Annotated in this window: 50 protein-coding genes and 2 pseudogenes (2 of these 52 running past the window's edge); 26 read left to right on the top strand and 26 right to left on the bottom strand. The window is 70.6% G+C overall.

The window, feature by feature from the left end; translation table 11 throughout:
- A protein-coding gene (locus tag N7L95_RS21125) for an ABC transporter permease (protein ID WP_301257217.1) crosses the window boundary here: on the bottom strand, positions 1-2,339 show its 5' portion. 193 nt of this gene lie to the left of the window's left edge; only the first 2,339 of its 2,532 coding nucleotides appear in the window; the start codon lies at positions 2,337-2,339; its stop codon lies off the left edge, out of view.
- Between the two features lie 175 nt (positions 2,340-2,514).
- Between N7L95_RS21125 and N7L95_RS21120 the strand changes: the two genes are divergently transcribed.
- Together N7L95_RS21120 and N7L95_RS21115 are read left to right on the top strand one after the other, a co-directional pair.
- Positions 2,515-3,363, top strand: a complete 849-nt coding sequence (locus tag N7L95_RS21120) for a dioxygenase family protein (RefSeq protein WP_301257216.1) — start codon at positions 2,515-2,517, stop codon at positions 3,361-3,363.
- 66 nt (positions 3,364-3,429) lie between these two features.
- Positions 3,430-4,038, top strand: coding sequence for a DUF938 domain-containing protein (locus tag N7L95_RS21115; protein WP_301257215.1), 609 nt, complete (start codon positions 3,430-3,432; stop codon positions 4,036-4,038).
- A 37-nt stretch (positions 4,039-4,075) separates the two neighbouring features.
- Here N7L95_RS21115 and N7L95_RS21110 read toward each other — a convergent pair whose 3' ends face one another.
- A complete protein-coding gene (locus N7L95_RS21110) occupies positions 4,076-5,170 on the bottom strand; it encodes a BMP family ABC transporter substrate-binding protein (RefSeq protein ID WP_301257214.1) in 1,095 nt (364 codons plus the stop codon).
- A gap of 370 nt (positions 5,171-5,540) precedes the next feature.
- On the opposite strand from N7L95_RS21110, the gene N7L95_RS21105 reads away from it, so the two are divergent.
- On the top strand, positions 5,541-5,981 hold the full coding sequence (locus N7L95_RS21105) for a lysozyme inhibitor LprI family protein (RefSeq protein WP_301257213.1): 441 nt from the start codon (positions 5,541-5,543) through the stop codon (positions 5,979-5,981).
- A 70-nt stretch (positions 5,982-6,051) separates the two neighbouring features.
- On the opposite strand, the gene N7L95_RS21100 is transcribed toward N7L95_RS21105, so the two are convergent.
- The 11 genes from N7L95_RS21100 to N7L95_RS21050 all read right to left on the bottom strand — a co-directional run bounded on the left by N7L95_RS21100 (position 6,052) and on the right by N7L95_RS21050 (position 18,890).
- Positions 6,052-7,092, bottom strand: a complete 1,041-nt coding sequence (locus N7L95_RS21100) for an adenosine deaminase (RefSeq protein ID WP_301257212.1) — start codon at positions 7,090-7,092, stop codon at positions 6,052-6,054.
- Positions 7,093-7,112: 20 nt separating this feature from the next.
- Entirely contained in the window at positions 7,113-8,336 is a 1,224-nt protein-coding gene (locus tag N7L95_RS21095; RefSeq protein WP_301257211.1) for a PEP-CTERM sorting domain-containing protein, read from the bottom strand.
- A 218-nt stretch (positions 8,337-8,554) separates the two neighbouring features.
- A complete protein-coding gene (locus N7L95_RS21090) occupies positions 8,555-9,715 on the bottom strand; it encodes a BMP family ABC transporter substrate-binding protein (protein ID WP_301257210.1) in 1,161 nt (386 codons plus the stop codon).
- Between the two features lie 80 nt (positions 9,716-9,795).
- Positions 9,796-10,722 carry an ABC transporter permease gene (locus tag N7L95_RS21085; protein WP_301257209.1) on the bottom strand — a complete coding sequence of 309 codons (927 nt, stop codon included), beginning with the start codon at positions 10,720-10,722 and terminating at the stop codon, positions 9,796-9,798.
- Position 10,723: 1 nt separating this feature from the next.
- A complete protein-coding gene (locus N7L95_RS21080; protein ID WP_301257208.1) occupies positions 10,724-11,839 on the bottom strand; it encodes an ABC transporter permease in 1,116 nt (371 codons plus the stop codon).
- On the bottom strand, positions 11,826-13,394 hold the full coding sequence (locus tag N7L95_RS21075) for an ABC transporter ATP-binding protein (protein WP_301257207.1): 1,569 nt from the start codon (positions 13,392-13,394) through the stop codon (positions 11,826-11,828). The genes N7L95_RS21080 and N7L95_RS21075 overlap by 14 nt, the downstream gene beginning before the upstream one ends.
- An 11-nt stretch (positions 13,395-13,405) precedes the next feature.
- A complete protein-coding gene (gene guaD / locus N7L95_RS21070; RefSeq protein ID WP_301257206.1) occupies positions 13,406-14,749 on the bottom strand; it encodes a guanine deaminase in 1,344 nt (447 codons plus the stop codon).
- A gap of 45 nt (positions 14,750-14,794) precedes the next feature.
- Positions 14,795-15,697 carry a LysR substrate-binding domain-containing protein gene (locus N7L95_RS21065; protein ID WP_363324851.1) on the bottom strand — a complete coding sequence of 301 codons (903 nt, stop codon included), beginning with the start codon at positions 15,695-15,697 and terminating at the stop codon, positions 14,795-14,797.
- Positions 15,698-16,096: 399 nt separating this feature from the next.
- Positions 16,097-16,720 (bottom strand): glutathione transferase GstA, encoded by a 624-nt coding sequence (gene gstA / locus N7L95_RS21060; protein ID WP_301257204.1) that lies wholly within the window; start codon positions 16,718-16,720, stop codon positions 16,097-16,099.
- A 263-nt stretch (positions 16,721-16,983) separates the two neighbouring features.
- Positions 16,984-17,982 carry a Bug family tripartite tricarboxylate transporter substrate binding protein gene (locus N7L95_RS21055; protein WP_301257203.1) on the bottom strand — a complete coding sequence of 333 codons (999 nt, stop codon included), beginning with the start codon at positions 17,980-17,982 and terminating at the stop codon, positions 16,984-16,986.
- A gap of 125 nt (positions 17,983-18,107) precedes the next feature.
- The gene (locus N7L95_RS21050) at positions 18,108-18,890 is read right to left on the bottom strand and encodes a Crp/Fnr family transcriptional regulator (protein WP_301257202.1); all 783 of its coding nucleotides are present in this window, start codon (positions 18,888-18,890) and stop codon (positions 18,108-18,110) included.
- Positions 18,891-19,155: 265 nt separating this feature from the next.
- On the opposite strand from N7L95_RS21050, the gene N7L95_RS21045 reads away from it, so the two are divergent.
- The gene (locus N7L95_RS21045) at positions 19,156-19,725 is read left to right on the top strand and encodes a hemerythrin domain-containing protein (RefSeq protein WP_301257201.1); all 570 of its coding nucleotides are present in this window, start codon (positions 19,156-19,158) and stop codon (positions 19,723-19,725) included.
- On the opposite strand, the gene N7L95_RS21040 is transcribed toward N7L95_RS21045, so the two are convergent.
- Both N7L95_RS21040 and N7L95_RS21035 read right to left on the bottom strand, forming a co-directional pair.
- Positions 19,703-21,958: an ATP-binding protein gene (locus N7L95_RS21040; RefSeq protein WP_301257200.1), complete on the bottom strand. Its 2,256-nt coding sequence runs from the start codon at positions 21,956-21,958 to the stop codon at positions 19,703-19,705. The two genes, N7L95_RS21045 and N7L95_RS21040, sit on opposite strands and share 23 nt — an antisense overlap.
- 143 nt (positions 21,959-22,101) lie before the next feature.
- The gene (locus N7L95_RS21035; protein WP_301257199.1) at positions 22,102-23,379 is read right to left on the bottom strand and encodes a glycerate kinase type-2 family protein; all 1,278 of its coding nucleotides are present in this window, start codon (positions 23,377-23,379) and stop codon (positions 22,102-22,104) included.
- Between the two features lie 141 nt (positions 23,380-23,520).
- Here N7L95_RS21035 and N7L95_RS21030 point away from each other — a divergent pair, with 141 nt between their 5' ends.
- The gene (locus N7L95_RS21030; protein ID WP_301257198.1) at positions 23,521-25,233 is read left to right on the top strand and encodes a SulP family inorganic anion transporter; all 1,713 of its coding nucleotides are present in this window, start codon (positions 23,521-23,523) and stop codon (positions 25,231-25,233) included.
- 32 nt (positions 25,234-25,265) lie between these two features.
- Here the strand turns inward: N7L95_RS21030 and N7L95_RS21025 are convergent, their stop codons facing one another.
- A complete protein-coding gene (locus N7L95_RS21025) occupies positions 25,266-26,225 on the bottom strand; it encodes a CYTH domain-containing protein (protein ID WP_301257197.1) in 960 nt (319 codons plus the stop codon).
- A gap of 252 nt (positions 26,226-26,477) precedes the next feature.
- Between N7L95_RS21025 and N7L95_RS21020 the strand changes: the two genes are divergently transcribed.
- Both N7L95_RS21020 and N7L95_RS21015 read left to right on the top strand, forming a co-directional pair.
- Complete coding sequence (locus N7L95_RS21020; RefSeq protein ID WP_301257196.1) at positions 26,478-26,933, top strand: hypothetical protein; 456 nt, start codon at positions 26,478-26,480, stop codon at positions 26,931-26,933.
- A 22-nt stretch (positions 26,934-26,955) separates the two neighbouring features.
- The gene (locus N7L95_RS21015; RefSeq protein WP_301257195.1) at positions 26,956-27,648 is read left to right on the top strand and encodes an NlpC/P60 family protein; all 693 of its coding nucleotides are present in this window, start codon (positions 26,956-26,958) and stop codon (positions 27,646-27,648) included.
- 446 nt (positions 27,649-28,094) lie between these two features.
- On the opposite strand, the gene N7L95_RS21010 is transcribed toward N7L95_RS21015, so the two are convergent.
- Positions 28,095-28,592 carry an outer membrane protein assembly factor BamE gene (locus tag N7L95_RS21010; protein WP_301257194.1) on the bottom strand — a complete coding sequence of 166 codons (498 nt, stop codon included), beginning with the start codon at positions 28,590-28,592 and terminating at the stop codon, positions 28,095-28,097.
- A gap of 124 nt (positions 28,593-28,716) precedes the next feature.
- On the opposite strand from N7L95_RS21010, the gene N7L95_RS21005 reads away from it, so the two are divergent.
- The 5 genes from N7L95_RS21005 to N7L95_RS20985 all read left to right on the top strand — a co-directional run bounded on the left by N7L95_RS21005 (position 28,717) and on the right by N7L95_RS20985 (position 33,215).
- Positions 28,717-28,926 carry a DUF3460 family protein gene (locus N7L95_RS21005; RefSeq protein ID WP_301257193.1) on the top strand — a complete coding sequence of 70 codons (210 nt, stop codon included), beginning with the start codon at positions 28,717-28,719 and terminating at the stop codon, positions 28,924-28,926.
- Between the two features lie 160 nt (positions 28,927-29,086).
- On the top strand, positions 29,087-29,923 hold the full coding sequence (locus N7L95_RS21000; protein ID WP_435870109.1) for a segregation and condensation protein A: 837 nt from the start codon (positions 29,087-29,089) through the stop codon (positions 29,921-29,923).
- Between the two features lie 114 nt (positions 29,924-30,037).
- Positions 30,038-30,883 carry a 3-methyl-2-oxobutanoate hydroxymethyltransferase gene (panB, locus tag N7L95_RS20995; RefSeq protein ID WP_301257192.1) on the top strand — a complete coding sequence of 282 codons (846 nt, stop codon included), beginning with the start codon at positions 30,038-30,040 and terminating at the stop codon, positions 30,881-30,883.
- Positions 30,884-30,894: 11 nt separating this feature from the next.
- On the top strand, positions 30,895-31,734 hold the full coding sequence (gene panC / locus N7L95_RS20990; protein ID WP_301257191.1) for a pantoate--beta-alanine ligase: 840 nt from the start codon (positions 30,895-30,897) through the stop codon (positions 31,732-31,734).
- Between the two features lie 206 nt (positions 31,735-31,940).
- Positions 31,941-33,215 (top strand): Gfo/Idh/MocA family protein, encoded by a 1,275-nt coding sequence (locus N7L95_RS20985; protein ID WP_301257190.1) that lies wholly within the window; start codon positions 31,941-31,943, stop codon positions 33,213-33,215.
- 47 nt (positions 33,216-33,262) lie between these two features.
- Here N7L95_RS20985 and N7L95_RS20980 read toward each other — a convergent pair whose 3' ends face one another.
- Positions 33,263-34,279 carry an SDR family oxidoreductase gene (locus tag N7L95_RS20980; protein WP_301260204.1) on the bottom strand — a complete coding sequence of 339 codons (1,017 nt, stop codon included), beginning with the start codon at positions 34,277-34,279 and terminating at the stop codon, positions 33,263-33,265.
- 95 nt (positions 34,280-34,374) lie between these two features.
- Here N7L95_RS20980 and N7L95_RS20975 point away from each other — a divergent pair, with 95 nt between their 5' ends.
- The gene (locus N7L95_RS20975; protein WP_301257189.1) at positions 34,375-35,088 is read left to right on the top strand and encodes a Mut7-C RNAse domain-containing protein; all 714 of its coding nucleotides are present in this window, start codon (positions 34,375-34,377) and stop codon (positions 35,086-35,088) included.
- Positions 35,089-35,100: 12 nt separating this feature from the next.
- On the opposite strand, the gene N7L95_RS20970 is transcribed toward N7L95_RS20975, so the two are convergent.
- Complete coding sequence (locus N7L95_RS20970) at positions 35,101-35,685, bottom strand: hemerythrin domain-containing protein (RefSeq protein WP_301257188.1); 585 nt, start codon at positions 35,683-35,685, stop codon at positions 35,101-35,103.
- A gap of 121 nt (positions 35,686-35,806) precedes the next feature.
- Positions 35,807-36,586 carry a TetR/AcrR family transcriptional regulator gene (locus N7L95_RS20965; protein ID WP_301257187.1) on the bottom strand — a complete coding sequence of 260 codons (780 nt, stop codon included), beginning with the start codon at positions 36,584-36,586 and terminating at the stop codon, positions 35,807-35,809.
- 341 nt (positions 36,587-36,927) lie between these two features.
- On the opposite strand from N7L95_RS20965, the gene N7L95_RS20960 reads away from it, so the two are divergent.
- The 5 genes from N7L95_RS20960 to N7L95_RS20940 all read left to right on the top strand — a co-directional run bounded on the left by N7L95_RS20960 (position 36,928) and on the right by N7L95_RS20940 (position 44,063).
- Positions 36,928-38,283: an NAD(P)-dependent oxidoreductase gene (locus tag N7L95_RS20960; RefSeq protein WP_435870108.1), complete on the top strand. Its 1,356-nt coding sequence runs from the start codon at positions 36,928-36,930 to the stop codon at positions 38,281-38,283.
- Between the two features lie 11 nt (positions 38,284-38,294).
- Positions 38,295-39,602 (top strand): NAD-dependent dihydropyrimidine dehydrogenase subunit PreA, encoded by a 1,308-nt coding sequence (gene preA / locus N7L95_RS20955; RefSeq protein ID WP_301257185.1) that lies wholly within the window; start codon positions 38,295-38,297, stop codon positions 39,600-39,602.
- 205 nt (positions 39,603-39,807) lie between these two features.
- A complete protein-coding gene (locus N7L95_RS20950; protein WP_301257184.1) occupies positions 39,808-41,262 on the top strand; it encodes an NCS1 family nucleobase:cation symporter-1 in 1,455 nt (484 codons plus the stop codon).
- Between the two features lie 39 nt (positions 41,263-41,301).
- Entirely contained in the window at positions 41,302-42,762 is a 1,461-nt protein-coding gene (gene hydA / locus N7L95_RS20945; RefSeq protein ID WP_301257183.1) for a dihydropyrimidinase, read from the top strand.
- A gap of 17 nt (positions 42,763-42,779) precedes the next feature.
- The gene (locus tag N7L95_RS20940) at positions 42,780-44,063 is read left to right on the top strand and encodes a Zn-dependent hydrolase (protein ID WP_301257182.1); all 1,284 of its coding nucleotides are present in this window, start codon (positions 42,780-42,782) and stop codon (positions 44,061-44,063) included.
- Positions 44,064-44,287: 224 nt separating this feature from the next.
- Here the strand turns inward: N7L95_RS20940 and N7L95_RS29640 are convergent, their stop codons facing one another.
- From N7L95_RS29640 to N7L95_RS20920, 6 genes and pseudogenes are all read right to left on the bottom strand, one after another.
- A complete protein-coding gene (locus N7L95_RS29640) occupies positions 44,288-44,407 on the bottom strand; it encodes a PAS domain-containing protein (RefSeq protein ID WP_363324850.1) in 120 nt (39 codons plus the stop codon).
- Positions 44,408-44,511: 104 nt separating this feature from the next.
- Positions 44,512-44,835: pseudogene (locus tag N7L95_RS20935) on the bottom strand (PAS domain S-box protein); the annotation flags it as partial.
- 115 nt (positions 44,836-44,950) lie between these two features.
- Positions 44,951-45,112: pseudogene (locus tag N7L95_RS29635) on the bottom strand (PAS domain-containing protein); the annotation flags it as partial.
- A gap of 532 nt (positions 45,113-45,644) precedes the next feature.
- Positions 45,645-45,845 carry a hypothetical protein gene (locus tag N7L95_RS20930; protein ID WP_301257180.1) on the bottom strand — a complete coding sequence of 67 codons (201 nt, stop codon included), beginning with the start codon at positions 45,843-45,845 and terminating at the stop codon, positions 45,645-45,647.
- A 108-nt stretch (positions 45,846-45,953) separates the two neighbouring features.
- Complete coding sequence (locus tag N7L95_RS20925; RefSeq protein WP_301257179.1) at positions 45,954-46,433, bottom strand: nuclear transport factor 2 family protein; 480 nt, start codon at positions 46,431-46,433, stop codon at positions 45,954-45,956.
- A complete protein-coding gene (locus N7L95_RS20920; RefSeq protein ID WP_301257178.1) occupies positions 46,430-47,020 on the bottom strand; it encodes a TetR/AcrR family transcriptional regulator in 591 nt (196 codons plus the stop codon). Before N7L95_RS20920 ends, N7L95_RS20925 begins: the two co-directional genes overlap by 4 nt.
- 209 nt (positions 47,021-47,229) lie before the next feature.
- Here N7L95_RS20920 and N7L95_RS20915 point away from each other — a divergent pair, with 209 nt between their 5' ends.
- From N7L95_RS20915 to N7L95_RS20880, 8 genes are all read left to right on the top strand, one after another.
- Positions 47,230-48,183 carry a sugar ABC transporter substrate-binding protein gene (locus N7L95_RS20915; protein WP_301257177.1) on the top strand — a complete coding sequence of 318 codons (954 nt, stop codon included), beginning with the start codon at positions 47,230-47,232 and terminating at the stop codon, positions 48,181-48,183.
- A gap of 10 nt (positions 48,184-48,193) precedes the next feature.
- Positions 48,194-49,741, top strand: coding sequence for a sugar ABC transporter ATP-binding protein (locus tag N7L95_RS20910; protein ID WP_301257176.1), 1,548 nt, complete (start codon positions 48,194-48,196; stop codon positions 49,739-49,741).
- Complete coding sequence (locus tag N7L95_RS20905; RefSeq protein WP_301257175.1) at positions 49,738-50,730, top strand: ABC transporter permease; 993 nt, start codon at positions 49,738-49,740, stop codon at positions 50,728-50,730. Before N7L95_RS20910 ends, N7L95_RS20905 begins: the two co-directional genes overlap by 4 nt.
- Before the next feature lie 4 nt (positions 50,731-50,734).
- Positions 50,735-51,760 carry a LacI family DNA-binding transcriptional regulator gene (locus tag N7L95_RS20900; RefSeq protein WP_301257174.1) on the top strand — a complete coding sequence of 342 codons (1,026 nt, stop codon included), beginning with the start codon at positions 50,735-50,737 and terminating at the stop codon, positions 51,758-51,760.
- On the top strand, positions 51,757-52,704 hold the full coding sequence (gene rbsK, locus N7L95_RS20895; RefSeq protein WP_301257173.1) for a ribokinase: 948 nt from the start codon (positions 51,757-51,759) through the stop codon (positions 52,702-52,704). The genes N7L95_RS20900 and rbsK overlap by 4 nt, the downstream gene beginning before the upstream one ends.
- Positions 52,701-53,087 carry a D-ribose pyranase gene (gene rbsD, locus N7L95_RS20890; RefSeq protein ID WP_301257172.1) on the top strand — a complete coding sequence of 129 codons (387 nt, stop codon included), beginning with the start codon at positions 52,701-52,703 and terminating at the stop codon, positions 53,085-53,087. The genes rbsK and rbsD overlap by 4 nt, the downstream gene beginning before the upstream one ends.
- Positions 53,088-53,362: 275 nt before the next feature.
- A complete protein-coding gene (locus N7L95_RS20885; protein ID WP_301257171.1) occupies positions 53,363-55,069 on the top strand; it encodes a type I secretion system permease/ATPase in 1,707 nt (568 codons plus the stop codon).
- Positions 55,066-55,592, top strand: the 5' end (the start) of a protein-coding gene (locus N7L95_RS20880) for an HlyD family type I secretion periplasmic adaptor subunit (protein ID WP_301257170.1). The gene runs 862 nt beyond the window's last position; only the first 527 of its 1,389 coding nucleotides appear in the window; it begins with the start codon at positions 55,066-55,068; the stop codon falls past the right edge of the window. Before N7L95_RS20885 ends, N7L95_RS20880 begins: the two co-directional genes overlap by 4 nt.

The following is a 55,592-nucleotide window of genomic DNA, read 5'->3' as shown; positions in this document are numbered from 1 at the left end:
GCCAGCAGCCCCGCCAGGGCACCGACGCCGAGCAGCTCGGCGCGCTGCACCTGCACCAGCAGCGCGCGGCCGGCTCCCATCGCCCGCATGATCGCGAATTCGCGCGAGCGCTGCTCCCGGGTGGCCACCACGGCAGCAAACAGCACCACCAGCCCGGCAGCGAGGGTGAAGCCGAAGAGGAACTCCACCGCGCGGATCACCTGGTCCAGCACCCGTTGCACCTGGCCCAGCGAGGCCGACACATCGATGCTGGTGATGTTGGGGAAATCGCGGCTCAACCGGTTGTCGAAGCCGGCACCGGCGGGCGCCTTGAAGGCGGCGATGTAGGTGGTCGGCACGTCGGCCATGCGGGCGGTGGGGAACATCACGAAGAAGTTCACCCGCATCGAGGCCCAGTCGACCTTGCGCAGGCTGGTGATGCGGCCTTCGCTGGCCAGGCCGGCGATGTCGAAGCGCAGGCGATCGCCCAGCTTCAGGCCCAGCGTCTCGGCCAGGCCGACCTCCACGCTCAGGCCATCCGCTTCATCCGGCACCCAGCGGCCGGCGGCCAGCTGGTTGTGGGCCGGCATCTCCGCCGCATGGCTGAGGTTGAACTCGCGGTCCACCAGGCGCTTGGCACGCGCCTCGGCATAGTCGCCCGCGCCGACCTCGCGGCCGTTGATGGCCACCAGCCGGCCACGGATCATCGGGTACCAGTCGTAGCGCTGCACGCCAGCCTGGCGCAGCGCCTGCTGGAAGTCGGCGCCCTGCTCGGGCTGGATGTTGATGACGAACCGGTTCGGCGCATCGGGCGGCGTGGCAGCGCGCCAGCTGCCGATCAGGTCGGTACGCAGCAGCACGAGCAGCACCAGGGCCAGCAGGCCGACCGCCAGGGCCGAGACCTGCAGCACCGCGAAGCCGGGGCGGGCGCACACCTGGCGGGTGGCCAGCACCAGCCAGCGAGGTGCTCCCGCCTCGGGCACCGCGCGGCGCAGTACATGCACCGCCAGCCAGGCCAGCAGCGCGAAGACCAGCACCGCCGCAGCGAAGCCGCCCACCGCGATCAGGCCCAGCTGCAGGTCGGACGAAACGGCCAGCAGCAAGCCGGCGAAGCCGAGCGCCCCGGCAGCCAGCACCAGCAGCGAAGCCGGCTTCAGTTCGCCGACATCGCGCCGGATCACCCGCAGCGGCGGCACCCGCGCCAGCTGCAGCACCGGCGGCAGGCCGAAGCCGAACAACAGGGTCAGCCCGACGCCCAGGCCGAACAGCGCCGGCCAGGCGCTGGCCGCCGGCAGGGCCGTCTCGACCAGGCCGGCCAGCAGAACCACGAACGCATGGTGGACCGCGAAGCCGAGCGCCACCCCCAATCCACTCGCCAGCAGGCCCACCGCGGCGAACTCCAGGGCGTAGCTGAGGGCGATGGTGCGCTGCGACTGGCCCAGCACCCGCAGCATCGCGCAGTCGTCCAGGTGGCGGCTGGCGAAGTCGCGCGAGGCGATGGCCACCGCCACCGCGGCCAGCAGGGCCGCCAGCAGCGCCACCAGGTTGAGGAATTTCTCGGCCCGGTCGAGCGTCTGGCGCATTTCGGGGCGGCCGGACTCGAGTGACTCCACCCGGGCGCCGCGCAACCTGGTGGCGGCGATCTCGGCTTCGGCCCAGCGGGTGTAGGCCTGCGCGTCGGCATCGCGGCCATCGGCGGCGGCCACCGCCAGGCGATAGGTCACCCGGCTGGCCGGCTGGATCAGGCCGGTGGCCGGCAGGTCGGCCTCCTGCAGCAGGACCCGGGGCGAGAAGCCGAGGAAGCCGGCGCCGCGGTCAGGCTCCAGCGTGAGGATGCGGTCGATGCGCAGGCGGGCATCACCGAGCAGCAGCGCATCGCCCACCTTCAGCTGCAGCGCTTCGAGCAGGCCCGGGTCCACCCACACGCTGCCGCGCGGCGGAATGTCACGCACGGGGTGCCCCGGCTGCTCGAGGTCGCGGCTGACCTGCAGGGCCCCGCGCAGCGGGTAGCCGGGGCTGACCGCCTTGACCGACACCAGGCGGCTGGCGCCTCCCTGCGCCTCGTCGGCGCGTGCCATGCTGGGGAAGGACACGGTGGTGGCGGTGGCCAGCCCGAGGGCACGGGCGCGTTCCACGAACCCGGCCGGCGTCGGCGTATCGGTGGCCAGGATGACATCGCCACCGAGCAGCTGGCGGGCATCGCGCGCCAGCCCGATCTTGAGTCGGTCGGCGAAGAAGCCGACCGCCGTCAACGCGGCCACCGCGAGCATCACTGCCACGATGAGCAGGCGCAGTTCGCCGCTGCGGAAGTCGCGCACGGTCTGGCGCCAGGCGAGCAGGAAGGTGTTGGCGTGGAACATGGTGAATGGGCAGACGGTCGGCACGGGCAAGCCGCGAACAGTAGCGCATGCGACAACGGCTGCCAAACGGCAGGGGATTGCCCGGCGCGGACTGCGGCGCGGCCGGCGAGCCATTTGAACGCTGTGTTCAAGCCATCGCAACGGACCACCGTCTGCCCGGTGCTGCAATGGCTGCATGAAGACCGCCACCTCCCTGCCACCCCTGTTCGTCTCGCACGGCTCGCCCATGATCGCGCTGGAGCCGGGCGCCACCGGTGCCTTCTTCGGCCGCCTGGGCCAGGCCCTCGACCGTCAGTTCGGCCGCCCGCGGGCGGTCCTCGCCATCTCGGCGCATACCGCAACCCGGCAGCCGGTACTGCTCGGCGCTGCGCAGCATGAGACGGTGCACGATTTCGGCGGCTTCCCGCCACCGCTGTACGCGCTGCGCTATGACGCGCCCGGGGCGCCGGCCCTTGCCGCCCAGGCGGCCGGCCTGCTGCAGGCGGCCGGCATCAGCGTGCAAGTGCGGCCCGAGGGCGGGCTGGACCACGGCATCTGGACCGCGCTGATGCACCTGTGGCCCGAACCCGACGTGCCGGTGCTGCCGCTGTCGCTGATGCCACACGCCACACCGGCCGAGCAGTTCGCCATCGGCGCGGCGCTGGCACCGCTGGGCGACGATGGCGTCCTGCTGCTCGGCACCGGCAGCATCACCCACAACCTGCGCCTGCTGTCGTTCGGCGGGCCGGTCGAAGGCGTGCCGGAGCGGCCGGAATCGGCCGCCTTCCGCCGCTGGGTGCTGGAGCGTTCAGCCGCCTGCGACTGGGCGGCGCTGTTCGACTACCGCCGGCAGGCACCCCATGCAGCGCTGATGCACCCGACCGACGAGCACTGGCTGCCCTTCTACCCACCGGCCGGTGCCGGTGGCCGCAACCATGCGCCAGTGCGCCTGCACGAGGGCGTGACGTTTGGCGTGCTGGGCATGGACGCCTATGCCTTCGGCCCGCAGGCCGCGGCACTCGCCCGGGCACTGCAGGCAGCGTGATAGCGGCGGCGGCGCCGCCGCGGGCCACCGCCCCGGGGCAGGCGCCGCGTCTTGCACAATGCCGGCATGCCGATGCCCGATGCCCGCCGCCACAGCCCCGCCGCCGAGCGCAATGCGGGCCCCATCCTGAGCGTGCTGCAGGAATGGCTGCCGCCGGCCGGCGGCAGCGCGCTGGAGGTGGCCAGTGGCACCGGCCAGCATGTGGCCTGCTTCGCGGCGGCCCTGCCGGGATGGACCTGGCAGCCGACCGACTTCGACCCGGCCGCCCTGCCCTCCATCGCCAGCTGGACCGAAGGCCTGCCCGGGGTGCTGCCGCCACGCCAGCTCGACGTGACCGCGAGCGACTGGGGCCTGCCCCGCTACGACCTGCTGTACTGCGCCAACATGATCCACATCGCTCCGTGGGCCGCCTGCCTGGGCCTGCTGCGCGGTGCGGCCGCCCACCTGCAGGCCGGCGGCCGGCTGGTGCTGTACGGCCCCTACCGCATCGACGGCCAGCACACTGCGCCCAGCAATGCCGCCTTCGACACCGAGCTGCGCCAGCGTGATCCGGCCTGGGGCGTGCGCGACCTGGGCGAAGTGCGGCAGGCGGCGCTCGCCCACCGGCTGGCACTGGTGCAGCAGCGCCCGATGCCGGCCAACAACCTCTGCCTGCTGTTCCAGGCGGCCGCGTGAAGGCCGCCGTCGCACGTTGCGGCCGTGCCTGCGGCGCTCAGCGCTTGGGGAAGGCGCCGACCACGCCTTCGACGTAGTAATCCATGGCCGAGATCGCGGCCTCGTCCATCTCGCCGCCGGCCAGGCGCTGCCGCCCTTCGTTGTCGACGATGCGGCCCGAGAAGGGGTGGAAGACGCCCGACGCGATGGCCTGCCCGCGGGCGCGCACCAGCGCCACCACGTCCGGTGGCACGCGCGGATGGAAAGGCGCCAGCTGCACCATGCCGTCCTTCAGCCCGCCCCAGGCCGGCGAGGCGCTCCAGCGGCCGTCGAGCACCGACTGCGCCACCCCGGTGTAGAAGCGGCCCCAGTGGTGCGTGACGGCGGTCAGCTGGCCCTTGGGTGCCAGCGACCGCATGTCGCTGTGGTAGGGAATGCTCATCACGCCCTGCTCCTCGGCCGCCTGCACCGCGGCGGTGGACGCACTGTGGTGGGTGATGACATCGGCCCCCTGGTGGACCAGCGTGACGGCCGCGTCGCGTTCCCGCGCGGGGTCGAACCAGTTGTTCAGCCACACCACGCGCAACTGGGCCTTGGGGTTCGCGGCCCGCATGCCGAGCGCGAAGGCGTTGATGCCCTGCACCACCTCGGGCACCGGGAAGCCGGCCACATAGCCGGCCGTGCCGGTCTTGCTCATGCGCCCCGCCACCAGGCCAGCCAGGTAGCGGCCCTCGTAGAAGCGGGCGTTGTAGGTGGCCACGTTGGGCGCCGTCTTCCAGCCGCCCATGTGCTCGAACTTCACCGCGGGGAAGTCGCGCGCCACGCGCAGCGTGGGCTCCATGTAGCCGAAGCTGGTGGTGAAGATCAGCTGCACGCCCTGCTGGGCCAGGTCGCGGATGACGCGCTCGGACTCCGGGCCTTCGGCCACACCCTCGACATGGCGGGCCACGACGCGGCTGCCCAGCGCCTTCTCCATCTCCAGCCGGCCCAGCTGGTGCTGGTAGGTCCAGCCCGCTTCGCCCACCGGGCTGACGAACACGAAGCCCACCTTCAGCGGCACCGGCTTGGCGCCCTGCGCCAACGCGGCGGCCGGCAGCAGGCAGGACAGGGCCAGCCCGAAGCGGGCGGCGACATGGCGAAGAGCTGGGGACATGGCGATCCGGAGCGATGCAGGGGAAGGAAACGCCACAGGATACCCAAGCGGCGCGCATCGGGGAGTGTCGTCTCCCTCCGCACGTCGGGCCTTGCCCTGGCTCAGCCAGGCAGCGCGCGGCAGGCGGGAGACGGCACCCCCCCGCCAAGGGGAGCGCGTCGGCCCCTCGCCATCGGCACAATCGCGCGGCTCGCGGCTCGCGGCTCGCGGCTCGCGGCTTGGGGCTTGGGGCTTGGGGCTTGTGCCCGGCGCCCACGGAGCGCTCGGGCCGGCGAGCTTCAGGCGTCTCCCCTGGCCGCCATCCCGCAGGACGGCGCCGCCATTGCGCAAGGAAGCACCAGCGAAAGAAAGAATGAAAGGAAGCCGGACGATGCTCCCGGTGAACTGGAAGGCCACCCTGGCCTGCCTGCTGTATCTGCTGCATGGCCTGGCTTCGGCCGGTGAACTCGCGGCCGAACCTGACACCCGGCAGGCATGCGGCCACCACTCGCAAGCCGGCATGCGCGACTGCCTGGCCGCGCTGGCCGACGACAGCACCAGCGCCTTGCGGCAGGCCGAAGCTCGTGCACAAGCCGCGCTGCAGCGTTGGGACGAGGACGCCCGCTACGTCGCAGCCGCCACCGCCCGGCTGGCAGCCGCAGCCCGGGCCTTCGGGCGCTACCGCGAAGCACAGTGCGGCTGGGCCGCTTCGCTGCGCGGCGGCGCAGCGGGCAATGCCCGCGAGATCACCCGCCTGGCCTGCGTCGTCGAGCTGAACCGCGGGCGGGTCCGCCAGCTCGACACCGCCATGGCGCCACTGCCCGCCCGGTAAGCGCCCACCCCGGCCGCTTCTCGGGGCAGCAGCCAGGGCGCCGGCGCACTTGGCTGCGGTATCCCGCGGCTCAGCGGAACTCGTCGAACAGCTGGTCCAGCCGCTCGATCCAGCGCGCCTTGTCCTCGGCGCTGGCGAAGCTCGCCTCGAAGCTGTTGCGGGCCAGCGTGTAGGCATGGCTTGCGTCGAGTGGCAGCGCAGCGAAGGTTTCGAGGTAGTTCTGGTTCAGGTAGCCGCCGAAGTAGGCGGGGTCGTCCGAGTTGACGGTGGCCACCAGGCCGGCCGCCAGCAGCTCGCCCAGGTTGTGCTGGTGCATCTCGCCGAACACGCGGAGCTTGATGTTCGACAGCGGGCACACCGTGAGCGGCACCCGCTCCTGGGCCAGGCGGCGCACCAGTGCCGGGTCTTCGACGCAGCGCACACCGTGGTCGATGCGCTCGACCTTCAGCACATCCAGCGCATTGCGGATGTACTCGGGCGGGCCCTCCTCGCCGGCATGGGCCACCAGGTGCAGCCCCAGTTCGCGGCAGCGGGCGAAGACGCGGGCGAACTTCTCGGGCGGATGGCCGCGTTCGCTCGAATCGAGGCCCACGCCGATGAAGTGCTCGCGGTAGGGCAGCGCCTGCTCCAGGGTCTGCAGCGCCTCGTCCTCGCTGAGGTGGCGCAGGAAGCACAGGATCAGCTCGGCGCTCACCCCCAGCTCCGCCCGCGCCCGTACGGTGGCCCGCTTGAGGCCGCGGATCACGATGCCGATGTCCACGCCGCGCGCGGTGTGCGTCTGGGGATCAAAGAAGATCTCGGTGTGCAGCACGTTCTCGGCGGCGGCCTTGCGCAGGTAGGCCCAGGCCATGTCGTGGAAGTCGTCCTCGGTCAGCAGCACGCTGGCGCCGGCGTAGTAGATGTCGAGGAAGCTCTGCAGGTCGGTGAAGGCATAGGCCGCCCGCAGCGCCTCGACGCTCGGGTAGGCCAGGCTGACCCGGTTGCGCTCGGCCAGCGCGAAGATCAGCTCGGGCTCCAGCGAGCCCTCGATGTGGATGTGCAGCTCCGCCTTGGGCATGGCGGCGAGCAGGGCCGGCAGGCGCTCGCGGGGGATGTGGGGGAAGGTGTTCATCGTGGGCAACCGCCATCTGTCTATCGATGCGGCACCTTACCATCGGCGCCGCCTGCCCGCCGCCGCCAGCGCCATGCCAGCGCGCCCAGCCCGCCGAGCGTCAGTGCCACGCTGCCAGGCTCGGGCACCGGCGTCAGCAGCACCAGCTCCTGCCGGCCGCCCACCCAGGCCTCCACCAGGACCTGCCCACGGTCGTTGACATCGGTGGCGCGGCGCAGGTCCCAGCCGGCGAACACCGCCGGGTTGCCCTCCAGCAAGGACACGAGTGACATCGCCTGGCCATCGATCCACAGCGCGGCTTGCTGGCCGCTGGCACCCACCACCCAGCCGGCCTCGTTGATGTCGAGGGCACGGCCGGTGGTGGCACCGGCCAGCGAGTCGAGCAGTGTCATCGCGCCGTCCGACCACAGCGCCGCACGGCTCGCGGCATGCTCCTCGGTGGTGTCGCCACCCTCCTGCACGGCCGTGCCGGCCACTTGGCCGGCTTCGTTCAACGCCGCGCCGCGGGCGAAATACCAGCCTTGCACGGTGCTGGTCAGCTGCTGGAAGCTGCCGTCCTGCCACAGCACCGCCTGGCTGCGCGGCACCCACTGGCCCTGCGCATCGAGCACCGGCACCTTCACCTCGCCGACCACCTGGCCACGGTTGTTGAGGTCGTGCACGCGCACGTCGTGCTGATCCGGGCGCAGGCGCTGCTCCGGGTCGGCCACATGCTCCAGCCGCGTCGGATTCCCGTCCTGCCACAGCACCGCCCGCCGCTGGTCGGCGACGCCGTCGATGCCGGCGACCACGCCCTGGTTGTTGATCGCCTCGGCCGCCTCCACCGCCCCCAGCCGCGGCAGCACGACAGGTGCGGCGGCCCGCGAGTCCCAGCGCACGCCGACAAAGGCCTGGTGGGCGGCGGAATAGCCCCGCCCGACGATGACGCCCTGGTCGTTGATGCCGCTGAGCTGCACGGCGCCGGAGAAGCCGTCCGGGTCGCCCCCTGGCAGCGGCTGCACCACCCGGGTCTGGCCCTGCCGCCAGGAGAAGGCGATCGGGTCGCCACTGCCCTGCACGCTGATGCCAATCACTTCGCCGTGGTTGTTGAGGCCCGCGGCATAGGCCTCGTCGACCGGCGATGCGGTGTCGGGAAAGGCAATGCGCTCGACCCGGAAGCGCGGAGCCTCCACCGCCGCCCCGGCGCCTGCCGGTACACCCAGCGCTACCAGCGCCGCCACCATGCCCGCTTTCAAGATGTCCATGCCGTCATCTCCCGAAACCGTGTCGATGTGAAGAACTGCACATGAGTGCGGGCCCAATCTACCGCCGGCGCCGCGCGGGAGCAAGACGGTGCGGCACGGGCACAGGCCTTCTTCGATGCCGCCACCGGGCGAGCGCCAAGAAAAAAGCCGCCCGGCGGGTGCCCGGGCGGCTCTTGTCTCGACAGCGGCCTGAAGCCGCCCGCAGCGTCGGCTGCCGCTTATTGCGCCGAAGGCAGCTTGCCTTCCACGCCCTTCACATACCAGTTCACGCCGTGCAGGAACTTGTCGTCCGCCACCGCGTCCTTGGCCAGCATCTCCTTGCCGGACTGGTCGGCGATGGGGCCCTTCCAGATCACGAAGCTGCCGTCCTTCAGGCCGGCCTTGACCTTCTCGAGCTGGGCCTTGGCCTCGGCCGGCACCTTGTCGGACACGCTCACCAGGTCGATCGCGCCTTCCTTCACGCCCCACCAGGCGGCACCGGTGCTCCAGGTGTTGTTCAGCACGTCGTTGATCGCCTTGCGGTAGTACGGCGTCCAGTTGATGACGGCCGAGCCCAGGTGCGCGTTGGGGCCGTAGCTGCTCATGTCGGAGTCCCAGCCAAAGCCGAACTTGCCGGCCTTCTCGGCCGTCTGCAGCACGGCCGACGAATCGGTGTTCTGCATCAGCACGTCAGCGCCCTGGTTGATGAGCGACTGCGCCGCCTCGCCTTCCTTGCCCGGGTCGAACCACTTGTTGACCCACACCACCTTGGTCTTGATGTCCGGGTTGACCGACTGCGCGCCGAGGGTGAAGGAGTTGATGTTGCGGATCACCTCGGGAATGGGGATCGAGGCGACCACGCCCAGGGTGTTGCTCTTGGTGACCTTGCCAGCGATCACGCCCGCCATGTAGGCGCCCTCATAGGTGCGCGAGTCGTAGGTGCGCAGGTTCTCGGCGGTCTTGTAGCCGGTGGCGTGCTCGAACTTCACGTCCTTGTGGTCGCCGGCCACCTTGAGCATCTGCTCCATGTAGCCGAAGGTGGTGCCGAACACGAGCTTGTTGCCCTGGCCCACCATGTCGCGCACCACCCGCTCGGCATCCGCCGCCTCGGGCACGTTCTCGACGAAGCTGGTGGCGATCTTGTCGCCGAACTCGGCCTGCAGTTCCTTGCGTGCGCGGTCGTGCGCAAAGGTCCAGCCGGCGTCGCCCACCGGGCCGACGTAGGCGAACGCGACCTTCAGCGGCTCGGTGGCGGCCGCGGGTGCCTGCGCGGCGGAGGCGGGCTCGGCGGTCGGCGCGGCAGCCTCTTCCTTCTTGCCGCAACCCACCAGGGCCGCGGTGGCCACGAGCGAGCTGAGCCCCGCCAGCTTGAGCAGGGAACGTTTCGTCTGATCGGTCATGTCGTCTCTCCGGGAGATGCGCGAAAGCAAAGCAGCGATTATCGGTTTATTGAAGATCGAAAACACCCGCGGCGCGCCGCTCAGCTGCCGGGGTGGAAGGGCTTGCCCAGCGAGGCCGGCATGTTGATGCGGATCCAGGTCGGGTTGCGGGAGATGAGCACCAGCACCACGATGGTGGCCAGGTAGGGCAGCATGGTGAGCAGCTGGCTCGCGATCTCGACGCCCTGCCCCTGCAGGTGGAACTGCAGCATCGTGACGCCGCCGAACAGGTAGGCGCCCAGCAGCACCCGCGCCGGCCGCCAGGTGGCGAAGGTGGTCAGGGCCAGCGCGATCCAGCCCTTGCCGGCCACCATGCCCTCGACCCACAGCGGCGCATACACCACCGACAGGTAGGCGCCCGCCACGCCGCACAGCGCGCCGCCGACCACCACCGCCAGCAGTCGCAGCCAGCGCACCGGGTAGCCCAGCGCATGGGCCGACTCGGGCGACTCGCCAATGGCCCGCAGCACCAGCCCCCCGCGCGAGCGGTACAGGAACCAGGCCAGCCCCAGCGCCAGCACGATGGCGAGATACACCATCGGGTGGTGCTTGAACAGCGCCGGCCCGACGAAGGGCAGCTCGGCCAGCCCCGGGATCTCGAAGTGCGGCCGCTGGCTCAGCTTGGCCTGGGTGTAGCCCACGCCGACGAAGGCCGAGAACCCGGCGCCGAACAGGCTCAGCGCCAGCCCGGAGGCGTACTGGTTGGTGTTGAACCAGATCACCAGCACGCCAAAGGCGGCGGCCAGCAGGGCGCCGGCGCCCGCCCCGGCCGCGAAGGCCAGCAGGTCGCTGCCGGTGTGCACCGCAGTGGCGAAGCCGGCGATGGCGGCCACCAGCATCAGGCCTTCGGCGCCGAGGTTGACGATGCCGGCCCGCTCGTTGATCAACAGGCCCAGGCCCGCAATGGCCAGCACGGTGCCCGCGTTCATGGACGCCGCGATCAGCAGCGCAATCGACTGGCTGTCCATCTCAGGCTGCCTTCTTCTCGGTCGTGGGTTGCCCGTGCACGGCCAGGGCGGCCTGCGCGGCGCTGGCCTGCCAGCGCACCCGGTAGTGGATCAGCGTGTCGCAGGCCAGCAGCGAGAACAGCAACAGGCCCTGGAACACGCCAGTGATGGACTTGGGCAGTCCCAGGCGCGACTGCGCCAGCTCGCCGCCGATGTAGAACATGCTCATCAGCACCGATGCGAACACGATGCCGCCCGGATGCAGCCGCCCGACAAAAGCCACGATGATGGCGGCGAAGCCGTAGCCCACCGGCACGTGCGGCGTCAGCTGGCCGAGCGGCCCGGCCGCCTCCAGCGCACCGGCCAGCCCGGCCATGCCGCCCGAGGTCAGCAGCGCCACCCACAGCGAGCGCCGCGCCGAGAAGCCGGCATAGCGCGCCGCCTGCGGCGCCAGCCCGCCCACCTGCAGCTGGAAGCCGGCATAGGTGCGGAACAGGAACAGCCAGAACAGCCCCACCATGCCGAGCGCGATCAGCAGGCCCACGTTGGTGCGCAGGCCGGTGAACAGGCGCGGGATCTTGGTGGCGTCGAGGAAGCTGATGGTCTGCGGGAAGTTGTAGCCCTGCGGGTCCTTCCACGGCCCGTAGACCAGGTAGCTCAGCACCATCTCGGCCACGTAGACCAGCATCAGGCTGACCAGGATCTCGTTGGCGTTGAAGCGGTCGCGCAGCAGCGCGACCACAGCCGCCCACAGCACGCCGCCCAGCACCCCGGCCAGCAGGATGGCAGCCACGATCCAGCGCCCGGTGTCGGGCCCCGCCTGCATCGCGACGCCGCCCGCGAACACCGCGCCGAGGATGAACTGGCCCTCGGCCCCGATGTTCCAGACATTGGAGCGGAAGCACAGCGCCAGGCCCAGCGCGATGAGGATCAGCGGCGTGGCCTTCAGCGCCAGCTCGCTGAGCGCGTAGGCGCTCTTGAGCGGCTCCCAGAAGAACATCTGCAGCCCGCGCGCCGGCTCCTTGCCCAGCAGGGCGAACAGCAGCACGCCAATGACGACGGTGATGGCCAGCGCCAGCACCGGCGAAGCCAGGGACATCAGCTTCGAGGGCTGAGGGCGCGCCTCAAGCTTGAGCATGGGACCTCTCCAGGCGGGACGACGGCTCGCTGCCCGCGTTCGGCGCCGCATCGGCGCCCTCCTGCGGCCACAGGCCGCTCATCCAGGCGCCGAGCTGCTCGACGGTGGCCTGCGAGGCGGGGAGGGACGGCGACAGCCGGCCCTGCGCGATCACCACCAGCCGGTCGCTCAGCTCCAGCAACTCGTCCAGCTCCTCGCTGACCACCAGCACCGCGCAACCCGAGTCGCGCAGCTTCAGCAGCTCGCCGCGGATCTGTGCGGCGGCGCCCACGTCCACGCCCCAGGTCGGCTGCGCGACGATCAGCACCCGCGGCTGCGCGTCGATCTCGCGGCCGACCAGGAACTTCTGCAGGTTGCCGCCCGACAGGCTCTTGGCCGCCGAATCGGGCCCGCCGGCCTTGACGTTGAAGCGGGTGATCAGGTGCTGGGCCAGCGCGCGCACCGCGCCCACCCGTACCCATCCGGCCGGGCCGCGCACGTTCTCGGTGCGGGTCAGCAAGGTGTTCTCGGCCAGCGAGAGGGTGGGCACGGCGCCGCGGCCCAGGCGCTCCTCGGGCAGGAAGTGCAGGCCCGCCTCGCGGCGGCGCCGCGGCGTATGGCGGGCGATGTCCTGGCCAAACAGCTGCACGCTGCCGCGCGGCGCGCGCAGGTCCTCGCCCGACAGCGCGGCGAGCAGCTCCTGCTGGCCATTGCCCGAGACGCCGGCCACGCCCAGGATCTCGCCACCACGCAACTCGAAGCCGACCGACTTCAGGTCGGTGCCGAAGGGGTGCGAGCGCGGCAGCGACAGGCCCTGCACGCCCAGCGCCACCGGCCCGGTCTTGGGCGGGCGGTGCACCAGCTGCGGCGGCTCGGCGCCGATCATCAGGCGCGACAGGCTGGCATTGCTCTCCTGCGACGGGTCGACCTCGCCGGTGACCCGGCCGCCCCGCAGCACGGTGCAGTGGTGGCACAGCGTGCGGATCTCGTCGAGCTTGTGGCTGATGTAGAGGATGGAGCAGCCGCCGGCGGCCAGCTGGCGCAGCGTGACGAACAGCTTCTCGACCGCCTGCGGCGTGAGCACCGAGGTGGGCTCGTCGAGGATCAGCAGCTGCGGGTTCGTCAGCAGCGCGCGCACGATCTCCACGCGCTGGCGCTCGCCGACGCTGAGGGTGTGCACCGGCCGCTCGGGGTCCACCTCCAGGCCGTATTGGCCGGAGACGGCGCGGATGCGGTGGCTCACCTCGGCCAGCGAGCCCGCCTTGTCCAGGCCGAGCCAGACGTTCTCGGCCGCGCTCAGGGTGTCGAACAGCGAGAAATGCTGGAACACCATGCTGATGCCCAGCTGGCGGGCCTCTTGCGGGCTGCGGATCAGCACCGACTGCCCGTTCCAGCGGATTTCGCCGGCGTCCGGGCGCACCGCGCCGTAGATGATCTTCATCAGCGTGGACTTGCCGGCGCCGTTTTCGCCGAGCACCGCGTGGATCTCGCCGGGCGCGACCTTCAGGTTCACGCCGTCGTTCGCCTTCACCGACGGGTACTGCTTGCTGATGTCGTGGAGTTCGAGTCTGAGCATCGCCAAACGCCTCAGGGGCGGTCTAGGGGGCTGGCCGCGGGGCCGGGCCGGCGGTAGCGCTCCTCGCCGGCCACCCAGGTGGACGCCACGTAACGCTCGTCGCCGAGCGTCATCCAGGCAAAGACCCGCTCATGCAAATCGCGCGCCACCTCATGCCGGCGTTGCGCCACCGGTCCCTGAGCCCAGTCCCACACCACCAAGTCGGCGAGTGTACCGGGCCGCAAACTTCCGATCTCATCGGCCAGCTTCAGTTGTTCGGCTGCGCCCAGCGTGGCGGCATGCAGCGCCTTCCATGCGGTGAGCTTCTGGCCCTGCAGCGCCAGCACCTTGTAGCCGTCGGCCAGCGTGCGCAGCATCGACAGCGAGGTGCCGCCGCCCACATCGCTGCCGACGTTCACCGCCACGCCCTGCGACTCGGCCTGCCGCCAGTCGAACAGGCCGGAGCCGATGAACATGTTGCTCGACGGGCAGAAGGCGATGCTCGCGCCCGCCTCGCGCAGCACGGCACGGTCGGTGTCGTCCAGCCAGATGCCGTGGGCGAACACGGCCCGGTCGTTCATCAGGCCATGGCGCACGTAGATGTCGAGGTAGCTGCGGGCCTCGGGGAACAGCTCCGCCATCCAGCGCACCTCGGCCCGGTTCTCGGCCACATGCGTCTGCAGGTAGACGCCGGGGTGGGCCGCACACAGCCGCCCCGCCATTGCCAGCTGCTCCGGCGTGGAGGTGGCGGCGAAGCGCGGCGTCACCGCGTAGCCGGCGCGGCCGCGGCCGTGCCAGCGCTCGATCAGATCGACGCAGTCGCGCTCGGACTGGTCGACGTCATCCAGCAGGCCCTCAGGCGCATGCCGGTTCATCAGCACCTTGCCGGCCAGGATGCGCATGCCGCGCTGCGCGGCCGCGCCGAACAGCGCCTCGGCCGAGACCTTGTGCACCGTGGGGAACACCAGGGCCGAGGTGGTACCGCAGGCCAGCAGCGCGTCCAGGAACAGGGCCGAGCCGCGCTCGGCCTGTACCGGGTCCGCGTACTTGCGCTCGGCGGGGAAGGTGTAGGTGTTCAGCCATTCGAGCAGCTCGGTGCCGAAGCTGGCGATCACGTCCACCTGCGGGGCATGCACATGGGTGTCGATGAAGCCCGGCGTGACGAGCTGGCCGCGGCAGTCGATGCGCCGGCCGCCTGGGGCGAGCCAGGCGTCGGCGCCTGCGTCGTCGGCGCAGGCGCCGTGGATGCGGCCGTGCTCGTCGACCAGCAGCCAGTGGTCGGGCCGGAAGCGCACGGCGGCGCCGGGGTCGACCTGCCAGCCGGGATCGGCGGTCAGGTCCAGCAAGTCGCCACGCAGGGCGATGCGTTGTTTCATCGTGAAGGCCTTGTGTGCGGGGCTCCTCGCCCCTTGTTCTTGCGGTCAGCGGCTGGTCAAGCCCCGTGCGACGTCACGCACGCGCTCGCGGAACCAGCGGTGCGCGGCCGACGGGTGAGTGCGGTCGTGCCACAGCTGGTAGTAGTTCATCGGCGGAAAGGCGACCGGGCAACGCACGATCTTGACTGGCAGCTGCCCCAGGTAGCGCTGGCAGAACTGCCGCCCGGTGGTGAGCACCAGCAGGCTGCCGGCCACCATCTGCGGGATCTGCCCGAAATGGGCGCTGCGCACCGTCACCTGCCGCTCCAGGCCGAGCGACTGCAGGTGTGCGTCGATCACGCCGCGGGCGTCGCGCCCGTTGTGCAGCGGGGTGGGCGCCACATGCTGGCAGGCCAGGTATTTGTCGGCCGTCCAGCCACGTGGCGAGCGCACGGCCGGATGGTCCTCGGCGACCAGGCAGACCACCTCGTCGGTCATCAGCCGGCCCAGGTGCAGGTCTTCCGGCGGCGCCATCCAGTTGCCCACCACCAGGTCGACCTCGCCGGACACCAGCCGGCGCTGCACGTCGAACTCGGCCGACAGCGGCAGCAGTTCCAGCCGCACGCCCGGGGCGGCCTGCTTCACGGTGGCCACCAGCTGCGGCAGGAACAGCGGATCCAGGTAGTCGCTCGCCGCGACCCGAAACAGCGCCTGGCTGGCCGCCGGCTCGAAGCCGCGGCTGGCCTGCTGGCGGCCGAACAGGCGATCGGCCTGGTCGAGCAGCTCGGCGGCGGTGGACATCAGCTCCAGCGCCACCGGGGTGGGCGCCATGCCGTTGCCCGAGCGCACCAGCAGCAAGTCGCCGGTGGCCTCGCGCAGCCGGCGCAGGTGGGCACTGACCGCCGGTTGCGACAGGTCGAGCTTCAAGGCGGCACGGGAGACGCTGCATTCGGTGATCAAGGTGTGCAAGACCCGGACAAGACGAAGCTCAATGTTGTCGAAATGCTCACGGCCGGCCATATGAGCCCACAAATATCAGGTATGCGTATTTTCGTATAGATAGAGGGAAGCAGGCTGGCCGTCTCCGGGTATGTCCGGGGGCTGCAGTGGCCCGTCCGAAGCGGCGGCGCTGGGTGCGCACCGGGCTGGAGGCGCCCGCGGTCGGCATTCAGGAGGGCTCGGGTCGAGGGCCGGCGGCCTCGTTTGCACCACCGCGGCCTTGTGCTCCGCCACCTGCCAGCGCAGCCGGCAGCGGTGGCGCGCAGCGAGCCTGGCTGGCCGCACCGCCGCGAGGCCAGGCCACCGCCAGTGCCCTGCGGCGGCGCGTGGCCCGGCGGCTGGCAGGCCGCCCTGGCCACGGCGAGGGCTTCACCCCTTGTTGGCTGCGTTGCCTTGCGCTTCGGCCTGCAGCGCCTGTTGCACTGCCGGCCGCTCTCCCACCCGCTGGACGAAGGCCTGCAGGTTCTTGAAGGACGAGATGTCGACCTTGGTCGGCACCGTCCAGCGGCACACCACGAACAGGTAGGCGTCGGCCACCGTGAACTGCTCGCCCATCAGGTAGGAGCGGCCCTCCAGCTGCCGGTCGACATAGGCGAAGCGCTCGCCCAGCTTGGTGCGCATGAGCGCCTTGCCTTCCTCCGGCATGGCGGGGTTGAACAGCGGGCTGAAGGTCTTGTGGATCTCGGTGGTGATGAAGTTGAGCCACTCCATCAGGCGGTAGCGCTCCATCGTGCCGGCGGCCGGCGCGAGTTGCTTGTCGGGCACCTGGTCGGCGATCCACTGCACGATGGCCGGGCCTTCGGTCAGGCGCTGGCCGTCGTCGAACTCCAGCGTCGGCACGTAGCCCTTCGGGTTGATGGTGTAGTAGTCGGTGCCGTCCGCCAGCTGGTGCGTCTTGGTGCTGGCCAGCACTGCGTCGAACGGCAGGCCCGCCTCATAGAGGGCGATGTGCGGTGACAGCGAACAGGCGCCCGGGCTGTAGTAGAGCTTCATGCAGAGGTCCTCCATCGAATTGAAAGGAGGCCAACGATACCCCTGCGCCGCCGCCCTTGCACGGGCCGGGCGAATCGACGCGTGGCAGGGCCCGGCTGCCGCACCGCGATGCAGGCGACAGCCTGGCGGCCCTGCTGCAACGGCCTGGCGGCCGGTGCGAATACCACCCGTGCGCCAGCCATGAACAGCGCTGCGATGGCAGGCGCCCGGCGCCTGCGTCCGGCTCTTCTGCTGCGGCGGGCGGTGCTGCGGCAGGGAGCCGGTCAGGCCTTCAGCTTCAGCATCAGCGTGACAGCGCTGGCAATGCCCTGCTCGATGGCCAGGAAGTCTTCGAACTCCTTGCCGTACAGCAGCGAGCCCATCCAGTTGTTGTCGAGCAGCGTCTGACGCCAGGCGGCCGACTCGGTGGCGCGGATGACTGCCTGCCTCAGCGCGACCTTCTGGCCGTCTTCCAGGTTGGCCGGCGCGAACACGCCGCGCCAGTTGGACAGTTCGGTGTCGATGCCCTGCTCACGCAGCGACGGAATGCCGAACAAGGCCTTGCGCGAGGAGACCGCCAGCGGGATCAGCGTCTTGTCCTCGATGCCGGCCTTGAATTCGCTGTAGCCCGAAATGCCGAACGCGGCCTGGCCGGAGGTCAGCAGGGCGACGGCGTCCTTGCCGCTGCTGGTGGGGCGGTACTGCAGGCCCGACGGGTCGACCCGCAGCGACCGCACGATCATGCCGGCCAGCATGTGATCCACGCCGCCAGCCGAGCCACCGGCCACCGGCGTGCCGGGCAGGTTCTGGCGCAGTTCAGCCACCAGCCCCTTGATGTCCTTGATCTTGCCGTTGGCCGGCACCACCACCACCAGGTAGTCACTGGTCAGGCGGGCCACCGGCGTCACCTGCCGCAGGGCCTGCTCCTGGCGCGCGACGGCGAGCGCGCCCACCATCACCATGCCGCCGACCAGCAGCGCCGCGGGGTCGCTGCCGTGGCGGGCCACGAAGTCGCTCAGGCCGACGGTGCCGCCCTTGCCCCCCTTGTTCTCGTACTCGACCTGCTGCACCGCCTGGGCCGCCTGCAGAGCGGCGCCCAGGCTGCGGCCGGTCTGGTCCCAGCCGCCCCCGGTGTTGGCCGGAATGTAGATCTTCAGCCGTGGCAGCGGCGCGTTGCCGGCGGCCTTGGCACCGGGCGCGGCGACCTGGGCATGGCTCAACGGCAAGACCGACGGCAGCAGCAGGCCGGCAGCCGCAGACATCATCTGGCGACGGGTTGGCATCGGGGACCCTCCTAGCGTTTGGCTGCAATGCTAGGCAGCCGCGCTGCGGCCCAAGCCCGGGTTTACCCTAGGATGCGCGGTAATACCGCCGCTAAAGTGGCTTGCTCCGCATGCGGCCGGGTGGATCAGGCACCGCAGTCGGCAATCTCGCGCAGGCCGGCCAGGTCCAGCACGCGCACGAGGTAGCCCTCGACCTCGATGATCCGCTTCTCGCGCAGCTGGCGCAGCACGCGCGAGAACGTCTCCGGCGTCACCGCCAGCTGGGAGGCGATGGCCCGCTTGCGCTCGCGCATCAGCACCGTGGCGGTGCCGCCAGGTCCCGGGCGCTGCTCGGCGTGCTGCAGCAACCAGGTCGCGCAGCGTGCCTCGGCGTCCTTGAGCATCAGGCCCAGGGTGCCCTCGGTGAGTTCACGCACGCGCTGCGCAAGCACCGCGATCAGGCCTTCGGAGAGGCTGGGGTGCTCGTTGCAGCAGGCCCGCAGTCGCTCGATGTCGAAGGACCACAGCAAGGCATCGCCTTGCGCCCAGGCGTCTTCCAGGTAGTGGCGCTGCAGCCAGGCGCTGGCGGCGTCCAGCCACTGCCCGGGCTCGACCCGGCGTGTCTGCTGCACCGGCCGGCCGTGCGCCAGCGTGCCGAGCGCCACCTGCCCGGATGCCACGAACCACAGGCTGTGGGCCGTGTCGCGGCGGGTGAACAAGGGGCAGGAAGCGGCCACGGGATGCTCCTGCGCCAGCTCTGCCATCGCCTGGGCCGCCAGCCGGGCGACCCGGGCCGGCTGCAGCGCGGCCTGCAGCAGCGCGGTGCGGGCGTCGAGGGGAATCGACCGGCCGCCCGCGGCGTCGGCAGCGGTGGGCAGGCGCAAGGGGCGCGGTGAAATGGCGTGTGGGATGACGGTGACAGTACTCACGACAGGCTCCTCTACAGGAGCCGCCACTGTCGCCGCAGCACCGGCAGGCCACGTTGCGCTGGCTCAAGAAACCGACGCAGTGCGGCCGCGGGCGGCGTCCCGCCTTCCACCGCCACGGCAAGTCCCTGCAGGCGACGCGGTCGCTCACGCTGGCGGGAGCTGTCCGCAGCCGGCTTGAGCCAGGTCAAGCGACGGCGTGGCGCGCCGGCCACAATCGCTTCACGCCCCCCGCGCCCCTGGCGCGCCCCCACCAGGAGGCACCGCGATGTTGCCCGGATTCCACAGCCCTGCCGCCAGCTTCGACCAGCCCTTCGAGATGCTCTCCGCCTGCCACGACCGGGTGCGACGCTCGCTGCGCCTGCTGCAGCGGCTGGGGCCGCACCTGCAGCAGCACGGCAACGACCCTGCCGCCCGCGACGCAGCAGCCGACGTGCTGCGCTACTTCGACCGGGCCGCGCCGCATCACCACGAGGATGAGGAACGCCACGTCTTTCCCGCGCTGCTGCCCGGCGCGGAGCCGCGCCTGGCCGAAGCGATCCGCCAGCTGCTGGCCGACCATCGGGCCATGGAGGGGCTGTGGGCCCAGCTGCGCCGGGTGCTGCAGGCGGTGGCCGACGCCCGGCAGGGGCCGTTCGATGCCGAGGCGACGCAGCTGGTGCAGCGCTTCCTGGCGATCTACGAAGAGCACCTGCGGGTGGAGGACGAATGGGTCTATCCGGCCGCCGTGTCGCGCTTCGAGCCGGCCGCCCTGCGCGCAATGGGCGAGGACATGGCGCAGCGGCGCGGTGCCACGCCGGCCCAAGGCAGGCGCCTCAGCGGCGACGCGCCCGGCTGACCAGCTGCAGCACGCCCTGCAGGCGGTCCTGCTCGACCGGCTTGGTCAGGTAGTCGTCCATGCCGGCTTCCAGACAGCGCACGCGGTCCAGCGGCATGGCATGTGCGGTAAGCGCCACGATGGGGCAGCTCCAGCCGCGCACCGCCTCCATCGAGCGGATGCGGTGGGTCAGCTCGATGCCGCTCATGCCGGGGATCTGGATGTCCATGAAGATCAGGTCGAAGTCCTCCGCCTCGCACAGCGCCAGTGCCTCCGCCGCCGTGACGGCACAGGTCACCCGGTGGCCCAGGCGGCGCACCAGGCTGGTGGCGATGAAGCGGTTCACCGCATGGTCGTCGATCAGCAGCACATGCAGGCCGGCGGCATCCTCCTGCTCGGGATCCGAGGGCGTCTCGAGTTCGTCGAAGCCCCGGTAGGCGGTCGACTCGAAGCGGGTGCGGGCCTTGTCCCGCGACAGGTTCAGCGTTTGCGTAGCGGCCATGCTCCAGTCGCGCCGCATGTCGGCGTCAAGGTCGTCGGCCGGCAGGCTCAGCAGCGGCAGCGTCAGGTGAAAGCGGCTGCCCTGGCCGGCCTCGCTCTCGGCCCACAGCCGCCCGCCCATCGCTTCGGCCAGCCGGCGCGAGATGGTGAGGCCCAGCCCGGTGCCGCCGAACTCCCGCGTGGTCGAGTTATCGGCCTGGGTGAAGGACTCGAAGATGCGCTCCAGCTTGTCGGCCGCAATGCCGACGCCGGTGTCGGCCACGCACAGGTGCAGTACCGCGGCGCCGCCCTGCCCCTCGGGCCAGGCCGATATGTCGATACGGCCCTGGCGGGTGAACTTGATCGCGTTGCCCACCAGGTTCACCAGGATCTGGCGCAGCCGCAGCGGGTCGGCCACGATCTGGGCCGGCACGTCGGGCGCGATCAGGAGGTTGAACTGCAGGCCCTTTTCCTGCGCCCGCGGCTCCAGCGGCGCCACCGCTTCCTGGAACAGCCGGCGCACCTCGAAGGTGAGCTGCTCCACCCGCATGCGGCCTGCCTCGATGCGCGAGAGGTCGAGGATGTCGTTGATGATGTTGAGCAGGGAAGTCGAGGACGACTTCACCAGCGTCAGGTAGCGGCGCTGCGTCTCGGTGAGCGGGGTCTCCAGCGTCAGGTCGACCAGGCCCATCACGCCGTTCATCGGGGTGCGGATCTCGTGGCTCATGTTGGCCAGGAACTCGCTCTTGGCCCGGCTGGCCGCCTCGGCCGCGGTCTTGGCGTCGCGCAGCTCGGTCTCGACGCGCTTTTGCTGCGTGATGTCGGTGATGACGCCCAGCACCCCGCCGACGCCGCCCTGGGGGCCGGTGAACAGGGTCTTGCTGAAGATCACGTCGCGCACCTCGCCGGTGGGCAGCGGCAGGCGGGTCTCGCAGGTCTGGATGCCGCCGCTGGCGTAGAGCAGGTCGTCCTGGCGCTCCTCCTCGCGGCCGGCGTCGTCGCGCCGCAGGTCGGACGAGGTGCGGCCCAGCCAGTCTTCGCGGCGCAGGCCGAACAAGGCCTCGCAGGCGCGGTTGCAGCCGATGTAGCGGCCCAGCCGGTCCTTGAAGTAGACCGGGTTGGGGATGATCTCCACCAGCTCCTCGATGAAGCGCAGCTGGTGCAGCACCTCTTCCTCGGCCTGCCGGCGGTCGGTCACGTCGGTGTGGGTGCCAACCACCCGCAGCGGGCGGCCCTGCGCGTCGCGCTCGACCACTTCGCCGCGTGAGCGGATCCAGCGCCACTGCCCGTCACGGCGGCGCACCCGGAACTCGCCTTCGTAGTGCGGCGTCTCGCCGCGCAGGTGGGCCTGCAGGCGCTCGCGGGCATCGAGCCGGTCATCGGGCTGCATGTGCTCGCGCCAGGTGGCCAGCGTCAAGTCGACCTCCCCCGGGGCATAGCCCAGGATCTCGAGCAGCCGCGGGCTGAAGTAGGCCCGCTCCTGGCCGATCTCCCAGTCCCACACCGCGTCGTGCGCGCTGCTCATGGCGAGTTCCAGGCGCTCCAGGCGGGCGCGCACCGCCTCGCCTTCCTGCTCGGCGCGCTCGGCGCGCTGCTGCAGCTGCGCGTCCTGCTCGGCCCAGGCATCGAGCCAGGCACACAGCCGCGCCAGCGCCTGGGCGCGCAGCGCCGGCTCGGCCTGGGTCACGGTGTCCCACCAGGCCCGCAGCTCGGCCGGATCATGCAGGCCGAGGCTGCTCTGCAGCAGCCGTAGCGGCAAGGGGCCCCAGCTCATGCGCGCGGTTTCAAAAGTGAAGGAAAGACAGGAAGCGATACAAACACGGCCACGGCATTGTGCCCTGCCGTCCGAAAGGGCAGGGCCGGGTCCGCCACCCAACGGTAAACAGGTGTCAGCGCCCGGTGCGGCCGCAAGCCCGCCTATAGCACCAGGATGGCACGAAAGTCATTCACGTTGGTGAAGGTCGGCCCGGTGACCACCAGCGTCTGCAAGGCCTCGAAGAAGCCGAAGCTGTCGTTGCGGTCGAGCTGGACGCGCGGCTGCAGGCCGGCGTCGAGCGCCTGTGCCCAGCTGTGCGGCCCCCACCAGGCACCGGCATGGTGTTCGACGCCGTCGATGCCGTCGATGTCGGCAGCCAGCATCCACACCCGCGGCTCGCCCTGCAGGGCGATGGCTGCGCCGAGCAGGAACTCGGTGGCCCGCCCGCCCCGGCCACCGGCATGACGGACGGTGACGGTCGTCTCGCCGCCCGACAGGATCACGCAGGGCGGCTGGAACGGCTGGCCGCGCCGCGCCACCTGGCGCGCCAGCGCGGCGTGCACCTGGCCGACCACCTGCGACTCGCCCTCGATGGCGTCACTCAGGATGTGCGCCGGCAGCCCGGCCGCCCGGGCAGCCTCGGCCGCCGCCTGCAAGGCCTGCTGGGGCGTGGCCACCACATGCACCTGGTGGCCGGCGAAGCGGGGATCGCCCGGCTTCGGCGTTTCCAGCCGCCCCGACTGCAGCGCCGCCCGCAGCGACGGCGGCAGCTCGATGCGCCAGCGCTCGAGCACGGCCAGGGCGTCCTCGCAGCGCGTCGGGTCCGGCACCGTGGGGCCGCTGGCGATCACCGTCGGGTCGTCGCCCGGCACATCGGAGATGGCCAGCGTCACCACCCGGGCCGGCGCACAAAGCGCGGCCAGCCGGCCGCCCTTGAGAGCCGACAGGTGCTTGCGCACGCAGTTCATCTCGGCGATGGTGGCGCCGCTCTTCAGCAAGGCCTGGTGAATGGCCCGCTTGTCGTCCAGCGACACGCCCTCGGCCGGCAGTGACAGCAGGGCCGAGCCGCCGCCCGAGATCAGGCACAGCACCAGGTCGTCGGCGCTCAGGCCACCGGCCAGCTCGGCAATGCGCCGCGCGGCGCGCTCGCCAGCGGCGTCGGGCACCGGATGGGCCGCCTCGACGATCTCGATGCGCCCGCCGCCGGCACCCGGCGGCACATGGCCGTAACGCGTCACCACCAGCCCCGACAGCGGCGCCTGCGCCGGCCACAGCTGCTCCACCGCAGCGGCCATGGCGGCGCTCGCCTTGCCGGCCCCCAGCACCAGGGTGCGGCCGCGCGGCGGTGACGGCAGGAAGGGCGCCAGGCAGCGGGCTGGCTGGGCGCTGGTGATGGCTGCATCCAGCAGCTGGCGCAACAAGAGCTCGGGAGGGGGCATGGCAAATACGGAAGGCAAGAAGGGTCAGGCAGCATGCCCGAAGCGTGGGGCCACGTCGAATGGCGGCGGCGCCGGCGCGCCGCCTGCCCTCCACCCCGGCCACTCCGGCGATGCCCGCACGCCGATTGCCACAAGACCGACATGCGTCTTCGTTGGCCCGCCCGTCTGCCCCTGGCCGAGTTCCGGCCGCGCATCCTCAGCGCGTTGCGCCACTACGACCGCCAGCGGCTGGCCGCCGACATCTCGGCCGGCGTCACGGTGGGCATCGTGGCGCTGCCGCTCGCCATGGCGTTTGCCATCGCCTCCGGCGTGAAGCCGGAACAGGGCATCTTCACCGCCATCATCGCCGGCTTCCTGATCTCGGCGCTGGGCGGCTCCAGCGTGCAGATCGGCGGGCCGGCCGGTGCCTTCATCGTCATCGTCTACGGCATCGTGCAGCGCTACCGCTTCGGCAACCTGCTGATCGCGACCGTGCTCGCCGGCGCACTGCTGTTCCTGCTGGGCCTGTTCCGGCTGGGCGTGCTGGTGCGCTACATCCCGGTGACCATCGTGATCGGCTTCACCAACGGCATCGCGGTGCTCATTGCACTGTCGCAGCTCAAGGACCTGCTGGGCCTGCGCATCGCCGGCATGCCGGCCGACTTCTTCGCGCAGGTGCGCCTGATCAGCCTGCACCTCGGCGCGGCTGATCCGGTCGCACTGGCCCTGGGGGCCGGCTGCCTGGGCCTGGTGGCCGCCTGGCCCAAGCTGTACGCCCTGCCCGCCGCGCTGCTGGGGACGCCGCACGGCCGGTGGCTGGCCCGCATCGCCCGGCTGCCGGGCCCCATCGTGGCACTGGTGCTGGCCACCGCTGCCACCGCGGCCGGGTCGTTGCCGGTGGAGACCATCGGCTCGCGCTTCGGTGGCATCCCGCAGGCGCTGCCGGCCTTCCAGGTGCCGGACTTCACCTGGGAGGGGGCCAAGCAGCTCTTCATCCCCACCCTTACCATCGCCCTGCTCGGCGCGATCGAGTCGCTGCTGTGCGCGAGGGTGGCCGACAACCTGGCGCACCTGCCGCGCCACGATCCCGACCAGGAGCTGATGGCCCAGGGCGTGGCCAACATGGTGGCGCCGTTCTTTGGCGGTATCCCGGCCACCGGCACCCTCGCCCGCACCGTCACCAACGTGCGCTCGGGCGCCACCAGCCCGGTGGCCGGCATCGTGCACGCACTGACGCTGCTGGCCATCGTGCTGGTGGCGGCGCCGCTGGCGGTGCATGTGCCGCTGGCAGCGCTCGCCGGCATCCTGCTGCACGTCGCCTGGAACATGGGCGAGTGGCGCGAGTTCGCTCGGCTGCTGCGCTTCACGGTGCCCTACCGCATCACCTTGCTGAGCACCTTTTTCCTGACGGTCGTGTTCGACCTCACCGTGGCGGTGGAAGCCGGGCTGGTGATGGCCTGCGTGTTTTTCATCTACCGGATGAGCACGCTGTTTCGGGTGGAACCCCTGGTGATGCCGCCGGGCAGCGCCGAGGGCGTGCAGGTGGTGAGCCTGTATGGCCCGCTGTTCTTCGGCGCGGTGGCAAAGGTGGAATCGGTCGCCCGGCACCTGGGGCCGCACACGCGCGTGCTGGTGCTGGAGGCGGGCCGGCTGCTCTCCATCGACAGCACCGGGCTGGACGCCCTGATGCAGTTGCAGCGCAGCCTGCAGCGCCAGCGCGTGGGCCTGCTGCTGTGTGCCCTGACCGAACAGCCGCGCGACCTGCTGCAGCGCAGTGGTTTCCTAGACGCACTCGGGCCCGGTACAGTGCTGCCCACGCTCGGCGAGGCGCTGGCCGCCGCGAGCGAGCGGGCGGCGACGGCCCTGCCGCGCTGACGCCCGGGCGAGCAGGCCTCACCCGCTGCCGCTCAAGCGGCGTAGCGCGCCGCAAGCAGGTCGAGCCACAGCCGCTGGGCCGGCGAGCTGCGCAGCACTTCGCCGGCACGGGCAGCCTCCGGCAGTTGCAGGCGCAGGGCACGGCAGGCCGCCGACAGCTCGCCTGCCGGCCCGGCCGCCGCGCGCTGCAGGCGTCGCAGGTCCACCCGCAGGCGCTGCCATTGGGCCTGGCGCAGCGCCTGCGGCTGGGCCTGGTCCTCGTCGCACAGCTCGCTCGCGTGCCGCAGCAAGCCGGGCAACAGGGCCGCCAGCAGCCGTCGCCAGGCTGCCGCCGCCCCTTCGGCGGCATTGGCTGCCAGGGCCCGGCCCGGCAGCGCCGGCCTGCCCTGCACCCCGCGCGCGAGGCGGTCGCCCCGTTCGGCCTTGGAGCGGACATCCAGCCAAAGGCCGTGCCGCTCCATCTGCTCGCAGGCGGCCCGCAGCACCGCGGCGTGGCGGCCTTCGATCAGCTCGATCTCCAGTTCGCCGACCGCCAACACCCGTCCGCCCGAGCGGATCTCGCCACGGTCCAGCGCCAGCTCGACGCGGCCTTCCGCCACGGTGGCCCCGACGGTGAGCCGCTCCATCTCGGTGACATAGGCGGCCTGCAGTGGCTGGCCCGCCGCCTGCAGCACGGCCCGTAGCCGTTCGCCGGCCGGGGTCCCGTCATGCAGCGACAGATCGGCCTCTACCCCATCGGCCCCGAGGCGCGGCACGTTGTGCTCGAGCCGCGTCAGGCCATCGGCCGCCATGGCTTTGAGGGTTTGCACCTGCTGCTCGCCTTCGCGCCGCAGCCGCAGTGCAATGCCGGCTTGTGCCAGATGGCGGCCGGGGGTGTCGAAATACACCGCACGCAGCAGGATGAAGCTGCCGCCCGGGGCGTCGCCAAGCGACGCCGCCAATGCGGCCCACCGGTCATGCGGCACCTGGTACTTCAACTCGAATTCCTGCATGCGCCTGGCGCCCTCCTGTGAAGATTATCCGCCCCTTGATTGCAGGGGAGCCGTCGGAGCGGGGTGGTCAACCGCGCCGGAACTTGGCACAGTCCTTTCGTTGAGCGACTGCAAGCGCACACTCTCAATGGATGACTGGGACGCACTGGATGACTGCCCCCTGCGCGACCGCTTCTGCAATGGCCACTGGCCGGGCCGGAATGACACCGCCCCACCGCTGGCGCCTCTTTGAATGCCAGAGGGAGAACTCAATTGAACCATCGCATCACTCGGACGATGCCTCGATGCGCTGCTGCACTCGCGGCGCTCTCCGCGGGCTGCATCGCCATGGCGGCGCCCCCACCCGCCGCTCCCTGCCCCGAAAGCGCGCAGGACTATTGGAAGACGTTTCGCGCGGCGGCGATGAGAGGCGATCTAAACGTCGTCGCGGATCTCACTAGATTTCCACTCGAGATCATCGGCCAGCTCGATGACAGCGAGGTTCATCACATCGCGCGCAATCAGCTGGGAAGGTGGTGGCCCCAGCTGATGAAGGCGGATCCGGGCCATGAGTTCGTTCCGAGCACGATGAGGATCTTCGTCAAGGCGCACCCCCGCTTGCTTGACTCGTTCTGCACGCCCGAGGGACGCCAGTTCAGCGTCGCCAACTGGACCTTCTTGAAGCAAGCCGAAGGGTGGCGCTTCGTCACCGCTTCCGTCGACGAGTAGGCCAAGAACAGGGAGAACGGTAATGAAGATCACACGCATCAATGACACCGGTCCAGACGTGACCCAGCTGCAATTGCTGCTCAACGGAGCTCTACCGTTTCGGCCCGCACTGAAAGTCGATGGGCATTTCGGCTTGCGCACTCAGCAAGCAGTGGTGGCGTATCAGCGGCTCAAGGGGCTGGATCCCGATGGCAGGGTGGGGCCACTGACAAGAACTGCGCTGGGCCTCAGGGCAGTCCAAGCGCCTCCCTCGATGCGATCAGTTCTCGCCGACTCCTCGCCCTATTTGAGGGTGGCGGTGGCCGAGGTTGGCGTCAGACAGCAGCAGGAGGCTGGCCTGCACAACCCACGCATCCTGGAATACCACAAAACAACTTCGTATAAGGCAGCGGATGACGAGACCGCTTGGTGCTCGTCATTCGTGAACTGGGTGGTACAGCAAGCGGGTAGCCATGGAACCGGCAGCGCGGCAGCGAAAAGTTGGCTGAACTGGGGAACGTCGGTCCCTGAACCGGTGGCAGGAGATATTGTGGTTCTCAAGAAGAAGACCTCCGGCCATAGCCAGGCAACCGGATCTACTTCGGGCTACCACGTCGGCTTCTTCTTGTCGAAGACCGCCACCCATGTGCATGTTCTCGGCGGAAATCAGAGTCGGCGAGTGAAAGAGTCATCGTTTCCGTTGAGCGACTACGAAGTGAAAGGCTACCGCCGCTGATTCGCGTACAGGCGCGATCTTCCATTCCCGCATCGTCGAGTCTCACCAGACCATGCCGTACCGAGCGACCGATGACGAGACGGCCTGGTGCTCGTGATTCGTGAACTGGGTGGTGCAGCAAGCAGGCGGGCAGGGAACAAAAAGCGCGACGGCCAAGAGCTGGCTCCACTGGGGAACTGCGGTGGACGCCCCGAGGGCCGGCGACATCGTGGTTCTCAAGAAGAAAACCGCTGGCCATACCCGGAAAACAGGATCGACTTCCGGCTACCACGTCGGCTTCTTCATTGCGAAGACGCCGACCTTCGTCCGTGTTTTCGGTGGCAACCAGGATCGGCGTGTGAAAGAGTCGGCGTTTCCGCTCAGCGACTACGAGGTGAAGGGGTACCGTCGCCAAAAGCGACCGGATCGGCAGGCAGGACGGCGCGTCGAGCTGCAGCCGCCCCTCCTCACGCCCCGCCCTGCGTCTCCCGCGGATCGATCTGGCTCGCCGTATCGATCACCCGCCCCTGCGGATCGAAAACAACGCTGAACACCCGGTTCTCGTTGCCGTCCAGGTAGCGCCAGTCCCAGACTTCCTCGTCCTTCAGCGGAAAGGACTGCATCTTGCCAGGCCGGCCGAGCAGGCGACGCACCTGGGCCTTGTCCAGGCCCGGGGTGACCTGGGCGAATACCGCCGGCTGCAGCACCTGGCGCAAGGCGCTCATGCGGCCGTCCGGGCCGATGGTGATCATGTAGTTGCGCTGCCCCTCGGGCTGGCGCGGGTACTCCAGCGTGCGGCTGCCGTCCTCGTCGGCATACACGGCATCGGGCTCGCCGAATTGCGCCCGCACATCGGCCTCGGTGGCCACCCCCTCCTCCAGCTTGCCGACCCGCTGCGCGTCGCAGCCGGCCAACCACAACAGTGCGCCACATATCACGAGCGCAGGCAGCAGGAATGTGCGCATCGCCGTCCCCCGGTAAAATCGTTGGCGCCATTTCACCACCGCAGGCGCCCGGCGTGTGCCGAGCCTGCCAAAGTTCCGAAATGGTCCCTCCCTGACTCTGCCGCGGAGCACCCGCCGCCCGACCATGCCGCTGTTCTGGAAACCCTACAAGTCCGACATCACGCAGTTCATCGACGAGCTGAAGGCCAAGAACCCCACGCTCGAGCAGGAGCAGCGCGAAGGCCGCTCGCTGCTGTGGGACCGCAACCTCGACCGCCAGGCGCAGTCCGAATACCAGGCGGCCCGCGTCGCCCAGCAAGCCTACGTCTACCAGACCAAGGGCTCCTCCGACTGAACCGCGTCCGCCGCCGCGCCGCCTTGCCACCGCCGCCATCGGGCCCGCCTGCCGAGGGAATACCTTTGCCTTCCGCCCTGCCCCTGATGCCCCCGCGGCGCCGGCCGCTCCCCCCGCAGGGCGCCTGCCGCCCTGCGCTGCCGACGTGAACGACGACACCCTGGCCCCCGACCTGCCGGAGTCGGCCGCGGCCGAGTTGCGCCCGGACGCCGACGACCCGGTCGCCGTGGCGCGCCTGTACGGCTCGCCGCTGTTCCAGATGCCGCTGGATCTCTACATCCCGCCCGATGCGCTGGAAGTGATCCTGGAGGCCTTCGAGGGGCCGCTGGACCTGCTGCTCTACCTGATCCGCAAGCAGAACTTCAACATCCTCGACATCCCGCTGGCCGAGGTGACCCGCCAGTACCTGAGCTATGTGGACCAGATCCGCAGCAGCAACCTGGAGCTCGCCTCGGAATACCTGCTGATGGCCGCCATGCTGATCGAGATCAAGTCGCGCATGCTGCTGCCGCCCAAGAAGACCGAGGAAGGCCAGGAACCGGAAGACCCGCGCGCCGAACTGGTGCGCCGCCTGCTCGAATACGAGCAGATCAAGCTGGCCGCCGCCGGGCTCGATCGCCTGCCGGTGCTGGGGCGCGATTTCATGCGGGCCCAGGTCCACATCGAGCAGTCTCTCAAGCCCCGCTTCCCGGACGTGAGCCTCGACGAGCTGCGCGACGCCTGGCTCGACATCCTCAAGCGCGCCAAGCTGACGCAGCACCACAAGATCACCCGCGAGGAGCTGTCGGTGCGGGAGCACATGAGCATGGTGCTGCGCACGCTGCAGGGCCGGCGCTTCGTCGAGTTCCAGGACCTGTTCGACCCCACCCGCGGGCCGCAGGTGCTGGTGGTGACCTTCATCGCCATGCTGGAGCTGGCGCGCGAGCGGCTGCTGGAGATCACCCAGGCCGAGGCCTTCGCGCCCATCTACGTGAGGCTGTCCTACCAGCCGGCCTGAGCGGCCAGCCCGGCAGCGACTAGACGCACGTTTCTAACCCGTGTCTTGTGCGCTGCCGCAAGCCCCGGCGCCGGTCGCTAGAATCCGCCCACTTTCCTCGACTGTGAGGCGCCCATGAGCAGCCACGCAAGCCCCGACGATTCGCCTTCCACCGCCGCGCGCAAGCCGGTCACCCTGCACCGCCTGCGCGAAATGCACGCCGCTGGCGAGAAGATCGCCATGCTGACTGTCTATGACAGCAGCTTCGCCCGCCTGCTCGACGAGGCGGGCGTCGACTGTCTGCTGGTCGGCGACTCGCTCGGCATGGTGCTGCAGGGCCAGTCGAGCACCCTGCCGGTGACGCTGGAGGAAGTGGCCTACCACACCCGCAGCGTCGCCCGCGGCAACCGCACCGCCTGGCTGATTGCCGACCTGCCCTTCGGCAGCTACCAGGAGTCACGCGAGCAGGCCCTGCGCAGCTCGGTGCAGCTGATGCAGGCCGGGGCCCACATGGTCAAGCTCGAAGGCGGCGGCTGGAGCGCCGAGACGGTGCGCTTCCTGGTGGAGCGCGGCATCCCGGTCTGCGCCCACCTGGGCCTCACGCCGCAGAGCGTGCATGCACTGGGTGGCTACCGCATCCAGGGCCGCGACGAGTCCAGCGCGATGACGCTCAAGCGGCATGCCGGCGAGCTGGCCGATGCCGGCGCCGCGATGATGGTGCTGGAGCTGGTGCCTTCGACACTGGCTGCCGAAGTGGCCGCGCTGAACCCCGGCCTGATGACCATCGGCATCGGCGCCGGCCCGCAGTGCGCCGGCCAGGTGCTGGTGCTGCACGACATGCTGCACGTCACCCGCGGCAAGCTGCCGCGCTTCGTGCGCAACTTCATGGCCGACGCCGACGGCATCGACGGCGCGGTGCGCTCGTATGTGCGGGACGTCAAGAACGGCCGTTTCCCGGATCCGCAACTGCACACGTACTGAGCCCTTTCCCCATGCGCATCGTCCATACCATCACCGAGCTGCGCCAGGCGCTGGCCGGCGCCACCAAGACGGCCTTCGTGCCCACGATGGGCAACCTGCACGAGGGCCACCTCTCGCTGGTGAAGCTGGCCCGTGAACGCGGCGGCCCGGTGGTCGCCAGCGTGTTCGTCAACCGCCTGCAGTTCGCGCCCCACGAGGACTTCGACCGTTACCCGCGCACCTTCGAGCGCGACTGCGACCTGCTGCGCAGCGTCGGCTGCAACGTCGTGTTCGCCCCGTCCGAGGACGAGCTGTATCCCGAGCCGCAGGTGTTCCGCATCCAGCCGCCGCCGGAGTTGGGCGACATCCTCGAAGGCCACTTCCGGCCCGGCTTCTTCACCGGCGTCAGCACCGTGGTGCTGAAGCTCTTCAACTGCGTGCAGCCGCGCGTCGCGGTGTTCGGCAAGAAGGACTACCAGCAGCTGATGGTGGTGCGCCGCATGGTGCAGCAGCTGGCGCTGCCGACCGAGATCGTCGCCGGCGAAACCACCCGCGCCGAAGACGGCCTGGCGCTGTCCTCCCGCAACGGCTACCTGAGCGAGTCCGAGCGCGCCGAGGCAGTGCAGCTGGCCATGTCGCTCAAGCACATCCAGCTGTCGATGCGCAACGGCCATCCCGATCCGGCGGCACTCGAGCAGGAGGTGATGGACAACCTGCGCCAGCGCGGCTGGGTGCCCGACTATGTGGCCATCCGCCGGCGCGTCGACCTCGGCGTGCCCAGCGCCGAGCAGCGCGCGGCCGGCGAGCCGCTGGTGGTGCTGGCCGCGGCCAAGCTGGGCAACACCCGCCTGATCGACAACATGGAAATCTGAACGGCCGGGGGAGGCTGCGCACCACGCGCAGCTGCCACCTGCGCCTCCTGCAGCCCGGCGCCCCGCCGGCTCCCCAGCGTGCGCCGCCCCGGCGCCGCGCGATCCCGCCCCTCGGCCCTGCCGGCCAGCCCCGCCTCGTGCAGCGGCACAGGCCTTGCCGGCAAGCACGCGGGCCCGCCCCGGGCTCGCCCTGTAGGAGATCGCGAATGCAAGACCGATGCCCTCCCGCGCCAGCACCCCAGGAAGAGCAGCGCCGGCGTTTCCTGCGCCGCATGGCCGGTGGCAGCCTGGTGCCCTGGCTGCCGGCGGCGGCGCTGGCCGCCTCACCGGACGACACCGCGCGCATCGCGCTGCCGCCCTCGCAGGCACCGAGCGAAGTGCCTGAAAAACCGTCCGAACTGGGAGACCCGCCGGCGCAGCGGGTCGGCTTTGCGGTGGTCGGCCTGGGCCGCCTGAGCCTGGACGAGATCCTGCCGGCCTTCGGCCAGACCCGCCACTGCAAGGCGGTGGCGCTGGTCAGCGGCGACCGGGCCAAGGCGCAGAAAGTGGCCCGGCATTACGGCATCGCGGAAACCGCGATCTATGACTACCAGGGCTTCGACCGGCTGGCCGACAACCCGGCGGTGCAGGTGGTCTACATCGTGCTGCCCAACGGCCTGCACGCCGAATACACCGTGCGCGCTGCCCGGGCCGGCAAGCATGTGCTGTGCGAGAAACCAATGGCCAACAGCGTGGCGGAATGCCGCCAGATGATCGACGCCTGCAGCCGGGCGGCACGCCAGCTGATGGTGGCCTACCGCAGCCAGTACGAGCCGAACAACCGCTTGCTGCAGCGCTGGGTGCAGGAGAAGCACCTGGGCCGCCTGAAGGAATTCATCTCCACCAATGCCATCCACCTGGGCGACCCCGGGCAATGGCGGCTGAAGAAAGCCCTGGCCGGGGGCGGGCCGCTGCCGGATGTGGGCATCTACTGCATCAACGGCGTGCGCTTCCTGACCGGCGAGGAACCCAGCGAGGTGTGGGGCGACATTGACCGGCCCACCGGCGATCCCCGCTTCCGCGAGGTGGAGGAAGCGGCCCGCTTCGTGCTGCGCTTCCCCAGCGGCCTGCGCGCCACCTGCCACACCAGCTACGGCGCCCACCGCTCGCAGTTCCTGCGGCTGCTGGGCAGCGAGGGCTGGGCCGAACTGGACCCGGCCTACGCCTACCAGAACCTGCGGCTACGCGGCGCGCGGGTGGTGGGCGGGCAGGAAACCCACTTGCAGCCGTCGCTGCCGGAGGTGAACGAGTTCGCCAAGGAAATGGACCACATGGCCCAGCGCGTGCGTGACAACCAGCGGCCGTATTCGAGCGGCGAAGACGGGCTGCAGGACCAGCGCATCATCGAGGCTATCTACGAATCGGCCCGCAGCGGCCGCTGGGTCAAGCTGGAGCAGCCGTCCAACCCGGTGCGCGGCGCACCGCCGCCGGCCGAGGGCTGAAGGCCGGCGTTAGGCACGGGCCGGTGCCCCGGCCCGGCTGCCCTGCCTCAGATCGCGCCGATGCTGCCGGTCACCGGCAGCACGATGCCGGTGATATAGCCGGAGCACACCGGCGCTGCCAGGAACACATAGGCCGGCGACAGCTCCTCCGGCTGGGCGGCGCGCTTCATGTCGGTCTGCTTGCCGAATTCCTTGACCTTCTCGGCCGGTGAGTCGGCCGGGTTCAGCGGCGTCCACACCGGCCCGGGCGCCACCGCGTTGACGCGGATGCCCTTGTCGATGAGGTTCTGCGCGAGCGACTTCGTGAAGGCGTGGATGGCGCCCTTGGTGGTCGAGTAGTCGAGCAGGCGGCCGCTGCCCTGCAGGCCCACCACCGAGCCGGTGTTGATGATGGCCGCGCCCTGCTTCAGGTGCGGCAGCGCCGCCTTGGCCATGTGGAAGTAGCCGTAGACATTGGTGCGCAGCGTCTCGTCGAAGCGTTCCTCGGTGATGTCCTCCAGCGACTGGGCATGCTCCTGGAACGCGGCGTTGTTGACCAGGATGTCGAGCTTGCCGAACGCCTTCACCGTCTGCTCCACCGCGGCCTTGCAATAGGCCGGGTCTTTCACGTCGCCCGGGATCAGCAGGCAGCGACGGCCTTCCTTCTCGACCTGGCGGCGGGTTTCCTCGGCGTCTGCATGCTCGTTGAGATAGCAGATCACCACGTCGGCGCCCTCGCGGGCGTACAGCACTGCCACCGCCCGGCCGATGCCGGAATCGCCCCCGGTGATGAGGGCCACCTTGTCGAGCAGCTTGTTGCTGCCCTGGTAGTCCGGGGCGCTGTAGCGGGGCTGCAGTTGCAGGTCCTGCTCCAGTCCGGGCTTGTCCAGGTGCTGCGCCGGCAGATCCGCCGGCTGCTCGCGGGCGCCGGCCTGCACCGGCTTGGGCGGGGACGTGCCCTGTTCGGCCTGCTGGGCCTGCTGCTCCTCGTCGTGTTCGTCCTGGCTCTGCTGCAGGGCGCGCTGGCGTGCGGCGACCTCGTCGAGCTTGGGCTTGTTCGCTTGGCGGCCATGGGTCTGGGCCATCATCTACCTCCTGAAGAATGCGACCGGCCGTCAGCGGCCGGCCAGGGTTTCGCCCGATGGCGGTCCCGAAAAAACCAGCAAGCCGTGTACCTCTGATGTGCGAGATCCGCTTTTACGCAGAACTGAACGATTTCCTGGCGCCGCGGCGCCGGGGACGCAGCACCCGGCACCTGCCCGCGCCTCACGAAAGCCTGAAGCACGCGATCGAATCACTCGGCGTGCCGCACACCGAGGTGGGGCTGGTCCTGGTGGACGGCGAGCCGGCCAGCCTGGATCGGCGGCCTCTGCGCGAGGGCGAGCGCATCGCGGTCTATCCGCGCTGGCAGAGCATCGCGCCGCTGCCACAGCAGCCTGCGCCCAGTGCCTTCATTGCCGATGCCCACCTGGGCCGCCTGGCGCGCTACCTGCGATTCGCGGGCTTCGACACGCTGTATCACGACAGCGGCTCCGACGCCGAGCTGGCGGCCGAAGCGGCCGCCGAGCACCGCACCGTGCTCACCCGTGATCGAGACCTGCTGATGCACCGCGACATCCGCCACGGTTGCTACCTGAGGGCGGTGGAACCGCTGGCGCAGCTGCGCGAGGTGGCGACCACCTTGCGGCTGGACCTGCAGGCCAGCCGGACCAGCCGCTGCCTCTTGTGCAACCAGCCACTGCAGCCGGTGGCCAAGGACGAGGTGGCGCACCGGCTGCCGCCGCGCACCCTGGCGGAGTTCAATGACTTCTGGCGCTGTGCGGCGTGCGACCGCGTCTACTGGCGCGGCTCGCATTGGGGGCGCATGCGCCAGGCCCTGCAGGGCCTGGCATGACGCCGGCTGCGCTCAGTGGCGGCGCAGCTCCAGCGCCTTCTTCAGCAACAGCCCGCCAGCGATCAGCCCGCCGGCTGCCATCACCATGGTGGTTGCCGGCATGGTACGGGCGGTATTGACGGCGATTTCACCAGCATGCGGCGCGGCCAGCTCGAGCCGGCGCCGGGTCATGCGCGCACCGAGCTCGCCGAGCCGGTCGGCCAGCAGGCGTTCGGCCGCCGGCAGCAAGACGGTTTCTTCGTCGGCCACGTGGTGCATCACGTCGCGCATCAACTGCTGCAGGGTGGTGTCGAAATCGGCGTCTCCCGGCTGCAGCGAGCGCAGCCGCGCGATCAGCCGACGCATCTCGTCGTGCTCGGGCTTGCTCTTGTCGAGCACCTCGCGGTCCACCGCCACCGCCTGCAGCGCCGGGTAGAAGATCTCTTCCTCCAGCTGCGCGTGAATCTCCAGCGCCAGGCACACCGTGTTGGCGATGGCCTGCTTCTTGTCGGCCGATGTCTCGGGGGTGAACTTGTGGAAGGTGGCCAGCACATGGGTGTGATCCATGCGGATCATCTTGGTGATGCTGGGCGAAAGCTTGTTCAGCATGGGCTTCATCGTGGCGGTCCTTCTTGCTTGTTGGGGGGAGACCCGGTTCCAGCAAGCGCCGTTCCCCGGCTCCGCGGCTGCCCCGTTGCGGCCCGGCATCGGGAACACCCCTTGCTGCCCGTTGGCGCGCTCAGCTGGCGTCCGGCTTCAGGCCCGCCAGCACGAGCCGCACGATGAGCCGTTCGGCCGCCGCATAGTCCTTGTCCTCCAGGGCCGGCTTGCCCAGCAGCAAGGCGAACTGCGGCGCCAGGTCGGCATAAGCCTGGGTGACCGACCAGATCAGAAACATCAGGTGGGTGAAGTCCACCCGGCCGATGCGTCCCTGCCTGGCCCAGCGCTCGAAGGCACGCACATCGGCCTTCAGCGGCGGCAAGACCAGCTCGGCAATGGCTTCGCCATATCGCGGCGCGCCGGCGATCACTTCCTTCGTGAACACCTGGGAGCCGCTCGGCCGCTCCCGCGAGAAGCGCATCTTGGCGGCGATGTAGTCGCGCAAGGCCGCCTCCGGCGCCTCGCCGCTTGCGATGGCGCCCATGCCCTGCAGCCACTGGCCCATCACCTCGTCGAGCACACGGCGGTAGAGCGCCTCCTTGCTTGGGAAGTAATAGAGCAGGTTGTGGCGGCTGATGCCCAGGGCGGCGCCGATGCTCTCCAGTGAGGCGCCCTCGAAGCCGAACTGCGCGAACTGCCGCTCCGCCTCGCGCAGGATGTCCTGCTCCTTGCGCAGCCGCGCCGCCCGCGGCGCTCGCTTGGCCGGCTCGGCGGGCTCCGCCTTGCGAGGCCGCGTGGCGCTGCCGGCCGGCTTGCGGACGGCGCGCCCGTCACCGGACGGCACCGCGGTTTCCGCGCGGCTGGTGCTGCCGCTGCGGCCGGCGCCCTGTGCCGGCCTTCGTGTGGAAGAAGTGCTCATGACCGCCATTGTGGCGCCACCGCCTGTCCAGGCCGTGCTGGCAGAGATCTTGCGTCCCCGGGAAATTACCAAGCAGTAAAACTTTACCAGCGAGTAAGTTTGGTGCACCCGCGCACCGAGCCGGTGGCCCCACCCCCACCGCGCTCCAAAGAAAGGCAACGATGAACGAGCCTGACGAGCGACTGTCCCTGCCAGCCTCCGCTGAGCAGCGTCCCACCGGCCTCGGCGACAGGCATCGCCTGCGGCGCTCGCGGCACCGGGTCCGGCTGCGTGCCGGGCGCGGCTGAGCCCAGCGCGCAGCGCACCTCCTCCCCACGACCACACGGAGCTTCTCGATGGACATGCCCACCACGCCGCCAGGCGTCGATGGCGGCGGCCTGCTGGCCGGCCGCCTGAGCGCAGACGACTACGAACGCAACTTCGCTGACGCCCATCCACCGCTCACACGTGCCCAGGCGCTGGTCGAGGCCGACCGCTGCTACTACTGCCATGACGCGCCCTGCACGGCCGCCTGCCCGACCGGCATCGACGTACCGACCTTCATTCAGCGCATTGCCCAGGACAACCTGCGCGGTGCCGCACACACCATCCTCGACGCGAACGTGATGGGGGGCATGTGCGCCCGCGTCTGCCCCACCGAGGTGCTGTGCGAGCAAGCCTGCGTGCGCAACCTGCATGAAGGCAAGCCGGTAGAGATCGGCCTGCTGCAGCGGCACGCCACCGACGCCTACTTCGCGTCGCCCGGCGCACCGCTCTTCTCGCGCGCGGCACCGAGTGGCCGCCGGGTGGCAGTGGTGGGCGCCGGGCCAGCGGGGCTGGCCGCCGCACACCGGCTGGCGCTGCTCGGGCACGAGGTGGTGCTGCACGAGGCCCGCCCCCGCCTGGGCGGCCTGAACGAATACGGCCTGGCCACCTACAAGACCACCGGCGGTTTCGCCCGCAGGGAAATCGAATGGCTGCTGTCGATCGGCGGCATCGAGGTGCGGCATGGCCAGGTGCTGGGCCGCGACTTCACGCTGCAGGCGCTGCTGCAGGCCCATGACGCCGTCTTCCTCGGCCTGGGGCTGGCCGGCGTCAATGCGCTGGGCATCCCGGAACCGGCCCTGGCCGGCGTGCGGGATGCGGTGGATTTCATTGCCGAGCTGCGCCAGGCCGCGCACCCGGCCGAAGTGCCGGTGGGCCGGCAGGTGGTGGTGATCGGCGGCGGCATGACGGCGGTGGACGCGGCCGTGCAGTGCCGCCTGCTCGGCGCACGCGAGGTGCACATCGTCTACCGCCGCGGTCCCGAGGACATGGGCGCCTCGCGCCACGAGCAGCGCTGGGCGCAAACCCAGGGCGTGACCATCCGCCACTGGGCGGCCCCGCGCGACCTGCTGGCCGAGGACGGCGTGCTGCGCGGCGTGCGCTTTGCCGTCACCCGGCAGGCGGGCGGCCGGCTGGCCGAGACCGGGGAGAGCTTCGTGCTACCGGCCGACCTGGTGCTCAAGGCCATCGGCCAGCGCAGCGAGGCCGACCAGGCGGCGCCGGAGATCGAGCGGCTCGAGGGCCGCATCCTCACCGATGCCGACGGCCGCACCTCGCACCCGCGCGTCTGGGCCGGCGGCGACTGCCGGCATGGCGGGCGCGACCTGACGGTGGAGGCCGTCGAGCACGGCAAGCGCGCGGCCGTGGCAATCGATCGCGCCCTGCGCGCCTGAAGGAGACGTTCATGGCCGATCTGAGCAGCAACTTCGTGGGCATCCGCAGCCCCAACCCCTTCTGGCTGGCCTCGGCGCCCCCCACCGACAAGGCCTACAACGTCGTGCGTGCCTTCGAGGCGGGCTGGGGTGGCGTGGTCTGGAAGACGCTCGGCGAGGACCCGCCGGTGGTCAACGTCAGTGGCCCGCGCTACAGCACCCTGCTGGGTCCGGACCGGCGGGTGCTTGGCTTCAACAACATCGAGCTGATCACCGACCGGCCGCTGCAGCTCAACCTGCAGGAGATCAGCCGCGTCAAGCGCGACTGGCCCGACCGTGCCATGGTCGTCTCGCTGATGGTGCCTTGCGAGGAGGCCGCCTGGAAACGCATCCTGCCCATGGTCGAGGACACCGGGGCCGACGGCATCGAGCTGAACTTCGGCTGCCCGCACGGCATGAGCGAGCGCGGCATGGGCGCGGCGGTGGGCCAGGTGCCGGAATACATCGAGATGGTCACTCAATGGTGCAAGCACCATTCGCGGCTGCCGGTGATCGTGAAGCTCACGCCCAACATCACCGACGTGCGCCACCCTGCACGCGCGGCACGCCGCGGCGGGGCGGATGCGGTGTCGCTGATCAACACCATCAACTCGGTGATGGGCGTGGACCTGGAGCGCATGGCCATGCTGCCCAGCACCGACGGCCATGGCTCGCACGGCGGCTACTGCGGGCCGGCCGTCAAGCCGATCGCGCTGAACATGGTGGCCGAGATCGCGCGCGATCCGGAAACCGCCGGCCTGCCCCTGTCCGGCATCGGCGGCGTCAGCACTTGGCGCGATGCCGCCGAGTTCATCACCCTGGGCTGCGGCACGGTGCAGGTGTGCACCGCCGCCATGGTCTATGGTTTCAGGATCGTGCAGGACCTGGTCAGCGGCCTGTCCAACTTCATGGACAGCCACGGCCATGCCACGCTGGACAGCCTGCGCGGCCGTGCGCTGCCCAGCGTGACCGACTGGCGACAGCTCAACCTCAACCATGTCGAGAAGGCCGTCATCGATGCCGACCTGTGCATTGGCTGCGGCCGCTGCCACGTGGTGTGCGAAGACACCTCGCACCAGGCCATCACCGCCACCCTGAATGGCCAGCGCCATTTCGAGGTGAAGGAGGAGGACTGCGTGGGATGCAACCTCTGCGCCTCCATCTGCCCGGTGCCAGGCTGCATCACCATGCGCAGCCTGCAAGCCGGCGAGATGGACCGCCGCACCGGCGCGGCGGTCAGCGGCGCATACGCGAACTGGACCACCCATCCCAACAACCCGCTGCGGCATGAGCCTGCATGAACGAAGGCGACCCGGATGGTGCACCTCGCGCGGGGCCGCGGTCGACCGGCGCGGTGATCGGGCCGTAGCGACCCCCCCCATCCGGTGAGTCCGCCACAGCCAGGGCGCATCAGCCATGGCACACGGGCCGCAACGAATGGCCCGCCCCTTGCAGTGCCACCGCGGGCGACCGCCCGCGGCGCTTCCACCCACCAGGAGAAACGGCATGAATCCTTCCTACACCTCCCCGGCCGGCACGCTGCCGGGGAGCCATGGCGACGAGCTGGCCAACGCCGACCTGCTGCCCACCACCGACGCCCAGCGGCACTGGCGCTGGAAGGACTACGCCGCCCTGTGGGTCGGCATGGTCATCTGCGTGCCGACCTACACCATGGCCAGCGCCATGCTCGACCAGGGCTTCACCTGGCAGCAGGCGATCTGGCTGGTCTTCCTCGCGAACTGCATCGTGCTGGTGCCCATGCTGCTGATCGGGCGCGCAGGCGCGAAGCACGGCATCCCCTTCCCGGTGCTCAGCCGTGCCGCCTTTGGCGTGAAGGGCGCCAGCCTGCCCGCCGTGCTGCGCGGCTTGGTGGCCTGTGGCTGGTTCTCGATCAACTGCTGGTTCGGCGCGCTGGCGCTGCACGGGCTGCTGAACACGCTGGGCCTCGGGCTGGCAGCGCCGGCGCCTGGCGAGACCATCAGCGCCTCGCAGCTCGCCTGTTTCCTGGCATTCTGGGCGGTGCACCTGTGGTTCATCTGGCGCGGGCTGGAGTCGGTGCGGGTGCTGGAAGTGGTGGCGGCGCCACTGATGATCGCCGCCTCGGTCGCGCTGGTGGCATGGGCCTTCGTCCAGGTGCCGCCCGCGCAGATCTTTGCGCTGCCCGCCAAGGTCGTGGAGGGCGGCCCCAGGACCTGGGCGGCGCTGACCGGCCTGGTCGGCTTCTGGGCCACCCTGGCCCTCAACATCCCCGACTTCACCCGCTTCGCGCGCTCGCAGCGCGAGCAGATCATCGGCCAGGCGGTGGGCCTGCCCCTGCCGATGGCGCTGTTCTCGCTGGTGGGGGTGATTGGCTTCTCGGTGTCGCAGATCCTGTATGGCAAGGCCCAGCTGTTCCCCGACGGCCTGCTGACGCAGATGGGCCCGGTGGCCGCCGGCCTCGGCCTGGTGGTGATCCTGCTGGCCAACCTGACCACCAACGTCGCCGCCAACCTGGTCTCGCCGTCCTACGACTTCTCGCAAGTGGCGCCCGGACGCATCAGCTTCCGCACCGGCGGGCTCATTGCGGCCGGCATCGGCCTGGTCTTCATGCCATGGAAGCTGCTGGCCACCTCCGGCGGCTACCTCTTCAGCTGGCTGGGCGGCTACGGCACGCTGCTGGGCGCCATCGCTGGCGTGCTGCTGGCGGACTACTACCTGCTGCGCAAGACCGAGTTGAACATGCGCGACCTCTACCGCCGCGGCGGCGACTACGAATACCGCAATGGCTGGAACCCGCAGGCGGTGATGGCGCTGGTGCTCGGCGTGCTGCCCTGCCTGCCCGGCTACCTGGCGGTGTCCGGCGTGGTGTCGAAGACCTCGGTCTCGCCGCTGCTGCTCGGCCTGTTTGACTTCGGCTGGTTCTTCAGCCTGGCGGTGGCGGGCGCCTGCTACCTGGCCACGGCACCGCGCACGCGCTCCTAGGCCGAGGCGCATCCCCACACACATGGAAGGAGACGGACGATGGACACTGCCTATCTGATCCAGGGCGGCACCGTGGTGAATGCCGACCGCGAGTTCAAGGCCGACGTGCTGTGCGTCGGCGGCCAGGTCGCCGCCGTCGGCGAGGACGCGGCGCGGCAGGCGCCGGCCGGCGCCGAACGGCTCGACGCCAGCGGCCAGTACGTGCTGCCGGGTGGCATCGACCCGCACACGCACATGCAGCTGCCCTTCATGGGCACCGTGACGATGGACGACTTCTACAGCGGCACCGCCGCCGCGCTGGCCGGTGGCACCACCACCATCATCGACTTCGTCATTCCCAACCCGAAGCAGCCGCTGATGGAGGCCTACCGCACCTGGCGCGGCTGGGCCGAGAAGGCCGCGGCCGACTACAGCTTCCATGTCGCGGTGACCTGGTGGGGCGACAGCGTGCACCGCGACATGGGCACGCTGGTGCAGGAGGAAGGCGTCAACAGCTTCAAGCACTTCATGGCGTACAAGAACGCCATCATGTGCGACGACGAGACGCTGGTGAACAGCTTCCGCCGCGCGCTCGAGCTGGGCGCCATGCCGACCGTGCATGCCGAGAACGGCGAGCTGGTCTACCTGCTGCAGCAGGAAGTGGCGCGCATGGGCATCACCGGGCCGGAAGGGCACCCCCTGGCCCGCCCGCCGATGGTGGAAGGCGAGGCGGCCAACCGCGCGATCGCGATCGCCGAGGTGCTGGGCGTGCCGATCTACATCGTGCACGTCTCGTGCATCGAGGCCGCCGAGGCCATTGCACGGGCGCGCGCCCGCGGCCAGCGGGTCTACGGCGAGGTGCTGGCCGGCCATCTGCTGATCGACGACAGCGTCTACCGCCATCCCGACTTCGCCACCGCGGCCGCCCATGTGATGAGCCCGCCCTTCCGGCCCAAGGGCCACCAGGAGATGCTGTGGCGCGGCCTGCAGTCCGGCCAGCTGCACACCACCGCGACCGATCACTGCAGCTTCTGCGCCGAGCAGAAGGCCATGGGCCGCACCGATTTCACGAAGATCCCCAACGGCTGCGGCGGCGTGGAGGAGCGCATGGCGGTGCTGTGGGACGCGGGCGTGAACACCGGCCGGCTGACACCGAGCGAGTTTGTCGCGGTGACCTCGGCCAATGCGGCCCGCCTGTTCAACCTCTATCCACGCAAGGGCTGCATCGCGGTCGGCGCCGACGCCGACCTGGTGCTGTGGGACCCGCAGGGCAGCCAGACGCTGTCGGCACGCACCCAGCATTCACGGGGCGACTTCAACCTCTTCGAGGGCCGAACGGTGCGCGGCGTGCCCAGCCACACGCTGAGCCAGGGCACGCTGGTGTGGGCCCGGGGGGACCTGCGGGCCCGTCAGGGCGCCGGGCGCTACCTGAAGCGACCGCCCTTCGGACCGCATTTCGATGCCGCCATTCGCCGCAACCATGAACTGGCCCCGAGCGCCGTCGTGCGCGAGGCCCCCTGACAGCAAGGAGCACCGGCATGGACACGCGAGTCAAGACCGACATCGAGCACCTGCGCATCGACGGCGACCGCCTGTGGCAGTCGCTGATGGAGCTGGCATCCATCGGCGCCACGCCGAAGGGCGGCGTCTGCCGCCTGGCGCTGACCGACCTCGACCGCCAGGGCCGCGATCTGGTCTGTCGCTGGGCGCGCGAAGCGGGGCTGGCGCTCACGGTGGACGCGATCGGCAACGTCTTCATGCGCCGGCCCGGGCGCAACGACCGGCTGCCGCCGGTGATGACCGGCAGCCACATCGACACCCAGCCCACCGGCGGCAAGTTCGATGGCAACTATGGCGTGCTGGCCGGACTGGAGGTGGTGCGCACGCTCAACGACCACGGCATCGAGACCGAGGCACCGCTCGAGGTGGCCTTCTGGACCAACGAGGAAGGCTCGCGGTTCGTGCCGGTGATGATGGGCTCCGGCGTCTTCGCCCAGGCCTTCACGCTGGAGCACGCCTATGCCGCCCGCGACGTGGACGGCAAGAGCGTGCAGGAGGAACTGCGGCGCATCGGCTACGTCGGCGAGGAGACGCCGGGCCAGCATCCGGTGGGTGCCTACTTCGAGACCCACATCGAGCAGGGCCCGGTGCTGGAGGCCCATGGCAAGACCATCGGCGTGGTCGATGCGGTGCTGGGCATCCGCTGGTACGACTGCACGGTGACGGGCATGGAGGCCCATGCCGGCCCGACGCCGATGGCGGTACGCCGAGATGCGCTGCAGGTGTCGACCCGGCTGATGCAGGAGGTGGTGGCGCTGGCGCACCGGCATGCGCCGCACGGCCGGGGCACGGTGGGCATGGTGCAGGTCTTCCCCAACAGCCGCAATGTGATTCCCGGCCGGGTGAAGTTCTCGATCGACCTGCGCAACGTCAGCAACGAGTTGCTCGACCGCATGGATGCCGAGCTGCACGCATTCGCCACCGACCTGTCGCGCGACAGCGGCCTGCCCATCCACATCGAGCAGGTGTCTCACTATCCGGCGGTGCCGTTTCATCCCGAGTGCGTGGCGGCGGTGCGGCAGGCCGCCGGGAAGCTGGGCTATTCGCACATGGACGCGGTCTCTGGCGCCGGGCACGACGCGGTGTATGTCGCGCGGCTGGCCCCGGCGGGAATGATCTTCATCCCGTGCAAGGACGGCATCAGCCACAACGAGATCGAGTCCGCCACGCCGGAGCATGTCGCCGCGGGGGCCAACGTGTTGTTGCATGCGATGCTGGCGCGCGCCGGCCTGCCGGGCAGCGGGCGGGGCGCTCCGGTGTGACGCCGCCGCGGGCGGCCCGGGTCGCTTTCGCCGGGCAAGCGGCGATGGGTCCACGGCTCGCTGGCCGGCGCGCGCGTCAGCCACCCGCCCGCGCCTGCCGGCCCGCCGGGCAGCGGCGGCATGCCGTCGCGCCGCAGGCCCCACAGGCTCAGGCCGGCGCCCATGGTGCGCACCTTCGGCTGGCGCAGGAACGACTCGCGATGCGCGGGATGCGCGTTTCGGAATCACTCCGGCATCAGCATCTCCACCGGCTGCCCCAGCAGTTCTTCCCGCTTCCATCCGAACAGCGACAGCGTTTGCGAATTGGCCAGGACGATGCGTCCCGTCGGGTCCACGACCACCATGGCATCGGGGCGCACTCCAGCAAGGCGCGGAACATCTGGTTGGTGCGCCGTCGTGTTTCCTGGCGCTCGGTGATGTCGCGCACCGCGCACATCACCATCGGTCCCTCGCCGGTCGAGAGCGGGCTGAGGCTGATCTCCACCGGCACCTCCTCACCGTCGCGGCGCTGGCCGTAGAGTTCCAGCCCCACGCCCATGGAGCGGCCCCGCGGCTGCTCGAGGAACTGCCCGCGGTGCGCCAGGTGAAGCTCGCGCGCGTGAGGCGGCAGCAGCATTTCCACCGCCTGCCCGAGCAGCGCTTCCCGCGGGTAGCCGAACAGTCCTTCGGCTCGCGAATTGGTCAGGATAATATGCCCGGTGGCATTCACGATCAGGATCGCGTCGGGCGTGTGCGCCAGCAGGTCGCGGTACTGCGTCTGCACCAGCTTCATGTCGCGCGAGACCTGAGCGGTGTGACGTCCTTCTTCGTGACGATGAAGCCGAGCAACGCGCCGTCATCACCACGCAGCGCCTTGGTCGAGCTGTTGACATGCACCTTGGAGCCGCGCGTCTCCGGCAGACGCCTTCATCGACGTGCAGCTCGCCTCGCTCGGCAGCCTGCAGGACGCGGTGGAAGCTGGCTTGCTGGCCGGCCGTACCGATCAAGTCGACCAGCGGGCGTCGCATGGCGTCGCTCGCCTCGTAGCCAAACAGGCGCCCGGCGGCCATGTTCCAGTGCAGAACAGCGCCTGCGGGGTCCAAAGGATCACAGCATCCGGCGTCTCACTGAGCAAACAGTCAGCGAGCTTGTCCTTCATCTGATCGCTCCTTCTCGCGGCCGCGCTGCTGCACGAGGCAGAACGCAGCGCCCCGAAACGCCTCCCCACCGCAGACGACGGCAGCGCAATCCGGTGCCCTTTCTTCTCAGATGAGAAGGATGAGTGGCAACTGTATAAGCGTACCCCTGCGCCTTGATTCATGGCAAGACTTTCGCTGCCATGGCTTTTGGCGGTGCGGCGCCCAGGGAAGCGGTCGCGTCAGTGCCACGTGGCGCTGCAATGGTGCAAGACGGCCCACAAGAGGGCGGGAGCTGGAGGGTGGATCGGCCGGGCCGGCCCTCCGGGGAAGATGGCGAGAAGGCCATCGGATCATGCCGACCTCGCCCCTGCCACGGAGGACGGCGCAGGACGGCCCGGCGCGGTATGGGGTGGAAGGCCCCGCTGTTGGCGAGGCAGTCGCGTGCGGCTGAAGCCGATGCGGCTTACCAGGCGCCCCCACCGCTGCACGCGACCGCCATCGCTTCGGCCGTGCGCTCCGGGCAATACGAATTGCCGTACTCCTGCCACGCGGCAGCGGCCCATTCGCGGGCGCCTTGCGGGTCCTCGCCGCGGGTGCGGGCCAGCAGGCGCGCGGTGAAGCGCTCGATCCAGTCGGTCATGCGATTGAGGTCGTTGGCATCCATTCCTAGCTCCCTTCTTGGAAACGGTGTGCGCATCGTAGGGCAGCCGCAGCGCTTTGGCGCTTCGCCAAATACCGTGCGGCATGTCGGAGCTATCCTACGCCTCGTCGCTCAGAGTCCCAAGTCGCTCAGACCCGGGTGCTCATCGGGCCGCCGCCCCAGCGGCCAGTGGTACTTGCGCTCGGCCTCGCGGATCGGCAGGTCGTTGATCGAGGCATGCCGCCGGCTCATCCGGCCATCGGCGTCGAATTCCCAGTTCTCGTTGCCGTAGGAGCGGAACCACTGCCCCGAGTCGTCATGCCATTCGTAGGCAAAGCGCACGGCGATGCGATGGCTGTCGAAGGCCCACAACTCTTTGATGAGGCGGTAGTCCAGCTCGCGAGCCCACTTGCGGCCAAGGAACTGTTCGATCGCCGCCCGCCCCTCGACGAACTCGGCCCGGTTGCGCCAGCGGCTGTCGAGCGTGTAGGCCTGCGCGACCCGTTGCGGGTCTCGGCTGTTCCAGGCGTCTTCGGCCAGGCGCACCTTCTGCACCGCGCTGTCAATCGTGAACGGAGGCAGCGGCGGGCGGGCTGCGTTGGGGGACATCATCGGTCGTTCTCCTGAGGGGGGAATGGCAGGGTGTCGAGCAGCGCGCGCGCCACCGACTGGGCATCGAGCGCCGCCGCCGGGCTGCCAGCGACGCTGGCCACCGCGATGGCGCCATCGACCAGCACCAGGAAGCGCGCCGCCCAGGCCTGCGGCGACGGGCATCCGGCCGCCTGGCAAGCCGAGGCCAGCCAGTCCAGCAGAGCCGCCTTGTGCTCGCGGGCCACCACGCGCGCGGGCTCGTTGGGGTCGGCGTACTGGCCGGTGATGTTGATGAAGGCGCAGCCGTGGAAGTCCTCGGTGCCGAACCAGTCGTGCAGCACATCGAAGACGGCCAGCAGGCGCTCGCGCGGGTCGGTGGCGCGGCGCGTCACTTCCCGATCGAGCCAGGACATCCAGCGCACATGGCGCTGCTGCAACACCTGGCGCACCAGCCCCTCCTTGGAACCGAAGCGCTTGTAGATGGTGCGCCGCGGCACACCGGACAGGCGCACGATGCCGTCCATCCCGACGGCATGCACGCCGTGAGCGTAGATGAGCGCTTCCGCGCTGCGCAGCACCTGTTCTTCGAGGGGCAAAAGTGGCGACATACCGCCATGGTAGAACGATCGTTCTACACCGTCAAATCGGCTGGAGCGGCGCCGCCACCTCGGGTAAGCCCCAGGACGCAAACGTTTGCGCAAACGTTTGCCTCCCCCTATCATGCCGCTCCGTGAGAGCCGGCCGCCATGCACGCGGTCGGCGTCCATGCGCCGGCCCGCGCCGGGGCTCGCCGATCCAACACCTAGGAGACAGACCGATGAAACTGACCCGCCGCACCCTGCAAGCCGCTGCTGCCGCCGCCCTGCTCGGCAGCCTGTGCACCGGCCCGGCCCTGGCGGCCGACGCGCCCAAGGTGGCGCTGGTGATGAAGTCGCTGGCCAACGAGTTCTTCCGCACCATGGAAGACGGCGCCAAGGCGCACCAGAAGGCCAACGCCGGCAAGTACACGCTCATTGCCAACGGCATCAAGGACGAGACCGACACCGCTGCGCAGATCAAGATCGTCGAGCAGATGATTGCGCAGAAGGTCGACGCGCTGGTCATCGCGCCGGCTGATTCCAAGGCGCTGGCACCGGTGGTGAAGCAGGCCATCGACAAGGGCATCCTGGTGGTCAACATCGACAACCGCTTCGACGCCGCCGCGCTGCAAGAGAAAAACATCAAGGTGCCCTTCGTCGGCCCCGACAACCGCCTGGGCGCCAAGATGGTCGGCGAGCACCTGGCCAAGAGCCTGAAGGCCGGCGACAAGGTCGGCATCATCGAGGGCGTCTCCACCACCACCAATGCACAGCAGCGCACCCTCGGCTTCCAGGATGCGATGAAGGCCGCCGGCATCACGGTGGTCGGCGTGCAGTCGGGCCAGTGGGAGATCAACAAGGGCAACACGGTCGCCGCCGGCATGCTGCGCGAGCACCCGGACCTGAAGGCCCTGCTGGCCGGCAATGACAACATGGCGCTCGGCGCGGTGGCTGCCATCAAGGCAGCCGGCAAGGCCGGCAAGGTGCAGGTGGTGGGTTACGACAACATCAACGCCATCAAGCCGATGCTCAACGACGGCCGCGTGCTCGCCACGGCCGACCAGTTCGCCGCCAAGCAGGCGGTGTTCGGCATCGAAACCGCGCTGAAGGCACTGGCCGACAAGACCCCGCAAGCCAACATGCCGGCCGAGATCAAGACCGACGTGGTCGTGGTCACCAAGGCCGCCAAGTAAGGTGGCGCCGATGCCCGAGACGACCCACCGCCCGGCCCCCGCCGCCGGCACGGCCGTGCTGTCGCTCGACGGCATCGGCAAGGACTACGCCGAGCCGGTGCTCGACGGCGTGTCGCTGCAGCTGCTCGGCGGCGAGGTGCTCGCCCTCACCGGCGAGAACGGCGCCGGCAAGAGCACCCTGTCCAAGATCATCTGCGGCCTCGTCACGCCCACCCGCGGCATGCTGCAGTTGGACGGGCGCGACTACCGGCCCGCCTCGCGCCGCGAGGCCGAACGGCTCGGCGTGCGCATGGTGATGCAGGAACTCGGCCTGGTGCCGACGCTCACCGTGGCCGAGAACCTGCTGCTCGGCCGGCTGCCGCACCGCGCCGGCTGGGTCCGACGTGCCGAGCTGCATGCCCAGGCGCGGCGGCAGCTGGCCAAGATCGGCCTGGACGACATCGACCCCGGCACGCCGGTGTCGCGGCTGGGCATCGGCCACCAGCAGATGGTGGAGATTGCCCGCAACCTGCAGGACGACACCCGGGTGCTGGTGCTCGACGAGCCCACGGCCATGCTCACGCCGCGCGAGACCGACCGGCTGTTCGAGCAGATCGACCGGCTGCGCGCTGCCGGCGTCTCGCTGGTCTATGTGTCGCACCGGCTCGAAGAGCTGCAGCGCATCGCCCAGCGCGTGGCCGTGCTGCGCGACGGCCGGCTGGTCGATGTACGGCCGATGGCCGGGCTGGGCGAGGCCGAGCTGGTGCAGCGCATGGTCGGCCGCGAGGTGCGCAGCGAGGAACACCGCCCGCGCCGCGACGCCGGCCCGGTGCGCCTGAGCGCGCGCGGCCTGAGCCGGGGCCAGGCGGTGCGCGAGGTCGACCTGGACCTGCGCGCCGGCGAGGTCTTCGGCATCGCCGGCCTGGTGGGCTCCGGCCGTACCGAGCTGCTGCGCCTGTTGTTTGGTGCCGACCGCGCCGACGCCGGCCAGGTCTGGCGCGAGACCGACGGCGTGCGGCACAGCTGGCGCACGCCTGAGCAGGCCATCCGCGCCGGCGTGGGCCTGATCACCGAGGACCGCAAGTCGCAGGGCCTGCTGCTGCCGCAGTCGGTGCGCGTCAACACCTCGCTGAGCCGGCTGGGTGCGGTCTCGCGCGGCGGCTGGCTGCAACCGGGGCGCGAGCAGCAGCTGGCACGCGACTTCATCAAGCGCCTGCGCATCCGCTGCCACAGCGAGGAGCAGCCGGTCGGCGCGCTCAGCGGTGGCAACCAGCAGAAAGTGGTCTTCGCGCGCTGGATGCTGCGCGACTGCGACGTGCTGCTGCTGGACGAGCCGACCCGCGGCGTCGATGTCGGCGCCCGCGCCGACCTGTACCAGGAGCTGGACCGCATGGCCGCCGCCGGCAAGGCCCTGCTGATGGTCTCCAGCGACCTGCGCGAGCTGATGGCCATGTGCGACCGCATCGGCGTGATGAGCGCCGGCCGCCTGGTGCGCGTCTTCGAGCGCGGCCAGTGGAGCGAACAGTCGCTGCTCGCCGCTGCCTTCAGCGGCCAGGGCGAACGCGCCCGAACTGAATGACTGCCATGAACACCACCGTTTCTTCCCTGCCCCCCGCCGCCCCGCGCGCCCTGCGCAGCGAACTCGGCACCTATGTCGGCCTGGCCCTGGTGCTGGTCGCCATGGTGGCGCTGTTCGGCGCCATCAGCGACAACTTCCTGAGCGTCGATACCTTCGTCACCATCGCCAACGACATCCCGGCGCTGGCCGTCATGGCGGTCGGCATGACCTTCGTGCTGATCATCGCCGGCATCGACCTGTCGGTGGGCTCGGTGCTGGCGCTGGCCGCCGCGGTCTCGACAACCGCCATCCTGCAGTGGCAATGGAGCACACCGGCCGCCGCTGCCCTCGGGCTGGCCGCCGGCGCGCTGTGCGGCAGCATCACCGGCGCGGTGTCGGTGGCCTTCCGGCTGCCGTCCTTCATCGTCTCGCTGGGCATGCTGGAAATCGTGCGCGGCAGCGCCTACATGGTGACCGACTCGCGCACCCAGTATGTGGGCGACGCCATCGCCGGGCTGGCCGCGCCATGGATCGGCGGCGTGTCGGTGGCTTTCCTGCTGGCCCTGGTGCTGGTGGCCGTCGGTCAGCTGGTGCTGTCGCGCACGGTGTTCGGTCGCTGCGTGGTGGGCATCGGCACCAACGAGGAAGCGATGCGGCTGGCCGGCGTCGACCCGCGGCCCATCCGCATCGCGGTGTTCGCGCTGACCGGCCTGCTGGCCGGCCTGGCCGGGCTGATGCAGGCGGCGCGCCTGGAGGCGGCCGACCCGAATGCCGGCCAGGGCATCGAGCTGCGCGTGATCGCCGCGGTGGTCATCGGCGGCACCAGCCTGATGGGCGGGCGCGGCTCGGTGGTCAACACCTTCTTCGGCGTGCTCATCATCGCGGTGCTGGAGGCCGGCCTGGCCCAGGTTGGCGCCAGCGAGCCCAGCAAGCGCATCATCACCGGCTGCGTGATCGTGGTGGCGGTGGTGATCGACATGCTGCGCCAGCGCCGCGCCGCGCGGGGCTGAGGCGATGGCCACCATCAAGGACGTCGCGCAGCACGCCGGCGTCTCGGTGACCACCGTCTCGCATGTCGTCAACGGCACCCGGCATGTCAGCGCGGAAGGCCGCGCGCGGGTCGAGCAGGCCATCCGCGAGCTGGGCTACGTGCCGAGCGCGGTGGCCCGCAGCCTGAAGAGCAACAGCACCCGCACGCTGGGCATGCTGATCCCGAACAGCTCCAACCCCTACTTCGCCGAGATCGTGCGCAGCATCGAGGACCGCTGCTTCGACGCCGGCTACACGCTGCTGCTGTGCAACACCGATGACGAGCCGCGCCGCCAGGGCGTCTACCTGCAGGTGCTGGCCGAGCGGCGCATCGACGGCCTGGTGGTGGTCTCCACCGGCCAGGACGCTTCGCTGCCCACCCTGCTGGCCGGGCTGAAGGTGCCGACCGTGCTGCTGGACCGCGAGATCGACTCGCTGCCCTGCGACCTGGTGGAGACCGCGCACCTGCATGGCGCGATGCTGGCCACCCGGCATCTGGCCTCGCTGGGGCACCGCCGCATCGCCTGCATCGGCGGCCCGCGCGACATCGCCTCCAGCGAGCAGCGCATTGCCGGCTGGCGCCAGGCGATGGCCGAGGCCGGCCTCGACGCCGGCGGGGACGAGCTGCTGTGGCACGGCGACTTCACCAGCCAGGGCGGCTACGAGGCGCTGCACGCGCTGCTGCGCCGCCCCGAGCGGCCGAGCGCGGTCTTCATCTGCAACGACCTGATGGCCATGGGCGCGCTGTGCGCCGCGCATGAAAGCGGCCTGCGGGTGCCGGACGACCTGTCCATCGTCGGCTTCGACGACATCGAGCTGGCCCGCTTCACCAGCCCGCCGCTGACCACCGTGGCGCAACCGAAGCAGCGCATCGCCGCACTCGCGGTCGACATGCTGCGCGAGCGCATCGACGGCCGCCGGCAGCAGGCCCGCAAGGTGATGCTGCAGCCGGAGCTCTGCGTGCGCGCCTCGACCGCCCGCTTCAACCCCGATCCGAGAGAAACCGCATGAATGCCTCCTCCCCGGGGCCGGCGCGCATCGTCGTGCTCGGCAGCCTGAACATGGACCTGCTGCTGCGGGTGCCCCGCGCGCCGCAGGCCGGCGAAACGCTGACCGGCCACTCCATCGCCACCCTGCCGGGTGGCAAGGGCGGCAACCAGGCTGTCAGTTGCGCCCGCCAGGGCGGCAGCGTGACGATGGTGGGCCGGGTCGGCAACGATGCCTATGGGCAGGCCCTGCGCGAGGCGCTGGCGCAGGACGGCATCGACCACCGCGCCGTCGCCACCGACGACGGCCCGACCGGCGTGGCGCTCGTGATGGTCGACGACAGCGCGCAGAACCGCATCGTCGTGATCCCCGGCGCCAACGGCCACATCACGATCGATGAGGCGGCACTGGCCGGCCAGCTGCAAGGCGCCGCCTTTCTAGTGACGCAGCTGGAAGCGCCGCTGCCGGCGGTGCTGCAGGCCATCGAGCTGGCCCGCCGCGTGGGTTGCCGGGTGCTGTTCAATCCGTCACCCATGGTGGCGCTGCCCGAGACGCTGTGGCCGTGCATCGACATCCTGGTGCTCAACGAGGTCGAGGCGGCCGAGCTGACCGGCACGGCAGTGGACGACCCGGCCACCGCGCTGGCCGCCGGCCAGGCGCTGCTGGGCCGCGGTACCGGCCGGGTGGTGGTGACACTGGGCTCGCGCGGCGCAGTCGCGGTCGATGCCGACGGCGGCCGCTTCCACCCGGCGCTCGCGGTGAACGCGGTGGACACCACCGCCGCCGGCGACACCTTCACCGGCGCGCTGGCGGTCGGCCTGGCCAACGGCCTGGGCTTCGACCGGGCGGTGCGCCGCGGCATCCAGGCCGCCGCCTGGTGCGTGACCCGGCCAGGCGCCCAGCCTTCCATTCCCCACCTGGCAGCGCTGCAGGCGTTGCCCGAGCCACCTGACTGGACCGTGATATGAAACGCACCTCCCTGCTGCATGCCGAGCTGTCGCATGTCATCGCCCAGCTGGGCCATGGCGACCTGCTGGTGATCGGCGATGCCGGCCTGCCCATCCCCGACGGCCCGCGCCGCATCGACCTGGCCGTCACGCCCGGCCTGCCGGCCTTCGCGCCGGTGCTACGCGCGGTGCTGAGCGAGATGCAGGTGGAGCGCGCGCTGGTGGCCGAGGAAGCGCGGGGCAGCACCGGCCTGCCGGCCTGGTGCGCCGAGCTGCCAGTGGCGGCCGAGACGGTGACGCACGAGGAACTCAAGCGCCTGAGTGCCCGCGCCCGCGCAGTGGTGCGCACGGGAGAGTGCACGCCCTACACCAACGTGGTGCTCTGCGCCGGCGTCACCTTCTGATTCCCGGCCCGAGGGCCGGCCTGCCTGGCGCAGCGCGTTCCGTGGCGACATCGGCGCGACCGGCGCGAGGCAGCGCCTGGTCGCCTCGGCTGGCGTTGCGCCCTCCTCATCCGCTCGGGCTGCAGGATTCCGCAGTCCCGGCACGGCCCTCCGTCCCCTAGGATGCCTCCTCCGCCCGCGCCCGTCGAGGAGCGGGCCTGGCGGGCCCGCTGCGCCAGCGCGGCATCCCACCGGTCGCGCCCCGGCGCCGCCCATCACCTTGACGGGGGTTCGACATGAGATGGTTGCTCGCACCCGGCCTGCGCCCGTACATCGCGCTGGCCGCTGCCGCCTCGCTGCTGCTGAACCTGGCGCTGCTGATGCCGTCGATCTACATGCTGCAGGTGTTCGACCGGGTGTTCAGCAGCCGCAGCCTGGAGACGCTGTTCATGCTGAGCGTGCTGACGGCGCTGGCGCTGGGGCTGGGCTACTGCATGGACCGTGCGCGCAGCCTGCTGCTGTCGCGCGCCGGGCGGCTGGTGGACGAGACGCTGGCCCCGCACGCCCTGCAGGCGGCGCTGCAGGAGAACGCCACCGCCCGCCACCGCACCGACCGCTCGGCGCTGCAGGACATCACCCGGCTGCGCGGCTTCCTGGGCAGCCCCGCGGTGCAGGCGCTGTTCGACGCCCCGTGGCTGCCCCTCTACCTGCTGCTGATCTTCGCGCTGCACCCGGCGCTCGGCTGGGCCGCGCTGGGCGCGGCGCTGCTGCTGTTCGGCCTGGGCCTGTACACCGAGCGCCACACCCGCAGCGAGACCGAGCAGGTGCTGCTGCGCGGGCGCAGCGCCGCGCTGCACATCGAGGCGCTGCACCGCAATGCCGAGGTGCTGGTGGGCATGGGCATGCTGCAGCGCGCCGTGGCCGCCTGGAGCGCCCGCCACCGCGAGGCGCTGCTTGCGCAGGAGCGGCTGGGTGAGGCCAGTGCGGCGTTGTCGGCCTGCGGGCGGCTGCTGCGCCAGGCGGTGCAGGTGGGCATGCTGGGCCTGGGCGCCTGGCTCGTCATCGCCGGGCATGCCTCGCCCGGCATCATGATCGCCGCCACCGTGCTGGTGGCGCGCGCCCTGCAGCCGGTGGAGCACCTCATTGCCGGCTGGAAGTCGCTCATCGAGGTGCGGGCCGCCTGGGCGCGGCTGCAGCAGCAGAGCCTGGAGCTGCCGCAGCCCGATGCGCTGCGGCTGCCGCCGGCGCGCGGCGGGCTCAGCCTGGAGCAGGTCAGCTACGGCGTCGACCCGCAGCGCCCGCCGCTCATCAAGCGCGTGAGCTTTGCGCTGGCTGCCGGCGAGTGCCTGGGGCTGATCGGCCCGAGCGCTGCCGGCAAGACCACCCTGCTGCGGCTGATGCTGGGGCTGCGCAGCCCGCAGGCCGGCAGCGTGCGGCTCGACGGCGTGGAGCTGGCGCACTGGCCGCGCGAGCAGCTGGTGGGCGCCATCGGCTACCTGCCGCAGGACGTCGAGCTGTTTGCCGGCAGCGTCGCGCACAACATCGCCCAGCTCGGCCCGGTGGACAGCGAGCGGGTGGTGGCCGCCGCCCAGCTGGCCGGCGTGCACGAGATGATCCTGCGCCTGCCCCAGGCCTACGAGACCGAGCTCGGCGAGGCCGGCTGCGCGCTGTCGGGCGGGCAGCGCCAGCGCATCGCCCTGGCGCGCGCCGTCTACGGCAGCCCCCAGCTGGTGGTGCTCGACGAGCCCAATGCCAACCTCGACAGCGAGGGCGAGGACGCGCTGGCGCGCGCCATCGAGCAGCTCAAGCAGGGCGGCTGCACCGTCGTGCTGGTCTCGCACCGGCCCTCGCTGATGCGCCAGGCCGACAAGCTGGCCGTGCTGCGCGAGGGCCAGCTGGAGCTGTTCGGCCCGCGCGAGCAGGTGCTGGCCCGCCTGAGCAGCCCCAGCGTGCACCCCTTGCGCCGCCCCGAGGCGGGCAGCGCCGCGGGAGCACAGGCATGAACGGCGCCGCCAACTCCGCCTTCCCCTCCAGCTTCGGCAGCGAGGCCGGCCTCGTGGCGTCGCGCCACGGCGGCCCCGTCACGCTGGCGCGGCTGCTGGCCGAGGCGCAGCCCGCCGCCGAGCACCGCCACGCGCTGGCCCGGCTGCGCCGCAAGGTGGTGCTGCCGCTAGCAGTGGTGGGGCTGCTGGTGGGCGGCTGGTGCGCCTGGGCGCCGCTCAGCGGTGCGGTGGTCGCCAACGGCCAGGTGCAGACCGAGCTGGGCCGCAAGATCGTGCAGCACCAGGAAGGCGGCATCGTGCAGGCGCTGCATGTGCGCCCCGGCCAGCGCGTCAGCAAGGGCCAGCCGCTGCTGGTGGTGGGCGACCTGCGCAGCGACGCCGCCTTCGACATCCTCAGCAAGCAGCGTGACGCCGAGCGCGTGCGTGCCGAGCGGGCCCGTGCCGAGCTCGCGCTGGCCGCCACGGTGAGCTGGCCGGCCGATGCGGCGCCCGAGACCCTGGCGCGCGAGCGCCAGCTGTTTGC

It is taken from the genome of Eleftheria terrae, assembly GCF_030419005.1.
GTDB lineage: Bacteria > Pseudomonadota > Gammaproteobacteria > Burkholderiales > Burkholderiaceae_C > Caldimonas > Caldimonas terrae.
This window is presented reverse-complemented; position numbering and strand designations above follow the sequence as displayed.

Coding starts and splice junctions, on each gene's coding strand:
- N7L95_RS21120 (WP_301257216.1), top strand. CDS start 2,515: ATGAAGACCGCCACCTCCCTGCCACCCCTGTTCGTCTCGCACGGCTCG.
- N7L95_RS21115 (WP_301257215.1), top strand. CDS start 3,430: ATGCCGATGCCCGATGCCCGCCGCCACAGCCCCGCCGCCGAGCGCAAT.
- N7L95_RS21110 (WP_301257214.1), bottom strand. CDS start 5,170: ATGTCCCCAGCTCTTCGCCATGTCGCCGCCCGCTTCGGGCTGGCCCTG.
- N7L95_RS21105 (WP_301257213.1), top strand. CDS start 5,541: ATGCTCCCGGTGAACTGGAAGGCCACCCTGGCCTGCCTGCTGTATCTG.
- N7L95_RS21100 (WP_301257212.1), bottom strand. CDS start 7,092: ATGAACACCTTCCCCCACATCCCCCGCGAGCGCCTGCCGGCCCTGCTC.
- N7L95_RS21095 (WP_301257211.1), bottom strand. CDS start 8,336: ATGGACATCTTGAAAGCGGGCATGGTGGCGGCGCTGGTAGCGCTGGGT.
- N7L95_RS21090 (WP_301257210.1), bottom strand. CDS start 9,715: ATGACCGATCAGACGAAACGTTCCCTGCTCAAGCTGGCGGGGCTCAGC.
- N7L95_RS21085 (WP_301257209.1), bottom strand. CDS start 10,722: ATGGACAGCCAGTCGATTGCGCTGCTGATCGCGGCGTCCATGAACGCG.
- N7L95_RS21080 (WP_301257208.1), bottom strand. CDS start 11,839: ATGCTCAAGCTTGAGGCGCGCCCTCAGCCCTCGAAGCTGATGTCCCTG.
- N7L95_RS21075 (WP_301257207.1), bottom strand. CDS start 13,394: ATGCTCAGACTCGAACTCCACGACATCAGCAAGCAGTACCCGTCGGTG.
- guaD (WP_301257206.1), bottom strand. CDS start 14,749: ATGAAACAACGCATCGCCCTGCGTGGCGACTTGCTGGACCTGACCGCC.
- gstA (WP_301257204.1), bottom strand. CDS start 16,720: ATGAAGCTCTACTACAGCCCGGGCGCCTGTTCGCTGTCACCGCACATC.
- N7L95_RS21055 (WP_301257203.1), bottom strand. CDS start 17,982: ATGCCAACCCGTCGCCAGATGATGTCTGCGGCTGCCGGCCTGCTGCTG.
- N7L95_RS21045 (WP_301257201.1), top strand. CDS start 19,156: ATGTTGCCCGGATTCCACAGCCCTGCCGCCAGCTTCGACCAGCCCTTC.
- N7L95_RS21040 (WP_301257200.1), bottom strand. CDS start 21,958: ATGAGCTGGGGCCCCTTGCCGCTACGGCTGCTGCAGAGCAGCCTCGGC.
- N7L95_RS21035 (WP_301257199.1), bottom strand. CDS start 23,379: ATGCCCCCTCCCGAGCTCTTGTTGCGCCAGCTGCTGGATGCAGCCATC.
- N7L95_RS21030 (WP_301257198.1), top strand. CDS start 23,521: ATGCGTCTTCGTTGGCCCGCCCGTCTGCCCCTGGCCGAGTTCCGGCCG.
- N7L95_RS21025 (WP_301257197.1), bottom strand. CDS start 26,225: ATGCAGGAATTCGAGTTGAAGTACCAGGTGCCGCATGACCGGTGGGCC.
- N7L95_RS21015 (WP_301257195.1), top strand. CDS start 26,956: ATGAAGATCACACGCATCAATGACACCGGTCCAGACGTGACCCAGCTG.
- N7L95_RS21010 (WP_301257194.1), bottom strand. CDS start 28,592: ATGCGCACATTCCTGCTGCCTGCGCTCGTGATATGTGGCGCACTGTTG.
- N7L95_RS21005 (WP_301257193.1), top strand. CDS start 28,717: ATGCCGCTGTTCTGGAAACCCTACAAGTCCGACATCACGCAGTTCATC.
- panB (WP_301257192.1), top strand. CDS start 30,038: ATGAGCAGCCACGCAAGCCCCGACGATTCGCCTTCCACCGCCGCGCGC.
- panC (WP_301257191.1), top strand. CDS start 30,895: ATGCGCATCGTCCATACCATCACCGAGCTGCGCCAGGCGCTGGCCGGC.
- N7L95_RS20985 (WP_301257190.1), top strand. CDS start 31,941: ATGCAAGACCGATGCCCTCCCGCGCCAGCACCCCAGGAAGAGCAGCGC.
- N7L95_RS20980 (WP_301260204.1), bottom strand. CDS start 34,279: ATGGCCCAGACCCATGGCCGCCAAGCGAACAAGCCCAAGCTCGACGAG.
- N7L95_RS20975 (WP_301257189.1), top strand. CDS start 34,375: ATGTGCGAGATCCGCTTTTACGCAGAACTGAACGATTTCCTGGCGCCG.
- N7L95_RS20970 (WP_301257188.1), bottom strand. CDS start 35,685: ATGAAGCCCATGCTGAACAAGCTTTCGCCCAGCATCACCAAGATGATC.
- N7L95_RS20965 (WP_301257187.1), bottom strand. CDS start 36,586: ATGAGCACTTCTTCCACACGAAGGCCGGCACAGGGCGCCGGCCGCAGC.
- N7L95_RS20960 (WP_435870108.1), top strand. CDS start 36,928: ATGCCCACCACGCCGCCAGGCGTCGATGGCGGCGGCCTGCTGGCCGGC.
- preA (WP_301257185.1), top strand. CDS start 38,295: ATGGCCGATCTGAGCAGCAACTTCGTGGGCATCCGCAGCCCCAACCCC.
- N7L95_RS20950 (WP_301257184.1), top strand. CDS start 39,808: ATGAATCCTTCCTACACCTCCCCGGCCGGCACGCTGCCGGGGAGCCAT.
- hydA (WP_301257183.1), top strand. CDS start 41,302: ATGGACACTGCCTATCTGATCCAGGGCGGCACCGTGGTGAATGCCGAC.
- N7L95_RS20940 (WP_301257182.1), top strand. CDS start 42,780: ATGGACACGCGAGTCAAGACCGACATCGAGCACCTGCGCATCGACGGC.
- N7L95_RS29640 (WP_363324850.1), bottom strand. CDS start 44,407: ATGGTGGTCGTGGACCCGACGGGACGCATCGTCCTGGCCAATTCGCAA.
- N7L95_RS20930 (WP_301257180.1), bottom strand. CDS start 45,845: ATGGATGCCAACGACCTCAATCGCATGACCGACTGGATCGAGCGCTTC.
- N7L95_RS20925 (WP_301257179.1), bottom strand. CDS start 46,433: ATGATGTCCCCCAACGCAGCCCGCCCGCCGCTGCCTCCGTTCACGATT.
- N7L95_RS20920 (WP_301257178.1), bottom strand. CDS start 47,020: ATGTCGCCACTTTTGCCCCTCGAAGAACAGGTGCTGCGCAGCGCGGAA.
- N7L95_RS20915 (WP_301257177.1), top strand. CDS start 47,230: ATGAAACTGACCCGCCGCACCCTGCAAGCCGCTGCTGCCGCCGCCCTG.
- N7L95_RS20910 (WP_301257176.1), top strand. CDS start 48,194: ATGCCCGAGACGACCCACCGCCCGGCCCCCGCCGCCGGCACGGCCGTG.
- N7L95_RS20905 (WP_301257175.1), top strand. CDS start 49,738: ATGACTGCCATGAACACCACCGTTTCTTCCCTGCCCCCCGCCGCCCCG.
- N7L95_RS20900 (WP_301257174.1), top strand. CDS start 50,735: ATGGCCACCATCAAGGACGTCGCGCAGCACGCCGGCGTCTCGGTGACC.
- rbsK (WP_301257173.1), top strand. CDS start 51,757: ATGAATGCCTCCTCCCCGGGGCCGGCGCGCATCGTCGTGCTCGGCAGC.
- rbsD (WP_301257172.1), top strand. CDS start 52,701: ATGAAACGCACCTCCCTGCTGCATGCCGAGCTGTCGCATGTCATCGCC.
- N7L95_RS20885 (WP_301257171.1), top strand. CDS start 53,363: ATGAGATGGTTGCTCGCACCCGGCCTGCGCCCGTACATCGCGCTGGCC.